The organism is Streptomyces sp. NPDC055749, assembly GCF_053617235.1.
Genome location: NZ_JBSHFH010000057.1, coordinates 1 through 51,340, shown reverse-complemented (window position 1 = coordinate 51,340; position 51,340 = coordinate 1). Strand labels below are relative to the sequence as shown.

Below are 51,340 nucleotides of genomic sequence, written 5' to 3'. Positions count from 1 at the left end.
AGCTCTCACCTTCACCGCGTAACCGGTGCAGTCGAGCGCAGGACGCAGCCGGGTCCATCGCAGCCAGCGATGGTCACGAGCAGCAAGCCCGAGACTTCAATCCGGGTCGGTGACAAGCGTTGACGAAACATTCGGGCAACGCTAGCTTCATCGCGTCGTACTTCGTACGTCATATATGAGACGCGATACGCGAGATGCGAGAGCCCTTCACTCATGACCTTTGCGCCCACCCCGATTCCGTCCCGCACCCAGTACGTGCTGGAGGCGATCAAGCACGCGATCCTCACCGCGCAGCTGAGACCAGGGCAGGCGCTCGTGGAGACCGAACTCGCCGCCCAGTTCGGGGTGTCGAAGACCCCGGTGCGGGAGGCGCTGAAGACGCTGGCCGGTACGGGGCTCGTCGTCATGAGCCAGTACAAGGGCGTCACCGTACGGCTCGTCGACGCGACCATGGCCCGCGAGGTCTACGACGTCCGCCTGCTCCTGGAGCCGGAGGCGCTGCGCCGCTCCATCACGCGCAGAGCCTCGCTCGACGAGGCGCAGGAGGCCCTGGAGCGGGCCGACTCGGCGCAGGACAAGGCCGAACGCTCCCTGGCCAACCGGGACTTCCACCGGGCGCTCTACCTGCCCTGCGGAAACCCGCTGCTGTCCCGGATGCTCGACGAGATCCGCGACCAGGCCGCCCTCGTGTCGACCGTCGCCTGGTCGGCCATTCCGACCTGGGAGCGGGAGGCGGCCGAGCACCGGGAGATCCTGCGGCTCGCGCTCGCCGACGACGCTCCGGCGGCTGCCGGGGCTCTGCACGACCACATCGCGTCGTTCGTGCGCCGCGCCTTCCCCGACGACGTGGACGGGGGTGACACGGCGTGAACCACCAGCACACAGACGAAAGGCGTGTCCCCATGGACCTCACTCCGCTGAAGGCGGCCCTCGCAGATGTCGTGGCCATCCCGGTGACCCCGTTCGCCGTGGACGGGACCATCGACACGACGGCGCACCGCGCCCTGCTGCGACGGCTGCTCGACGGCGGTGTCCGCATCCTCACCCCGAACGGCAACACCGGGGAGTTCTATGCGCTCACGCCCGACGAGCGGCGGGCCGTCACCGAGCTGACCATCGACGAGACGGCCGGCCGCGCCACCGTCCTGGTGGGCGTCGGCCACGACGTGCCGACCGCCGTGGCCGCCGCCGAGCACGCCAGGGACGCCGGCGCCGAGATGGTGATGGTGCATCAGCCGGTGCACCCGTACGTCTCGCAGGACGGCTGGATCGACTACCACCGGGCCATCGCCGAGGCCGTACCCGAGCTCGGTGTCGTCCCGTACATCCGCAATCCGCTGCTCGGCGGTGAGGCGCTGACCGCGCTCGCCGACAGCTGCCCCAACGTCATCGGTGTGAAGTACGCCGTGCCGGACGCGGCCCGCTTCGGTGCCTTCGCCCGGGACGCCGGCCTCGAACGCTTCGTCTGGATCGCGGGTCTCGCCGAGCTGTACGCCCCCTCCTACTTCGCGACCGGCGCGACCGGCTTCACCTCCGGCCTCGTCAATGTCGCCCCCGGCGTCTCGCTGGCCATGCTGGAGGCGCTGCGGGCCGGCGACTACGCGGCGGCCATGAAGGTCTGGGAGCAGATCCGCCGCTTCGAGGAGCTGCGCGCCGACCGGCAGTCCGCCAACAACGTGACGGTCGTCAAGGAGGCCCTGGCCTCGCTCGGTCTCTGCCGCCGCGATGTCCGCGCGCCCAGCAGGGTGCTGCCGGAGGCGCAGCGCGCCGAGGTCGCCGACGAGATCGCCGGGTGGTCCATATGACCGGCCGGATCACATCCGAGGAGCTGCGCAGCCACCAGTGGTACGGGACGGACGGGCTCCGCTCGTTCAGTCACCGTGCCCGTACGCGCCAGCTCGGCTACCTTCCCGAGGAGCACCTGGGCAAGCCGGTCGTCGCGATCCTCAACACCTGGTCCGACATCAATCCCTGCCACGTCCATCTGCGCGACCGTGCGCAGGCGGTCAAGCGGGGTGTCTGGCAGGCGGGCGGCTTCCCCCTCGAATTCCCGGTCTCCACCCTCTCGGAGACCTTCCAGAAGCCGACGCCCATGCTCTACCGCAACATGCTGGCGATGGAGACCGAGGAGCTGCTGCGCTCCTATCCGGTCGACGGTGCCGTGCTGCTCGGCGGCTGCGACAAGTCGACGCCCGCCCTGCTGATGGGCGCCGCCTCCGTCGACCTGCCAACCGTCTTCGTTCCCGCGGGTCCCATGCTGCCGGGCCACTGGCGCAACGAGGTCCTTGGCTCGGGCACGGACATGTGGAAGTACTGGGACGACAAGCGGGCCGGGCTCATCGGTGACTGCGAGATGGCCGAGCTGGAGAACGGTCTTGCCCGTTCGCCGGGGCACTGCATGACGATGGGCACCGCGTCGACCCTGACGGCCGCCGCCGAAGCGCTCGGCGTCACCGTCCCGGGCGCCTCGTCGATCCCCGCCGTCGACTCCGGTCACGACCGGATGGCGGCGCAGTCGGGCATCCGGATCGTCGAACTGGTGTGGCAACAGCTGACCTTGTCGAAGATCCTCACGGCGGATGCGTACGAGGACGCCGTCGCCACGGTCCTCGCGCTCGGCGGCTCCACCAACGCCGTCATCCATCTCATCGCCATGGCGGGCCGCTCCGGGGTGAAGCTCACCCTGGACGACTTCGACCGCATCGCCCGCACCGTGCCGGTGCTCGCCAACCTCCGGCCCGGCGGGAAGTACCTGATGGAGGACTTCCACTTCGCCGGCGGGCTGCCCGGATTCCTGGCCCGCCTCACCGACGTACTGCATCTGGACCGTCCCACCGTCTCGCACACCTCGATGCGCGAGCAGCTCGACGGGGCGCTCGTGCACGACGCGGACGTCATCCGGGAACGGGACAACCCGCTCGCCGACGAGGGCGGCGTGGCGGTGCTGCGCGGCAACCTCTGCCCGGACGGCGCGGTCATCAAGCACATCGCCGCCGAGCCGCACCTGCTGCGCCACACCGGTCCCGCGGTCGTCTTCGACGACTACAAGGAGATGCAGCGCACCATCAACGACCCGGCCCTGGCCCTCACTCCGGACCATGTGCTGGTGCTCCGCAACGCCGGACCCAAGGGCGGCCCCGGCATGCCCGAGTACGGCATGCTGCCGATCCCCGACTATCTGCTGAAGCAGGGTGTACGGGACATGGTGCGGATCTCCGACGCCCGGATGAGCGGCACGAGTTACGGGGCGTGCGTGCTGCACATCGCGCCCGAGTCGTACGTAGGCGGGCCGCTCGCCCTCGTCCGCACCGGTGACGCGATCACCCTGGACGTCGGGGCGCGCCTGCTCCACCTCGATGTCTCCGATGAGGAGCTGACCCGCCGCCGCGCGGAGTGGACGCCGCCGCCCAACCGGTACGGGCGCGGTTACGGGGCGCTCTACCAGGACCAGATCACCCAGGCCGACACCGGTTGCGACTTCGCCTTCCTGGCCCGGCAGGGAGAAGTGCCCGACCCCTACGCGGGCTGAACGGCGGAACGGAATTCACGCGCACCGCCCCGTTCGGTATACCGAACGACATGCGGGAAGCGCTTGCGCACTACACGCACCACACCCGCACATTCGGAGAGAACGGAGACGCGTCATGGCCCAAACCGCAGCCGTGGCCACACCGCCCAAGGTGCCCCGGCGCCGCTCGGCGACCCCCCGCCGACTGCCGTACCTGCTGATCGCGCCCGCCGGTCTGCTGATGCTGGGCTTCATCGCCTACCCGGTGATCAGCGTCTTCTACTACAGCCTGCAGAACTACAACGTCACCAAGCCGTGGCGGAACGGCTTCGCAGGACTCGACAACTTCACCCGGCTCTTCACCGAGGACGACCAGTTCTGGACGACGCTCGGCTTCAGCGCCCAGTGGGTCGTCGTCCAGGTCGCGCTCCAGCTCACGCTGGGCCTCGCACTCGCGCTGATCGTGAACCAGAGCTTCATCGGCCGCGGCATCTCCCGCGCCATGGTCTTCTCGCCCTGGGCCGTCTCCGGTGTCCTGACCAGCACCATCTGGATCCTGCTCTACAACTCGTCGACGGGCTTCAGCCGTTACCTCGCGGACGCCGGAATCGGTGAGTACGGCACCTCGGTGCTCTCGGACACCGGCACCGTCTTCTGGGCCGCCACGATCGCCGAACTCTGGCGTGGAGTCCCCTTCTTTGCCATCCTCATCCTCGCCGACCTCCAGTCCGTTTCGAAGGAGCTGTACGAGGCGGCATCGGTCGACGGCGCCGGGCGGATGCGCCAGTTCTTCCACATCACCCTGCCGCACCTGCGGGACGCGATCATCCTCTCCACCCTGCTGCGCGGGGTCTGGGAGTTCAACAACGTCGACCTGCTCTACACCCTCACCGGCGGCGGACCGGCCGGCGAGACCACCACCCTGCCGCTCTACGTAGCCAACACCGGCATCGAGGGCCACGACTTCGGTTACGCCTCCGCGCTCACCACCGTCGCGTTCGTGATCCTCCTCTTCTGCTCGATCGTCTATCTGCGCCTGAGCAAGTTCGGAGGCGACCACAAGTGACTGCCGCACTGGCCGAGAAGCACACGGGTACCGTTCCGGAGCCCGTACGGAACAGCCCGCCGCCCCCCGCACGCCGCCGTCCCCGGCGCGAGCGCGCCTTCGACGACGTGCCCCGGTGGCAGATCTACGTGCCGCTCGGCATCTATCTGCTCTTCACCCTCATCCCGTTCTACTGGATGTTCCTCTTCGCCGTACGGCCCGCGGGCTCCACCTCGTTGGTGCCCTGGCCGATGACCGGCGAGCACTTCTCCAAGGTCTGGAACGAGCGCAGCTTCGCCGTCTTCTTCCAGAACAGCATGATCGTCGGGGTCGCCACCCTGTTCACCACGACCCTGGTGGCGCTGGCCGGCGGTTACGCCCTGGCCCGCTTCGACTTCAAGATCAAGAACGCGTTCATGCTGGCGCTGCTCTGCTCCCAGTTCATCCCGGGCGCGCTGATGCTCGTACCGCTCTTCGAGATCTTCAAGAACCTCCAGATGATCAACTCCCTCGGGAGCGTCATCATCGCCGAGACGGTCTTCCAGCTGCCGCTGTCGATCATCCTGATCAGCGGCTTCATCAAGAACGTGCCCATGACGCTGGAGGAAGCGGCCTGGGTCGACGGCTGCTCGCGCTTCCGCGCCTTCTGCGCGGTCGTGCTCCCGCTGCTCAGGCCCGGACTGATCGCCGTGGGTTCCTTCGCCTTCGTCCACAGCTGGAATCACTTCCTCTTCGCCCTGATGTTCCTCAGCGAACAGGACAAGCAGACGATCCCGGTCGGCCTGAACACCCTCATCGGCGCCGACAGCGTGGACCTGGGCGCGCTCGCCGCGGGCGGTGTCATCGCCGCCGTACCCGTGGTGATCGTCTTCGCCTTCATCCAGAAGTGGCTGATCACCGGCTTCAGCGCCGGCGCAGTGAAGGGCTGACGCGCATGACCTCCCCCATGACCGCACCACGGCCGCGCACCGGCCGCCGCGCCGCCGCCGCGCTCGCTCTGCTCATCGGCTGCCTGGCCCTTCAGCCGGGAGCCGAGGCCGCCACCCCCTCGGCCCCGTTGCCGGCCCCGTTCAAGGACCTGGGCCGGGAGGTCCTCGCCGCCGACGACGGCTGGGCCGCCGAGGGCGCCGGGACCACCGGCGGTTCGGCCGCCGACGACGCCCATGTCCTCACCGTACGGAACCGGGCCCAGCTCGTCGCCGCGCTGGACGGCGGCAGCGCCGTACCGAAGATCATCCGCATCGCGGGGACCATCGACGCCAACACCGACGACGAAGGCCGCGCGCTCGACTGCGCGGACTACGCCACCGACGGCTACGACCTGCCGGCCTACCTCGCCGCGTACGACCCCCGCACCTGGGGCGGAGCCAAGCCGTCCGGACCGCAGGAGGAGGCCCGCAAAGCATCGGCCGCCAGGCAGGCCGAACGCGTCGAACTGCGCATCGGCTCCAACACCACACTCGTCGGCCTCGGCCGCAGCGCCGTGCTCAAGGGCGCGAGCCTCCAGGTCAGGGACGCGGGCAACGTCATCGTCCGCAACCTCGAACTCCGCGACGCCTACGACTGCTTCCCCGTCTGGCAGCCCAACACCGGCGGCCTCGGCGACTGGAAGACCGCGTACGACACCCTCTGGCTGCGCGGCGCCACCCATGTCTGGGTCGACCACGTCACCGCGAGCGACAAGGGCCACCCCGACGAGAAGGAACCCACGTACTTCGGCCGCAACTACCTGCGCCACGACGGGCTGCTGGACATCACCAACGGCTCCGACCTGGTCACCGTCTCCTGGAGCCGGTTCGCCGGCCACGACAAGGCGATCCTGATCGGCAACGGCGACAACGTCACCACCGACCGCGACAAGCTCCGCGTCACCCTGCACCACAACGAGTTCGACGCCGTCACGCAGCGCGCGCCGCGCGTCCGCTTCGGACAGGTCCACCTCTACAACAACCGGTACGTCGTCCCGGAGGGCGCCGCCTACCGGTACTCCGTCGGCGTCTCCACCGAGTCCCGGCTCTTCGCCGAGAACAACTCCTTCACCACCCCGGGACACATCGAGGCCGCCGACCTGCTGAAGAGCTGGAACGGCAGCGCGCTGGCACAGAGAGGCAACGAGTTCAACGGCTTCCCCGTCGACCTGCTCGCCATCTACAACGCGTACAACTCCGGCAGCGAACGCGACCTCACCGCCGACGTCGGCTGGACACCCACCCTGCACGGACCGGTCGACAGCGCGGCCCGCGCCGCCACCGACGTGGCACGCGGCGCCGGAGCGGGGAGGGCCGGATGAGCACGACCGCCACCCCCCTCCCGATCGTCCTCGCGGGAGCCCGCGGCCACGGCCGCTGGCACCTCGCCAACATCCGCCGCCTCCAGCACCTGGGCCTCGTCCGGCTCGCCGGAATCTGCGAACTCACCCCGCTCGACCCCACGGAACTCGACGCGTTCGCCGGGGAACTCCCCGCGCAGTCCGCCGACTTCGGGGCGCTCCTCGACTCCACCGGCGCACGCGCCGCCGTCATCTGCACCCCGATCCAGACCCACACCGAACTGGCTCTCACCGCCGCCGCCCGCGGGGTCCACCTCCTCCTGGAGAAGCCACCCGCCGCCACCTACGCCGACTACACACGCATGACCGACGGGGTACGGGAATCAGGCGTCGCCTGCCAGATCGGCTTCCAGTCCTTCGGCTCCCACGCCGTACCCGCCATCCGTGAACTCATCCGCACCGGCGCGATCGGCACCGTCCAGGGCTTCGGCGCCGCAGGTGCCTGGGTCCGTGACGACGCCTACTACCGGCGCGCGCCCTGGGCGGGACGCCGCAGAATCGGAGACACCGACGTGGTCGACGGGGTCCTCACCAATCCCCTCGCCCACGCCGTCGCCACCGCACTCGAACTCGCGGACAGCGGGACCGCCGAGGACGTGGCGCACATCGAGACCCAGCTGTTTCGGGCCAACGACATCGAGGCCGACGACACCTCCAGCATCCGGATCACCACCACGGGCGGAGTGCCGGTCACCGTCGCCGTCACCCTCTGCGCCGAACGGGCCGCCGAACCCTATGTGATCGTCCACGGTGACCGCGGCCGGATCACCTTCTGGTACAAGCAGGACCGGGTACTCGTCCAGCGCGCGGGCCGCGGCCCCGAGGAGACCGTCCACGGCCGGACCGACCTCCTGGCGAACCTGGCCGACCACCTCACCACCGGCAGCCCGCTCCTCGTACCCCCGCACCGCACCGGCGCGTTCATGCGCGTCGTCGAGGCCGTGCGCACCGCGCCCGAGCCCACCGCGCTGCCCGCCGACGCCTGGTACACGGAGCCGGCCACGGCCACCACGGGCGAGCGGCGCGTCGTGCGCGGCATCGATGGACTGGTCGCCGCGGGCGCCGACACCCTCACCCTCTTCTCCGAACTCGGCGCCCCCTGGGCGCACCCCAGCGAGGTGAGTACACCGTGACCACCGCACTCCTCAGCTGCGCGGGGCGCCCCGTCGGCCGCTACAGCCGTCCGCCCGCCGCCCACGACGGCCGCCCCTACCTCCACCCCGTCACCACCCTGGCCGGCACCCCCGTCACCGAGGAGCGGCCCGCCGACCACATCCACCACCTCGGCGCCTCCGTCGCCGTGCCCGACGTGGCCGGATACAACTTCTGGGGCGGACGCACCTTCGTACGCGGCCAGGGACCCACCGCACTCGACAACCACGGGGTGCAGCGCCACCTCGGCTGGAAACTCCGCGACCCGGACGGCTTCGTGGAGGAGCTCAGCTGGGAGGCCGAAGGCACCGAACTGCTCCGCGAGCACCGCACGGTCGCCGTCACCGGGCTCTCCGGCACCGCCTGGGCGCTGGACTTCTCCTTCTCCCTCACCAACCGGGGGACCACCGCCCTCTCCATCGGCAGCCCCGCAACCAACGGCCGCCCCGGCGCCGGATACGGCGGCTTCTTCTGGCGAGCCCCCAAGGAGCCCGCGGCCCCCGCCGTGTTCAGCGCCGACCGGGACGGTGAGGACGCCGTGCACGGCAGCACCGCCGACTGGCTGGCCCTCGCAGGGGACGGCTGGACCCTCGTCTTCGCCGGGGCGACCGAGGAGACCCGGCGCGATCCCTGGTTCGTCCGCAGCACCGAGTACCCCGGAGTGGGCTCGTCCCTCGCCGCCGACCGCCGGCTGACCGTCGCCGCCGGAGCCACCGTCGTACGCCGGATCGTCACCGTCGTCGCCGACGGCACACTCGACCGGGAGACCGCCGATGGGTACGTCCGCAAGGTCGTGACGGCATGAGCGGTCCCTCGAAGCTCCGCTCCGCCGACCTCGGCGACGGCACCTACCGCAACCCCGTGCTGGACGCCGACTGGTCCGACCCGGACATCGTGCGCGACGGCGACGACTACTACCTGACCGCGTCCAGCTTCGGCCGCGTCCCCGGGCTCCCCCTCCTGCACTCACGCGACCTGGTCAACTGGAACCTCATCGGGCACGCCCTGGAGCGCCTCGAACCGGCCGCCGACTTCGCCGTGCCGCGCCACGACTGCGGGGTGTGGGCGCCCTCCCTGCGCCACCACGCGGGCCGGTTCTGGATCTTCTGGGGCGACCCGGACCACGGCATCCAGCAGATCAACGCCGAGGACATCCGGGGCCCGTGGAGCGCACCGCACCTCCTCAAGGCGGGCAAGGGGCTGATCGACGCCTGCCCGCTGTGGGACGAGGAGACCGGCGAGGCGTACCTCGTGCACGGCTGGGCCAAGTCCCGCTCCGGGATCAAGAACCGGCTCACCGGCCACCGGATGAGCCCCGACGGGCGCGAACTGCTCGACGAGGGCAGGATCCTGGTGGACGCCGACCGGATACCCGGCTGGTTCACCCTCGAAGGCCCCAAGCTCTACCGCCACGAAGGCCACTTCTGGATCTTCGCCCCGGCCGGCGGGGTGGAGAACGGCTGGCAGGGCGCCTTCCGCTCACGGGACTTCTTCGGCCCGTACGAGGAACGCGTCGTCCTCGCCCAGGGCAGCACCCCGGTCAACGGACCGCACCAGGGCGGCTGGGTGCGTACGGCACGGGGCGAGGACTGGTTCCTGCACTTCCAGGCCAAGGGAGCGTACGGGCGCGTGGTCCACCTCCAGCCGATGCACTGGGACGCCGACGGCTGGCCCGTCATCGGGGCCGGGGGCGAACCCGTCTCCGTACACCCCAAGCCGCTGGCCCCCGCTCAGCCGCCCGAAGTACCGGCCTTCGACGACGACTTCCCCGGCGGGCGCTTCGGCCGCCAGTGGCAGTGGACGGCCGCGCCCCGGCCCGGCTGGACGGTCGAGCACGCCGACGACGGCCTGCGGCTCAGCTGCGTACGGACCGAGTACGCCCACGATCTGCGGGCCCTGCCCAACGTCCTGGTGCAGCGACTGCCCGCCGAGACGTTCACCGTCGAGACGGGTCTCGTACTGAACAGCTACGAGCCGGGCGCCAAGGCCGGAATCGCCGTACTGGGCGACGCGTTCAGCTGGATCGGCCTGGAGGCCGGGGCCGACGGGGCGCCTCGGCTCGTGCACCGGTACGCCGAGACCGTCGCCGAGCACGAACGCGACGCCGAGCACCCCCGCCCGGCCCCGGATGGCCGCGTCCGCCTCCGTATCGAGGTCACGGCCGGCGCCCGCTGCCGCTTCTTCGCCGACACCGGCGACGGCTTCCGCCCCTCGGGTCAGGTCTTCGCGGCCACGCCGTGGCGCTGGGTCGGCGCCCTCCTCGGACTGTTCGCCACCGCACCGGCCGGGTCGGGACCCGCCGGAACGGCCGGCTTCACCGCCTTCCGCACCGCGGACTGAACCTCCGCACCCACATCTGCACCTGCCTGTATGGGAGCCGCAACGATGCACCTCCGTACCAAGCGCACCAGAGCCGGAACCTTCGCCACGGGCTTCGCCCTGGCCGCAGCCCTCCTCGTGCCGAGCGCACCGGGCCCGGCCGCCGTGGCGGCCGTCGGCGCTCCGCACGGCTTCCCCTGGCAGGAGGCGCGGTTCGGCGAGTACCGGACGTACGGACCCGGCGCCGGCATCACCGGCGACCGGCCGCAGATGTCCGAGCGGGACGCCGCACACCACGACGTGGCCGACTACCTCGCAGGCGAGGACGGCTGGGCCCCCCACCGCACGCAGCACTGAACCCCCCTCACGCACACGCGCACACACCGAATTCCGAGAGAGAAGAGCCGACCATGAACATCTCGAAGACGAACCGGGGGCGTGCCGCGGCAGCGGTCTCCCTCACGGCAGTGCTCGCGCTGACGGCCACGGCCTGCGGTGACGACGGCAGCGGCTCGGGCAACGAGGGCAGCGGCAAGGGCGAGATCACCTTCTGGGACAACAACGGCGGCCCGCGCACCGCCATCTGGACCGAGATCATCAAGGACTTCGAGAAGAAGAACCCGGACATCAAGGTCAAGTACGTCCCGATCCCGATCGCCGACGTGCAGTCCAAGTACGACACGGCGATAGCGGGCGGCGGGCTGCCGGACGTCGGCGGCGTCGGCACCGCGTACCTCTCCAACATCGTCTCTCAGGAGGCCCTTGAGCCGGTCAACGACCGGCTCAAGGGGTCCCCGCTCGACGGCAAGCTCGTCCCGTCCATGGTCGACAGCGTCAAGGACGCGGGCGGCCGGGGCGACGACATGTACACCGTGCCGACCTCCGCGAACAACGGCACCCTCTGGTACCGCACCGACCTGTTCAAGGCGGCGAACCTCGAAGCGCCCACCACCTGGGCGAAGTTCTACGAGGCGGCCGAGGCGCTCACCGAAGCCAAGGACAACAAGTTCGGATACACGATCCGCGGCGGCGCGGGCTCCATCGCGCAGGCCATCGACGCCGCGTACGGCCAGTCCGGCATCACGGAGTTCTGGAACGGCGACAAGACGACGCTGAACGACCCGAAGAACGTCGCCGCCCTGGAGAAGTACGCCGCCCTCTTCAAGAAGACGACGCCGGCCGCCGACGTCAACAACGACTTCACCAAGATGGTCGCCCAGTGGGACACCGGCACCATCGGGATGCTCAGCCACAACCTCGGCTCCTACCAGGACCACCTGAAGGCACTGGGCCCGGACAAGTTCGCCGGTATCCCCAACCCGATCGGTGACAGCGGCACCCGGGTCGGCGTCTCCAACCCCGTCGACGGACTCGGTCTGTTCCGGGCGAGCAAGAACAAGACGGCGGCCTGGAAGTTCATCGAGTTCGCCGCCTCCCACGAGTCCAACAGCAAGTGGAACGAGGCGGCCGGGGCCATCCCCGCCAACACCGAGGCGGCGCAGGACCCGTGGATCGCCGCGGCCGAGCCGACCGCACTCGGCGCCAAGTCCCTCACCGACGGATCCACCAAGATCGTGCAGCTGCCGTACTACCTGCCCGACTGGAACAACATCAGCAAGGCCGACAACGAGCCGGAGTTCCAGAAGCTGCTCCTCGGCAAGGTCACGGCCGAGGAGTTCCTCGACAAGATCGCCGAAGAGCTGAACGCCGCCCAGAAGGAGTGGAAGGCGCTGGGCAACGGCTGACCGCGCCGCCCCTGTTCCCCCTGACCCGGGACCGGCGGCGGTACGGGTCGCGCCCCGCCGCCGGTCCCGCTCCACGCACAACCACCACCCCTGAGAGAGGCAGTCCCCCCATGTCCCTCACCCGCAGACACGCGGCAGCCGCGCTGCTCGCGCTGCCCGTCGCCTTCGCCGCCGTACCCGCCACCCCCGCCTTCGCCGAGAGCAGCAGCAGCGGCAGTGGCAGGGGCGGTGGCCGCCCGAGGCCGCGGACCGTGCACATCGCGGGCGACTCCACCGCCGCCCAGAAGTACGCCGACGCCGCACCCGAGACCGGCTGGGGCATGGCCCTGCCCTTCTTCCTCGGCCATGGCGTCGAGATCGCCAACCACGCGGTGAACGGCCGCAGTTCGAAGAGCTTCATCGACGAGGGCCGCCTCGCCGTGCTCCTGGCCGGTGTCCGCGAGGGCGACCTCGTGCTCGTCCAGTTCGGGCACAACGACGAGAAGACCGCCGACCCGGCCCGTTATACGGAGCCCTGGACGACGTACCAGGACTGCCTGCGGCAGTACATCGAGGGTGCGCGGGCCCGCGGCGGGCTGCCCGTCCTCGCCACCCCCGTCGAGCGCAGGAGGTTCGACGCGGGCGGTACGGCTCTGCCCAGCCACGGCGAGTACCCGGCGGCGATGCGGGCGCTGGCCGGAGAAGAGGACGTGGCGCTGCTCGACACCCAGGCCCTGTCGATCGCGCTGTGGCAGAAGCTCGGTGTCGAGGAGTCCAAGGCGTACTTCAACTGGACGGCGACCGAGCAGGACAACACCCACTTCAACCCGCCGGGCGCGATCGCCGTGGCCCGGCTCGTGGCGGCCGGGCTGCTGGACCACCGCGCGCTCGACCCGCGCGAGGTGCGCCGCCTCGACGACGAGATCCCCGAGTCCTGGATCACCTGGCCCCAGGCCTGAGCCACACACGCCTCCGAACGGAAGAGAGCCGCACAATGAGAACCCCGATATGTCATGGGCGCGTCATAACCACGCTCATCGGCTGCACCGCCCTGGTACTGGCCGCCACCGGAACCACCCAGGCCGCGGGCCGCCCCGACCTCGGCCGCCAGACCCTCGCCGCGCAGGACGGCTGGGCCTCCGAAGGCACCGGCACCACCGGTGGTTCGGCAGCCGACGCCGACCACGTCTTCACCGTCACCACCTGGGCCGAGTTCAGGGCCGCCCTCGTCGCCGCAGCCGGCGCCCCGTCGATCATCAAGGTCAAGGGCACCATCGACGCCACCTCCGAGGGCTGCGCTTCCTTCGAGGCCCCCGGCTACGACTTCGACCGGTACCTCGCCGACTACGACCCCGCGGTCTGGGGCCTCGACGCCCCGCTCACCGGCGAGCAGGAGGAACTGCGCGCGGCCTCCTCGGAGAACCAGAAGCTGGGCATCATGGCGTACGTCCCCGCGAACACGACCGTCGTGGGCGTGGGCCGGGACGCCGGGATCAGGGGCGGCAGCCTCCAGATCAAGGGCGTCGACAACGTCATCGTCCGCAACCTCACCATCGAGGCCCCGCTGGACTGCTTCCCCGCCTGGGACCCGACCGACGGCCCCACCGGCGCCTGGAACTCCGAGTACGACGCGGTCGTCGTCCACGGCTCCGAGCACGTCTGGGTCGACCACAACACCCTCACCGACGGCCGCTACCCGGACTCCACGCTCCCCTCGTACTTCGGCGAGATCTACCAGCAGCACGACGGCCTCCTGGACATCGTCCGCGGCGCCGACCTGGTGACCGCCTCCTGGAACGTCCTCACCGACCACGACAAGACCCTCATGATCGGCAACAGCGACAGCGCGGGCGCCGACGACCGGGACAAGCTGCGCGTCACGCTCCACCACAACCACTTCGACGGAGTCGTCGAGCGTGCCCCGCGCGTCCGCTTCGGCAAGGTCGACGCGTACAACAACCACTTCACGGTGACCGCGGACCAGAAGTACGGCTACTCGCTCGGTATCGGTATCGAGTCCCGGCTCGTGGCGGAGAAGAACTCCTTCACCCTGCCCGCCTCCGTGCAGGCGGGCGCGATCCTCAAGAAGTGGAAGGAGGCCCCCGTGACGGCCTCCGGCAACTACGTCAACGGCGCCGCCACCGACCTCGTCGCCGTCCACAACGCGCAGTACCCGGCCGAGCAGCTCGCCTCCGGCGCGGGCTGGACGCCCGAACTCCGCACCAAGGTCAACGACTCGCGCGCACTGCCCGGCCTCGTCGCCAGGAACGCCGGCGCGGGCAAGGTCTGCTGACCGCGCCACCCCCGCCGGGGCGGACAGGCCGAGCCACGTACACCGCCCGCCCCGGCCCCTCCCTCACCTGCGCAGCAACGGAGGTACCTCCCGCATGACCTCGTACGTCCCCCTCGCCCGCCGCTCCTTCCTCGCGGGCGCACTCGCCACCGCCGGACTCGCCCTCGCTCCCCGGGCGCACGCCGGGGGAGCGGCCCCCTTCGGGCGGTACGGATCGCCGTCCGCCCGCCTCACCGAGCGGACCCTGTACGTCGATCCGCTCGGCCGGGGCGACCACACCACCGTCCAGGCCGCCGTCGACGCGGCCTCCGACACCGGCGCCACCCTCGTCCTGGCCCCTGCCGAGTACCGCGAGACCGTCACGGTCACCGAGGCGCGCGCCGGCCTCACGCTGATCGGCGCGAGTGAGAACCCGCGCGACACGGTCATCGTGTACGACAACGCGGCGGGCACCCCCAGGCCCGACGGCACCGGCACCTACGGGACCAGCGGATCGGCCACCACCACCGTCAGGGCCGCCGGCTTCACCGCCCACCGGATCACCTTCGCCAACGACTGGCTGCGCGCGGACCATCCGGAGATCTCCGGTACCCAGGCCGTGGCCATCAAGGTCATGGGCGACCGCTCGGCCTTCCACCACTGCCGCTTCCTCGGCCACCAGGACACCCTGTACTCCGACACGCTCTCGCTGTCCGTCTTCGCCCGGCACTACTTCTCGCACTGCTACGCCGAGGGAGACGTCGACTTCGTCTTCGGCCGTGCGACGACCGTCTTCGAGCACTGCCGCTTCCACGCCCTGGACCGGGACGTCGACTTCACGCCGAAGGGCATGTACTTCGCCCCTTCCACCGCCCGCGCCAACCCGTACGGCTATCTGGCGGTGCGCTCCCGCTTCACCAGCGGCGCCGAGGACGCGGCGTACAAGCTGGCCAGACCGTGGGTGCCCAGCTCGGACCCCACCGCCCGGCCCTCCCTCGTCGTACGCGATTCCGTCATCGGCCCGGGGACGGACGCCACCGCCCCGTACACCAACATGGCATCCGGATACCCGTGGCAGGACCAGCGCTTCGCCGAGTACGCCAACACCGGCCCGGGAGCCCGCGTCACGGTCCCCGAGAACCGTCCTCAGCTCACGCGCGAACAGGCGGGGCTGCACACCCGCGCCGCGTATTTGGGGGACTGGCACCCGTACTCCTGACCCCGGTAAGGCGCGCGAAAGTCCAAGAGTTCCCCCTGTCGCGGGTGATCACAGGGAAACGATCACCGCGTACTGTGCTGCGCGGCTCATCCGTCACTCAACACCCGTTACGAGGGGGACTCTTCGTGCGCAAGATCGCTACCACCGCGCTTGTCTTCGCCGGTGTCATATCCGCGGCCACCGCCGTGCCCGCCACCGCCGCACCGGGCAGCGAGACACCCTCCGCTCCCGCCTCCTCCTCCTCCGTGCAGAGCACCGACATCCGGGAGCAGTTGGAGAGGACCCCCGGTCTGACCGTCACCTCGGTCGCCGACAAGGGTGGATATCCCCTCTACTCGCTCACGATCACTCAGCCCGTCGATCACACCGACCCGGCCCGCGGCACCTTCGAGCAGCGCTTCACGCTCTGGCACAAGGACGCGGCCAGACCGATGGTCCACTACACCGGCGGCTACGGACTCTCCTCCAGCACGCGTGAGATCACGAACATCCTCGACGCCAACCAGGTCAGCGTCGAGCACCGCTACTTCAACGTCTCACGCCCGGCCACGTACGACTGGGACGACGTCACCGTCTGGCAGGAGGCCAGCGACGAGCACGCCATCGTCGAGGCGCTGAAGCCGATCTACCGGGCCAAGTGGCTGGGCACGGGCGCCAGCAAGGGCGGCATGACCCAGACGTACCACGAGCGCTACTACCCGCAGGACCTGGACGCCGTCGTCGCGTACGTCGCACCCAACGACGCCAACAACCGTGACGACAGCGGATACGAGAACTTCTTCGCCACCGTCGGCACCCCGGAATGCCGGGCAGCCCTCGACGCCGTACAGCGCGAGATGCTGGTGCGGCGCGAAGCCATGCTGCCGAGGTTCGAGGCCACGAGCCGCGAGGAGGGATACACCTTCGACTACCTCGGCGGCGCGGACCGCGCCTTCGAGTTCTCCGTACTCGACCAGGTGTGGAACTTCTGGCAGAGCGGCAGCTACGTCAACTGCCCCGCCATCCCCGACGCGAAGACGGCCGGTGACGACGAGCTGTACGCCTGGTCGCTCGCCAACGGTCTTTCGATCTACTCCGACCAGGGCCAGGGCGCCGAGGGCAGCGGACCGTACTACCGGCAGGCCGCCTCCCAGCTCGGCTGGGCCGACCTGAAGTTCAAGCACCTCAAGGACGTACGCAACTACCCGGACATCTACCAGCCGAACTCCGTCCTGCCCTCGGACATGGAGACCTCCTACGACGGCCGGGCGATGCGCGACGTCGACAGCTGGGTGAAGACGCGCGGTGAGCGGATGATGTTCGTCTACGGCCAGAACGACCCGTGGAGCGCCGAACGCTTCAAGCCGAGCAAGAACGACTCGCACCTCTACGTGGCGCCCAACACCAACCACGGCGCGCTGATCTCCAAGCTGACGCCCGAGGAGCGGGACGAGGCGACGGCCACCGTGAAGCGCTGGGCCGCCCCCTCCTCCTGACCCCGGCAGGTCAGTGGGCGGGGGCGAAGTCCCCGCCCACCACGACCTGTTGACCGGCGGCTCGGGCGCGGGCCGTGTAGTCGTCGTCCGAGGCGTCCCGGGCGCCCTCGGCGTGGTTGTACTGGCCCGCGAACGTGTGCGTGCCGACGGGCACGGTACGTCCCGGCTTCAGCGTCCAGCGGTAGACGAGGAAGCCGCTCTCCTCCCGCGCCGAGACGGCGAAGTCCTGCGCCGGGAGGGACCGCCAGGACCCGGTGGTGTTCACCCCGCCCGTCAGCGCGATCCGCAGCTCGACGGTGAGCGCCGCGAGCGGATCCCCGGTCCTCACCGTCACCTCGCTCTGCGCCCAGTAGCGGTTGCTGTGCGGGTCCACCGAACTGTCCGACCGCAGGGGTCCGGCCTCGGCCGGCAGAGCGCTGCCCCGCTCGGACGCACCGGCTGTCGAAGCGGACGGTGCCGGCGGCCCCGCCACCCGCTGCCCGCCCCCGTCTTCGCGGACCGCGGAGGTGACCGCGAGCGTGCCGACGGCGAGCACTCCGCATACCGCGACCGTCGCGCCCACGACCCGAAGCCACGGCATCGGAGCACCGGCGGGGCGAGGCGCCCGTCCCGGGGGCTCCTGTGCCATCCCGCGCTCCACCCGGGCCAGCATCCGTTCCCTGTCGGGCCGGTGCGCCAGCGCCGCGTCCCGAAGCCGGCCCCGCAGCTCGTCGTCCATCAGTTCCTTCCTTCGCCGCGCTGCGCGCCGACGGCCGCCCGCACCTGCTCGGCGCCGCCCTGCGGGCCGAGCAGTCGCTGCAGCTCCGCGACGCCGCGCGAGGTCTGGCTCTTCACCGTGCCGACGGATATCCCGAGGACCAGTGAGGTGTCCCGCTCGGACAGGTCGAAGGCGTGCCGCAGCACCACACACGCCCGTTTGCGGAACGGCAGCCTGCGCAGCGCTCCCTGCACATCGACGACCGCGGGCACATCGGGATCGTCCACCGCGTACCCGTCCCCGCGCGGCGCCCAGAACAGGGCGATCCTGCGGCGCTCCCGCACCGCGCCGCGAATCCGGGTGCGGGCCAGATTCGCGACGACCCCGCGCGCGTACGCCACCGGGTGGTCGGCGGCCCTGACCCGGTCCCACCGGTGCCACAGCGCCATCAGCGCATCCGCGGCCAGATCGTCCGCGGCATCGGCCTCACCGGTCAACAGGTGCGCCAGCCGGGCCAGTTCGGCGTAGTGCGCCTCGAAGAACTCATGGAACTCGGCGGCAGCGGCATCGTCGGCCGATGTGCCCACGGGTACCTCCCTCTTCGGTCGAATCCTCGCACCCGCCGACGCTCAACGGGCGGGCGGGAACTTCGACCAGAAGTGGTCCAGGATCTCTTCCAGGTAGCGCAGACCCGCCTCGCCCGATGCGGACGAGCCGCCGGCCCTGCTCAGGGTCGCCGTCATCAGAGCCTGGTACTCCTGGTGCATCTCGCGCAACGGGCCGGACAGTTCGCGGCGGTCCGCGGACAGCAGCCGGGCGATCGAGCGGGTGTGGGCCTGCCAGCGAGTGCCGACGGCGTCGTGCAGCAACTGCGTCAGTTCCCCGTCCAGGCCGGTCACGGTGATGAAGTCACGAGGATTCAGCGCGAGGGCCGCCCCGAGCGCCGCGGACTGGCGGCTGGTGCCGGTCCATTCCCCGGTCGACTCCATCTGCTGGTAGGCGTGCACATCCAGGCCCGTGGCGCGAGCCATGTCCTCGACGGCGAGCCCGCGCGCGAGGCGGTGCTCCCGCAAGGTCCGAGGGGCCCCGATCAGCTCGCTCGGCGCGCACCACAACGCCCCTGCCAGTGCGGCGAGTTCGGGAGCGGAGGGGAGGGCTGTGCCGCGTTCCCAGGCGCTGATGTGATCCGAGGTGATGTGGGTCATCCCGTAGGAGGCACGCATGCCGTGGGCCACGTGCCCGGGAGCCATTCCCAGGCTTTCGCGCAGCACCCGCGCGGCGCGCGAGTTGAAGGGGGGTGCTGGTTCGGCTGAGGGGGGATGATGCACCGCCACAGGCTAGGCGGTGAACGCCGCATGTGCGATCGCACGTATGGCCAGTTTCCGGATTTCATGTGAATGCGTTCACTGGACTCTGTAGGAAACGACAAGGCGAGGTGCTGGAGTGCGGTATCCCGTAACGCTCCGACCGCCTGAACCGGCCGCGCCCGCACGGGAATTTATGAATCGCACGCGCGTATGATCCGCACACGCCTGCCGCGTCTGTGTTCGTTTCCGACGCCCGCCGTGCGGCAATCGGCGTATCCCACAAGGGTGTCGACACCTCCGTGCCGTACGACGGCGCAGGGATGCGGGCCCTCGCACCTCATCCGTGAACACAGGAGAAACCATGCAGACCAGCGCGACCGGCAAGGCGGATGCCAGACCGCCCGCCGTGGGATCCGGATCGGCGGTGGACCGCTTCTTCCGCATAACGGAGCGCGGTTCGACGTACGCGACGGAGATACGCGGCGGCTTCGCCACGTTCTTCACGATGGCGTACATCCTCGTCCTCAACCCGATCATCCTGGGCAGCGCCAAGGACAAGTTCGGCGACCAGCTCGACGCGGTCCAGCTCGTCACGGCCACGGCTCTGGTGGCCGCCGTGATGACAGTGATCATGGGTGTGGGCGGCAATCTGCCGCTGGCCCTGGCGGCCGGACTCGGGCTCAACGCCGTCGTCGCCTTCCAGATCGCGCCGCTCATGAGCTGGGACGACGCGATGGGTCTCATCGTGCTCGAGGGCCTGCTGATCTGCGTGCTCGTCCTGACGGGTCTGCGAGAGGCGGTCATGCACGCCATTCCGCAGCCGCTCAAGCAGGCCATCAGCGTCGGCATCGGCCTGTTCATCGCCTTCATCGGCTTCGTCGACGCCGGATTCGTCACGCGCATCCCGGATGTCGCCGGGACCACCGTGCCGGTCCAGCTCGGCACCGGCACGCTGAGCGGCTGGCCCATGCTGGTCTTCTGCGCCGGACTGCTCCTGACGATCGTGCTGCTCGCGCGCAAGGTCAAGGGCGCGATCCTCATCAGCATCGTCCTGATGACCGTGGTCGCCGTGGCGGTCAACGAGCTCGCCGACGTCAAGTCCTGGGGTCTGACCGTGCCCCAGGTGCCTGACAAGATCGTCGCCTCGCCGGACTTCGGGCTCCTCGGCAACTTCGACCTGTTCGGCGCCTTCGGGCAGGTGAGCGTGCTGACTGTGGTGCTCCTCGTCTTCACCCTGATCCTGTCGGACTTCTTCGACACCATGGGCACCGTCGTCGGCGTCACGGCCGAGGCCGGACTGCTCGACGAGCGTGGCCAGGTCCCGGGCCTCGGCCGGGTGCTGCTCATCGACGGCGCGGCCGCCGTAGCGGGCGGCGCGGCCTCCGCCTCCTCCGCCACGACCTACATCGAGTCCGCCGCGGGCGTCGGCGAGGGCGCGCGCACCGGATTCTCCAACCTGGTCACCGGCGGCCTGTTCGCGCTCGCCCTCTTCCTTACACCGGTCCTGACCATGGTGCCGATGCAGGCAGCGGCGCCGGCACTGGTCGCGGTCGGCTTCCTGATGATGACCCAGGTCAAGCACATCGACTGGGACCGTTTCGATGTGGCCATCCCGGCCTTCCTCACCATCGCCGTGATGCCGTTCACGTACTCCATCACCAACGGCATCGGCGCCGGCTTCATCGCGTACGTCGTCATCAAGGCGTGCCTCGGCAAGGCGCGCGAGGTGCACTGGCTCCTGTGGGGCACCTCGGCCCTGTTCGCGCTCTACTTCGCGATCGACCCGATCGAGCAGCTGCTCGGCGTGAAGTAGGACCGGGCCCGGCACCGCCCACCCATGGGCGGTGCCGGACCCCCCCGCCGCTCAGCCCTTCAGCGCCGCCTTCATCATCTTCTGGGCGATCGGAGCGGCAAGACCGTTGCCGCTGACCTCGGACCGGGCCGAGCCCGAGTCCTCGACGACCACGGCCACCGCGACCGACTTCCCGGTGGACCTGTCCTTCGCGTACGAGGTGAACCAGGCGTACGGGGTGTTGCGGTTCTCCACCCCGTTCTGCGCGGTGCCCGTCTTGCCGCCGACCTCGGCGCCCGCGATCCTGGCGTTCGTGCCGGTGCCCTCGTCGACGACGGTGACCATCGCACTGCGCAACTGCTCAGCCGTCGACTCCGACACGACCCGCTCGGTGTCCCCGTCGGGGAACTCCTCCAGCGTGCCGCCGTCGGAGTCCGTCACCTTCGAGACCATGTGCGGGGCCGCCAGCTCGCCACCGTTGGCGAGGGCGGCGGAGACCATCGCCATCTGCATCGGGGTGGCGGTCACCTCGAACTGGCCGATGCCCGTCAGCGCCGTCTGGGCCTTGTCCATGCCGGTCGGGTAGACGCTCTCCGAGGCCCGCACCGGTACGTCCAGGTCCTTGGTGCCGAAACCGAAACGGTCCGCCATCGCCTTCACCTTGTCCTGGCCGAGATCCGCGGCGGCCTTGGCGAACACGGTGTTGCAGGAGTACTTGAGCGCGGTGCGCAGGGTGGCGTCCTCGCAGGGGGCCGCGGAGTTCTCGTTCTTCAGGACCGTGGTGGTCCCGGGCAGGGTGTACGGGACCGGGCTGTCCGTCGGCTCGTCGACCGAGCCGTACAGACCGTCCTCCAGCGCCGCCGCGGCGACCACCAGCTTGAACGTCGAGCCCGGGGCGAGAGACTGCCGCAGCGCCCGGTTGACGAGCGGCTTGTCCTTGTCGTCCAGCAGCTTCTGCCAGGCGTCGCCGTCCGCCGTCCCGCTGATGTCGGAGGGGTCGTACGAGGGGGAGGAGACCATGCCCAGGATCCGGCCCGTCTCCGGGTCCATCGCGACGGCGGCGCCCATGTCGTCGCCCAGTGCCTCGTAGGCGGCCTTCTGGACGTCCGGGTCGATCGTCGTCAGCACACTGCCCGGCGTGGTCTGCCTGCCGGTGATCACATCGGCGGGGTTCTTCAGCCGGTCGTCGGTTCCGTCGAGGACATCGCTGTAGATGCCTTCGAGCTGGGTGGCGCCGTACGCCTGGGAGCTGTAGCCGGTGACGGACGCGTACAGCTCGCCCTGCTCGTACGTGCGCTTGTACTGAAGGTCGCCGCCGCTCGTCCTTTTCGATCCGGTGACCGGGGAACCGGCCACGATGATGTCACCGAGCGGCTGCGCGTACTGCGCGATGGTGTTCCGCCGGTTGTGTTCGTCGTCTGCGAGCGCCCGGGCCTCGTACGCCTGCACCCAGGTCGCCCGCACCAGCAGGGCGAGAACCATCAGCAGACAGAAGACCGAAGCGCGCCTGATCGTCTTGTTCATACTGCTGGGGGGACGAGCGGGGACGTGCGGGGCGTTCCCGTCTGTGCCCCTTCTCACCCTTTTCTCACCCGTCGCTCACGGGCTGGCGCGGCCGGTCAGCCGGGGGTGATGAACCCCGACTCGTACGCCGCGATCACCGCCTGTGTACGGTCCCGGGCACCCGTCTTCGCGAGCACGGCCGCCACATGGCTCTTCGCCGTCGCCGCCCCCACCCCCAGCCGTCCGGCGATCTCCGCGTTGCTCAGGCCGGCCGCCATCAGCCGCAGCACCTCCGCCTCCCGGTCGGTGAGCCGCGCCACCCAGGGCGCGGCCGGCGCCTGCCGACCGCCGTACCGGTCCGCGAGACTCCGTACGGCCGCGGGGAACAGCAGCGAGTCGCTGCGGGCGACCAGCCGCACCGCCTGGACCAGCTCCTCGGCCGCGGCCCGCTTCAGCAGAAAGCCCGCGGCTCCGGCGCGCAGCGCCTCGTACACGTAGGAGTCGTTCTCGAAGGTGGTGACGACGACGATCCGCGGGGGCGGGTCGAGCGTGCCGAGGATCTGCTCGGTGGCCCGGATTCCGTCGATCTCCGGCATCCGGACGTCCATGAGCACCACATCGGGGCGCAGCTCCCGCACCACCGACACCGCTTCGGCGCCGGTGGCGGCCTCGCCGACGACCTCCAGGCCGTCCTCGGCGTCCAGGATCACGCGCAGCGCCGTACGGACCATGCGCTCGTCGTCGGCGACCACGATCCGGACCTTCTCGCTCATCTGCTCTCCTTTTCGGGTCGGTGGCCGGGGAGGCGGGCGGTCAGCCGCCACACCCCTCCTTCGCTCGGCCCGGCCTCGGCAGAGCCGCCGAGCAGCATGGCCCGTTCCTCGATGCCGCGCAGCCCGCGGCCTCCTCCGGGCCGCACCACCGGCGGCCGTTCGGGCAGCGGGTTCTCCATCGTGATCTCCACGCCTTCGTCGCGCACCGCGATACGCAGTTCCACCGGAGCGCCGCCCCCGCCGTGCCGCAGCGCGTTGCTCAGCCCCTCCTGCACGATCCTGTACGCCTCCCTGGACACCGGCTCCGTGACCGCGCCGGGGTCGCCCTGCGCCACGTACGAGACGGGGACCCCGCAGTGCGCCAGCAGACCGTCGAGCGCGTCGAGACCGGGACCCGCCGCACCCTCCGCGCCGTCCTCCCCCTGCCGCAACAGGCCGAGCACGGAGTCGAGTTCACCGACCGTGCGCCGGGTGGTCTCCTCGATGGCGGTCAGTGCCTCCCGTACGAACTCCACATCGCTGTCCAGGACCCTGCGTGCCGCTCCGGCCTGGAGGGTGACCGCGCTGAGCGCATGGCCGACGGAGTCGTGCAGTTCCCGGGCGAGCCGGTTGCGTACCGCCAGATCTGCGGCCCGGCGCTCGGCGGCGGCCAGCCGGTCGTCGGGCGTCGGACCCAGCAGCGCCGGAGCCCTCCGGGCCAGCAGCGCCCCGGCCGCCGCCGCGCAGCCCGCCATCGCGGCCAGCAGCGCGAGGCCGACGGCCGGAGCCAGGGCCAGGAACCACGGTCGGTCCAGCGCCTCGGGCAGCCGGAGTGCCTGGGAGGTGCGCACCGTCGCGAAGAAGGGCGCCACCATCACGGCCACCGCGTACGGCGTCAGTGCCAGCGTCAGCCCGCTGATGATGCCGCCGAGTCCCAGGTGCAGCGTGTACCAGCCGGCCGCCCGGAGCTTCGCCTGCCGGGTCCTGGCCGGCCCGTCGGCGAGCAGGTCCGCGCGGACGCCGCACAGGGCGCGGGCCGCCGCGACCGACAGGGGGCGTACGAGCGGGAAGAAGCCGGTGACCGCTGCCATCGGCAGGGCGATCGCGAACGAGGTCAGCTGGGCGGCGGGGGAGGTGAAGAGGTCGCTGTCCCCGCTGTACGAGCCGACGATCACCGAGCCGACGAGGAAGTACGGCATGAGCAGAGCGCCGCCGATGATCAGGTGCAGCCAGCGCAGCCGGGCCCGCCGCCCGATGAGCAGGGTCACCGGCCCCGGCCGGACGGCCGCGCCACCGCGGCGGCCCGCTCGGCGAAGAAGTACGCACCCTGGGTGACGACCAGCGCTCCGACCAGCATCTGCACAGCGTAGAGGAGGACCATGCCGGTGGTCGGCTGGTCGCCGATCTCCTGTACCTCGGTCAGTGAGGCGATGCTCATCCAGCCGCCCCAGCAGGCCAGCGCCCCCGAACCGCCCCAGGCCAGGGCGAGCGGCACCCACAGGGGGAGCTTTCCGCGGCGGCGGAAGGCGAGCAGCAGCACCCCGGTGACGGTCGCGGCGACGAACAGCACGTCGACCGCCTGGAGCGCGTAGAAGCCGCTGGTGCGCTCGTCGACCCGGGTCGTGTTGAGAGCGGCCGTGCCACCGGCGGCCCACACCACATGCATCGTGCCGGGCATCAGGGCGAGCACCGCCGCCACCACGGCGCCGAGACGCAGGACGGGGGTGGTGGGACCGTCCTGGAGGTCACGCAGGGCGCCCTGCCAGAGATGGCCCCAGCGGTCCCTGGCGTAGAGGACGAACAGCGTGCCGAGCGTGAGCCCCTGGACGATGAAGCCGGTGTAGACGACGCCGAAGACCCAGTCGTCGAGGAAGGCGCGCCGCCCGGCGTTCGCGGTCGACGGTGTCCCGCCGCCGAGGAGCCCGACCAGGAGCTGAACCGGGAAGCCGGTCATGATCGGCAGGAGCAGCCCGGTCGCGACCCACATCGGCAGAGCCATCAGCCAGGCGGGGACGCGCATCCCGCGGGCCTGGGTGAGGAGCAGGGCGATCAGGACGACCGATCCGTCCATCAGCATGGTCGCGCCATTGGCGACGATCATCGTGGTGCGCTGGTCGAGCAGCGAGCTGCCGTCCGGGATGCCCACGTGACTGCCCGCGATCCAGGCGGTCTTGAGCGTGAGGTAGGGCAGACAGGACGCGATCGCGATGTTCCTGAGCACGGTGCGGGCGCGGCCGGGGCCGGCGGGTGGTGCGACCGGGGACTGGGGGCGGGATTCGAGCGGTGTCTTCGTCATGACACCCACGCTTCCGCGCCTGGCGCACGGGCACGTCGTGCCCCGTGACGATCCGTCTCCGCCGCGCGGCGGAGACGGCCCTCGTTCCCCGAGATCCCGCTCAGGTGTCCAGGGTCAGCAGCAGCTCGGCGATTTCCTCGCCGCGTGCCTGGGCGAAGCCCCGGTCCCGGCCCGTCACGACGAACCCGCACTTCTGCAGGACCCGGGCCGAGCCGACGTTGTCGGCGGCGGCCCGTGCGTGCAGCGGACGTTCGGGCACGAGGTCGAGCAGCGAGCGCAGCGCGGCGGTCGCGAGACCGCGCCCCCAGTGCGCCCGGTCGATCCAGTACGTGACCTGGCGGTCGTCCGGCGGCCCGTACACCCCGGTGTTGCCCACCACCACGCCGTCGGCGAGCACGGTCCGCATCAGTATGTGCTCGGCCGCGCGGATCCGGGCCCAGTGGGCGTCGAACGCGGCCCGGTCGGTGGGGTCCTCGCTGGTGAAGGCCGCGACCCGGGTCGCCTCGGGGTCACTCATGTACGAGAAGAAGAGGGGCAGGTCCCCGTCCCGCACCTCGCGCAGTGTCACGTCCATGGGTCAGAGCCTCCGCGTCGCGAGGGTCAGCCGGTCGCGGGCGTCGAACAGGGCGTCCTTGACCATCTGCTCGTGCGCGGGGGTGAGCCGGGCCACCGGGACCGAGCAGCTGATCGCGTCACGGGCGGGGGTCCGGTAGGGGATCGCGACGCCGAAGCAGCGAAGCCCGAGGGTGTTCTCCTCGCGGTCCACCGCGTAACCCTGCTCCCGGATGACGTGCAGCTCCTCGATGAGCTTCTCGCGGTCGGTGAGGGTGTGTTCGGTCAGCGCGGGCAGCGTCTCGGGGAGCATCTTGCGGACCTGCTCGTCGCTGTGGGTGGCCAGCAGCGCCTTGCCGAGCGAGGTGGAGTGCGCGGGCAGCCTGCGGCCGACGCGGGTGAAGGGGCGCAGATAGTGCTGGGACTGCCGGGTGGCGAGATAGACGACGTTCGTCCCGTCGAGGCGGGCGAGGTGGATGGTCTCCGTGGTGTCGTCGGAGAGCCGGTCCAGGGTGGGGCGGGCCGCGGCGACGACCTCGTCCCCGTCGATGTACGAGGTGCCGACGAGCAGGGCCCGTACGCCGATCCCGTACCGCGTGCCCGTGGCGTCCGTCTCCACCCAGCCGAGCTCTACGAGCGTCCGCAGCAGCATGTAGAGGCTGGACTTGGGGTAGCCGACGGCCTCCTGCACGGAGGCCAGCGAGTGCATACCGGGGCGCCCCGCGAAGTATTCGAGCAGCTCAACCGTCCGTACCGCGGACTTGACCTGCGCCCCACCAGACTCGGCAACCGACATGCCCTACGCCCCTTCCAGCCTTCACACCAAAACCCTGCGACTTCTTGGACCCGTGTTCTTGGACCCGCGACTTCTTGCCAACACTGATCGCCCGGAAATAGAGTCCCCATAAGTTCACGACCAGGAACGCTGTTCAGAATACCGAACAACTCGTGGTTGTGCGGCAGAGGAGCGGGAAGGAAACACGGTGGCAGCAGCACCAGTCTGGAGCGTCGACCCCCGAACCGGGAACCCGCGTGAGCAGGTTGCGGTGGAGGCTACAGCGGAGGAGGTCGACCGAGCGGTCCGGGCCGCCCACGCCGTACGCGGCTCGCTCGCCGACCGCACGGTGCGCGCCGCGTTCCTGCGTACCGCCGCCGACCTGCTCGCCGATGTGGGGGAGCACGTCATCGAGGCCGCCGACGCCGAGACGGCGCTCGGCCCGACCCGGCTCACGGGTGAACTCGCCCGCACGGCAGCCCAGTTGAGGGCGTTCGCCGAGGTCGTCGAGGAAGGCGCCTTCCTCGACATCCACATCGACCACGAGGACGCGACCCGGACCCCGCCCTGGCCCGACCTGCGCCGCTACAAGATCCCGCTCGGTGTCGTCGCCGTCTACGCGGCCAGCAACTTCCCGCTCGCCTTCTCCGTCCCCGGCGGCGACACCGCCAGCGCCCTCGCCGCGGGCTGCCCCGTCGTCGTCAAGGCGCACCCGGACCACCCCGCCACCTCCGAACTCTGCGCCTCCGTACTGCGCAGGGCCGCGGCGCAGCACGGTCTGCCCGAGGACGTGGTGACCCTGGTGCACGGCTTCGACGCGGGCGTCGAGCTGATCAAGCACCCGCTCGTCGCCGCGGCCGGCTTCACCGGCTCGATCCGCGGCGGACGCGCCCTGTTCGACGCGGCGGCGGCCCGGCCCACCCCGATCCCGTTCCACGGCGAGCTCGGCTCCCTCAACCCCGTGGTCGTCACCGAAGCCGCAGCCGCCGAGCGCGGCGAGCAGATCGGGGCGGGGCTCGCGGGGTCGATGACCCTGGGCGCGGGACAGTTCTGCACGAAGCCCGGCTTCGTCCTCGTCCCGGCAGGCGGGACGGGCGACCAACTGCTGAAGTCCCTGACCGACGTGGTCAGCGACAGCGGGTCCGCGGTCATGCTCGACCACCGTATGCGCGACGCTTTCGTCGAGGGCGTACGTGAACGGGCCGGACTCCCGGACGTGACGGCCCCCGTCACCCCCGGCGCCGGCAGCGAACACACCGTCTCCGCGGGCTTCCTGACCGTACCGGCGCAGCGACTGGCCGCCGACGGCCCGCACGACGCGCTGCTGGAGGAGTGCTTCGGCCCGGTCACCGTCGTCGCCCGCTACGAGAACGAGGACGAGATCACCGCGGTCCTCTCCCGCCTCCCGGGCAACCTCACCGCCACGCTCCAGACGGCCACCGAGGAGACCGACGAGAGCGCCGCACGGCTGCTCGCCGCGCTCACCCCGCTGGCCGGACGCGTCCTGGTCAACGGCTGGTCGACCGGCGTCGCCGTCGCCCCCGCCCAGCACCACGGCGGCCCGTACCCGGCGACCACCTCGACCTCCACCTCGGTCGGCGCGACGGCGATCGAACGCTGGGTGCGCCCGGTCACGTACCAGACGACGCCCGACGCCCTGCTCCCCCCGGAACTCCGCGAGGCCAACCCGCTGGGCCTGCCCCGCCGCGTGGACGGACACCGCGAGTAGCTGCCCCCACCCTCCGGCCCCGGCCGGAGGGTGGAACGGCTCCATGAGTCGGACATCGTTCCTCCAGTACGGGACGCTGCTCACCGCCGCGGCCATGATCCTCAGCTACGCCTGAACGGCACGTCACCGCGCCGGCGGTCGGTCGCACCGGCCGCCGCGGTCCGCAGCGCGTCGAGCATTCCGCGCAGTGCCGGCTGTCCGGCCGGGGCCGACTCCCGTACCGCCGCATAGATCGACCTGACCGGCTCCGGGGCCCGGACCGTGCGCACGGCCACGGCGGGGTGGCGGTTGCCGAGGCCCAGTTCCGGGATCAGGGCGATGCCGAGCCCGGCGGCCACGAACGCCTGCGCCGTGGCGTGGTCCTCGCTCTCCACCACGAAACCCGGGCTGAAGCCGGCCGATGCGCAGGCATCGAGCACCGGGTCAAGGCAGGGGCCCGGACGGTCGCTGCTGATCCACGCCTCGTCGGCGAGCTCGGTCAGCTCGATCTCCGGCTTCGCGGCGAGCCGGTGGTCCTCGGGCAGTACGGCGAGATACCTGTCGTCGAGCAGGGGGACGAACCGGATCCCGTCGACGGACAGCTGGTTCCGCGGCCGGACCACCAGGGCGATGTCGGCGCGGCCCTCCTTCACCTCCGGCAGCGGGTCCTCGGGGTCGCTCATCTTCAGGTCGACCTGTACGCCGGGCTGCTCGCGGCGCAGCCGTGCCAGCGCCGGTGCCACCAGGGTGGCCCCCGCCGTGGCGAAGTAGCGGACCACGACACGGCCCGTGCGCCCGGCCCGCAGATCGGCCAGCGCGGTCTCCGCCTCGGCGACGTGATGGCCGATGACGGTCGCGTACTCGTTGAGCAGCCGGCCGGCATCCGTCGGCCGTACGCCCCGTCCCGTCCGTTCGAGGAGGGTGATCCCGGCCTCCTTCTCCAGGGTCGCCATCTGCTGGCTGACCGCCGAGGGGGTGTAGCCGAGGTTCCGGGCCGCGGCGGTGACCGACCCGCTGGTGATCACCGCTCGCAGAATCTGCATGCGCCGCATATCAAGCATGTAGCCCAGCTTAATGCTGCATGCAAACTTTTTCGCTTGTCTTACGACCGGCGCCGGGGCACTGTACAGATCCGGACCCCGTCGGGAGGCGCACAGTGCTCAGTGGCCAACGAGGAGCCCTCATCCGCATGGCTGTCCTGGCCCTGCTGTGGGGCTCAGGCTTTCTCTGGATCAAGATCGCCCTGAACGGCGGTCTGCCCCCGCTCCACATCACCGTCATCCGCTGCGCGCTCGGCGCGGCCGTCCTGCTCGTGCTCGCCTGCTCGGCCGGTCAGCGTTTCCCGCGCGACCGCAGGACATGGGGGCACCTCGTCGTGGCGGCGTTCCTCTGCAACGCCCTGCCGTTCTTCCTCTTCAGCGTCGGCGAGCAGACCGTCGACTCCGGCGTGGCCGGCGTCCTCAACGCGACAACACCCCTGTGGTCCATGGGCATCGGTCTCGTACTCGGTACGGAACGCGGCTGGCACCCGGTCCGCCTGACCGGCCTCCTCCTCGGCTTCGCCGGGGTGCTGCTCATCTTCGCCCCCTGGCAGCAGAGCGGTCTGACCAGCTGGGGCGCGCTGCTCCTGCTGGCCGCCGCCATGAGTTACGCCGTCGCCTTCGCCTACATGGCCCGCCATCTCATCGGCCGGGGGACCGGGCCGCTCGCCCTCTCGGCGGCCCAGCTCATCGCAGCGACGGGCCTGACCACGCTCGCTCTCCCCGCAGGCCCCCCGGCCCCGACGGATGCCACGCTCACGGCGGTGATCGCCGTCGTCGTGCTGGGCATCCTCGGCACGGGCGTCACCTTCCACCTGAACTCCCGGCTCATCGCCGACGAGGGCCCCACCGCCGCTGCCACCGTCGGCTATCTGCTGCCCGTCGTCTCGGTGGTCCTGGGGGCCGTCGTCCTCGACGAGCGGCTGAGCGCCCGCGTCATCGCGGGCCTGGCCGTGGTGCTCATCGGCGTCGGCCTGACCCGCAGCCACCAGCCCGGGGGCCCGGCCGGCGGAGCCGGGGCCGCCGCGCCGCGCAGCATCGGATCCACCACCGGATGAACGGACCCGGCGGCGGATCACCAGGTCCAGCGCCCGGCCGCGGCAACCGCCGACCGGAACCACGCGTCCCTCCCACCATGATCAGAACCGCTACGCCGGCCGACCTCGACGCCATCGTCCGGCTGCACACCGAAGCCCGCGCCACCTACTACCGCGACCACCTTCCCGCCGAGGAGTACGAGGGGGTGGCCGAGGTCGCCCGCAGTCGGGAAGGCTGGGCCCGGGCCGTCGAGCGGTCCGATGTCACCGTCCTCTGCGCCGAGCGGGACGGCGTTGTCGTCGGCATCGCTGCCTTCGCCGTACGCGACGGAGTCATGGACCTCACCCAGCTCCACGTCTCGCCCTCCCAGTGGCGTACGGGCATAGGCACCGCCCTCCACGCCGCGTGCACCGACGCCTGGCGGAGTGCCGGAGTGCGGGCCGCCCGGCTGGAGGTCTTCGTCCACAACACCCGCGCGCAGGCCTTCTACGCGCGCCACGGCTGGGCCCCCGACCCGGACGGGCCACGTGCGGGCAGCCATCTGGTGCTCCGCTTCGACGTGGGGAATCAGCCCGAGCCGTTGAATGTTGAACGGGGGTAGCGGAGGGTCCCTCCGAAGTGCCCGAGATCCTGGAGAGAAGAAGAGACATGCGCGTCGAGATCTGGAGCGACATCGCCTGCCCGTGGTGCTACATCGGAAAGGCCCGCTTCGAGAAGGGCCTGGCCGGCTTCGCGCACCGCGACGAGGTCGAGGTGGTGCACCGTTCCTTCGAGCTCGACCCGGGACGGGCCAAGGGCGACACCGCGCAGGTGATCGACATGCTGGCCCAGAAGTACGGGCGTACGCGGGAAGAGGCCAAGGCCATGGAGGCCAATGTCGCGGCCAACGCGCAGTCGGAGGGGCTCGGCTACCGCACCGAGGGGCGCGACCACGGCAGCACCTTCGACATCCACCGGCTGCTCCACCTGGCCAAGGCGCGCGGACGGCAGGACGAGCTGCTGAACCTCGCTTACCGCGCGAACTTCGCCGAGGAGCGCTCGGTCTTCGACTCGGACGTGCTGGTGGACCTCGCCGTCGAGGCGGGGCTCGGCGAGGACGAGGTCCGCGCGGTGCTCGCCGACCCTCGCGCGTACGCGGACGAGGTCCGGGCCGATGAGCGCGAGGCGTCCGAGCTGGGTGCCAACGGTGTGCCGTTCTTCGTGCTCGACCGCCGGTACGGAATCTCCGGCGGCCAGCCGTCCGAGGTGTTCCTCCAGGCGCTGGAGCAGGCGTGGAAGGACCGCCCCGTCACCGCGCTCACCGCGCTCGGAGACGACGCGGCGGCCTGCGGCCCCGAGGGGGCGTGCGAGGTTCCGGCGGCCGGCAGTGCCACCTGACCGCACCCGACCTGCGCTGATAAGCGTTGCTTAGGGGCACCCCTCGACTTTGGGTAATTGACTATGAGTTGAGGGGGCTCCAGGGTGGGCGTATGGAGATCTCTTCGCTGTCACGCGCCGTGCACGCCGAGTTCGCGCCGGAGACCACGTACCTGAACACCTCCACCTGTGGGCTGCTGCCCCGCCGCACCGTCGCGGCGGTGACGGCGCTCGCCGAGGGCAGTGCCTCGGGCCGCAGGACCGGCTCGGGTGACGCCGACCTCGTGGACGCGGCCAGGGCCGGGTTCGCGCGGCTGGCCGGTGTCGGCTCCGACCGGGTCGCCGTCGGCGGCTCGGTCGCCGTGCATGTCGGGCTGATCGCGGCCTCGCTGCCCGCAGGGGCCGAAATCCTCTTCCCCGAGGGCGAGTTCAGCTCGGTCGTCAGCCCGTTCGCGCTCCGCGGTGATCTCGAGGTGCGCTACGTTCCGCTGGAGGGGCTGGCCGACGCGGTGCGGCCCGGCACCGCGCTCGTCGCCTTCTCCTCGGTGCAGTCCGCCGACGGCAGGATCGCCGATCTGGACGCGGTGCGGGCGGCGGCAGGCGCCCACGGCGCCCGTACCCTGCTCGATGCCTCGCAGTCCGCGGGCTGGCTTCCGCTGGACGCCGGGACCTACGACTACACCGTCACCGGAGCCTTCAAGTTCCTGCTCTGCCCGCGGGGTACGTCGTTCCTCACCGTCACCGAGGAGGCCCAGGAGACCCTGCCGCCCCTCTTCGCCGGAATGGCCGCAGCGGAGGACCCCTGGGGCAGTACGTACGGGGCGGTCACCCGGCTCGCGCCCGACGCCCGGCGCTTCGACGCACCGCCCGCGTTCCTGTCGTACCACGGGGCCGAGCGCTCTCTCGCCCTGCTGAGGGAGGTCGGCGTCGACGCAATCCACGCCCACGTCACCGCGATCGCGGACCGGTTCCGGTCGGGCCTGGCGGGGCTGGGGCACGACGTCGTCCCGAGCGGGTCGGCGATCGTCGCCGTGCCAGGACTCGGCGACCGTGAGCCGGAGCTTGCGCGGGCCGGGGTGATGGTCTCCAACCGGGCCGGGAATCTGCGGGCGGCCTTCCACCTCTACAACACCGAGGCGGATGTGGACCGGGCGCTGGACGTGCTGAGCGGCTGACGCTCCAGAGGCTCAGGTCCGCTAGCCTCAGGTCCGCTCGGGGCAGTCCGCCGTCTCCTGGCAGAGGTTCTCCTCGACCTTGGCCAGCAGCCTGGCGAACTCCGTGCGCTCGGCGGGGTCAAGACCCACGAGGGTGTGCTCCTCCAGCGTCCCCCACGCGGCCCGTACGTCGGAGAGCAGCGCGCAGCTGTCGTCCGTGGCCTCGACCAGGACGGCCCGGCGGTCGTCCGGGTCGGGGCTGCGGCGGACGTGCCCCGTCTGTTCGAGGCGCTGGAGCATCTTCGTGACCGTGGACGGGTCGAGGTCCACGGCCTTGATCAGGGCCGACTGGCGCACGGCCCCGGAGTCCCACAGGTGCATCATCAGATGCTCCTGACCGGGATAGAGGCCGGCCCCCTTGAGCAGCTTGCCCGCCGCGATCCGGTGCAGCCGCGCGACCCGCGAGAGGGCATGACTGACCGGCCCACGACGGGCTGCTTCGGGCAGCAGGCCCTCCGTACAGGCGGGATCGGGCAGCGGGCCGTCGGTACAGGCCGGATCGGTGGCGGCTGCGGAATCGGCCTTCATCGGGACTCCTCGGGGTGGCGCTCGGGGTGCTGCGCGGGGTGGTGCAGGGCCGGATCGTGTCGTTCCGGGCCGCTTACCGGAAACTTTACCTTGGTCGGCCAAGTATTGCGCTACAGTGGCGAACGGCGCGATTACTTGGCCGACCCAATATTGGTCGGCCACATATTTCCGGGAGCTTTCATGACCACCGTGTTCGACCCCATCGACCTTGCCGGTACGCAGCTCGCCAACCGCATCGCCATGGCTCCGATGACCCGCAGCCGGGCCGGTGAGGGCGGCACGGCAACCGATCTCACCGTCGAGTACTACACGCAGCGGGCCTCGGCCGGGCTGATCATCACCGAGGGCATCCAGCCCTCGCCCGTGGGCCAGGGCTACCCCTTCACGCCCGGGCTGCACAACGCCGAGCAGGTCGCCTCCTGGCGCAAGGTCACCGAATCCGTCCACGCGGCCGGCGGCCGGATCTTCGCCCAGCTCATGCATTCGGGCCGGATCGGCCACCCGGTGCTGCTCCCCGACGGGCTGGTGCCGGTGGGCCCGTCCCCGGTCGCCGCTGTCGGCCAGGTATACACGCACGTGGGCCCCAAGGACTTCGTGGAGCCCCGCGAGCTGACCGATGCGGAGATCCGGGAGACCATCGCGGACTTCGCCGCCGCGGCCCGTAACGCCGTCGAGGCAGGTTTCGACGGCGTCGAGCTGCACGGTGCCAACGGCTATCTGATCCACCAGTTCCTCGCGCCCGGCACGAACCTGCGCGAGGACGAGTGGGGCGGCTCCGATGAGGCCCGTATCCGCTTCGCCGTCGAGGTCGTCAAGGCCGTCGTCGCCGAGATCGGCGCGGAGCGGACCGCGCTGCGGATCTCGCCCTCCAACCCGTACAACGGCATCGAGGAGCCCGCGCCGGACGCCGTCTACACCGCGCTGGTCCGCGAGATCGAGCCGCTCGGCCTCGCCTACCTGCACGTGCTGGAAGGCGTGGACATCCGCGAGCTGACCCTCGCGCTGCGCAAGCAGTTCACCGGCACCTTCGTCCTCAACGCGCTGACCGAGGGGCCGACCGGCCCCGACGACCACACGGTGATCGACGACGGGATCGCGGACGTCATCTCCTACGGCGCCCTGTTCCTCGCCAACCCGGACCTGCCGGCCCGGCTGAAGGCCGGCGGCCCCTTCAATACCCCCGACGCCTCGACCTTCTTCGGCGGGGACGCGAAGGGATACACGGACTACGCGGCGCTCGACGCCTAGGACGCGGGGGCGGGCGCTACGCCGAATCCCGGCGCACCAGCTCCGTGGGGAGTATCACCGCCGCCGGGTCCTCACCGCCGATCTGGGCCAGCAGCACCCGTACCATCTCGGCGCTGATCCGGTCCCACGGCTGACGGATCGTCGTCAGCGCCGGGCGGGACGCGAGTGCCGCGGGGGAGTCGTCGAAGCCGCCCACGGCCACATCCTCCGGCACCCGCCGCCCCGCCTTCTCCAGTGCGGCGAGCACCCCCTGTGCCATCAGGTCGGACGCCACGAACACCGCGTCCACATCGGGGGCCCGCTCCAGGAGCAGCGAGGCGGCGGCCTGGCCGCCCGCCCGGCTGTAGTCGCCCGGGACGATCAGCGAGTCGTCGGCCGGCAGTCCGCAGTCGGCGATCATCTCGCGGTAGCCCGCGAGCCGTTCCACCCCGCCCGGGGTGTCCAGGGGGCCGCTCACCGTACCGATGCGGCGGCGCCCCGACTCGTACAGGAACCGCACCATGTCGCGGGCGCCGTCGCGGTCGGCCGCCGCCACATAGCTCACCTTCGAGCCGTGCCCGAGCGGCTTCCCGCAGGCCACCAGGGGTACTCCCGCCTCGTGCAACTGGGCGGAGACCGGGTCCCCGGAGTGGCTGGAGACCAGCAGGACACCGTCCACATGACCGGCGATGTACCGCATGTTCCTGCGGCGCTCCGCCTCCGTGCCCGCGATCATCAGCAGCAGCGGAATGTCGTGCGCGGCCAGCGCGGTGGTGCAGCCGCGCAGCAGTACGTTGAAATTCGGGTCCTCGAAGAACCGCTCCTGGGGCTCGGTCAGCAGGAACGCCACAGAGTCGGACCGGCCGGTGATCAGCGAGCGGGCATGCCGGTTGACGGTGTACCCGGTCTTACGGATCGCGGAGTTGACCGCGTCCAGGGCGGCGGGGCTGACGTTGTGACCGCCGTTGAGCACCCGGGAGACCGTGCCACGGGAGACCCCGGCCTCCCGTGCGACATCGTGGATCGTCGGCGGGCGGCGGCGTCCCGTGCCGTTCTGTTCTGTGCGGCTCATGGTGCATGATCTTTCGTCAAATGAAGCCCTGTTGAGGAGCTGTCAGGACTTTACGGCGCCGGAGAGCAGGTCGAGGCTCCAGAACCGCTGGATGACCAGGAACAGGGCGATCAGCGGAATGATCGCCAGTACCGCCCCGGTGATCACCAGCGTGTAGAGCGCCGGGGTGCTCGCGCCCTGCTGGAGAAGGGTGAAGAGACCGAGCGTCACCGGGAACTTCTCGTCGTCGCCGAGCATGATGTAGGGCAGCAGGAAGTTGTTCCAGACCGCCACGAACTGGAACAGGAAGACCGTCACGAGCCCCGGCAGCATCATCGGCAGCGCGATCGTCCGGAAGATCCGCCACTCGCCGCCGCCGTCCATCCGCCCGGCCTCGATCACATCGGCGGGCACCGCGGCGCTCGCGTAGATCCGGGCGAGATAGACGCCGTACGGGGAGAGGATCACCGGCAGCAGCACCGAGAGGTACGAGTCGGTCAGGTCGGCCTCGGCCAGCAGCAGGTACTGCGGTACGGCGAGGATCACCGGAGGCATCAGCACCCCGGCCATGAGGATGTTGAAGATGCTCTCGCGCCCCCGGAAGCGGTACACGGCCAGCGCGTACCCCGAGACCGCGGACACCGCCGTGGACAGCAGGGCGCCCACCCCGGAGTAGAAGGCCGAGTTGGCCATCCAATTCCAGTACACCCCGTCCCGGTACGCCGACAGATCGGCGACGTTGTCGGCGAGGCCGGTGCCCGGCAGGAAGGTGAAGGTGGAGAAGAGCTCGCTGCCGGACTTGGTCGACGCGACCAGCACCCAGGCCACGGGCAGCAGGCAATACAGGGCGCCGAACAGCAGCGCGGCCGTCGGGACGAGCGGGAACCGGCGGGGGCCGGTGGCGAGGGGCTGCGTACTCATCGGGAATCTCCCTGCTTCGTACGGGAGTTGGCTGCGCGGAGGAAGCCGAAGGAAAGGGCCAGGGTGGCCACGGCGATGATGACCGCCTGCGCCGCGGCCGCGTAGATGTCGTTGTTGACGAACGCGTCCTGGTAGACCTTCATCAGCGGACTCCACGTGGTGGAGAGCGAGTTCGTCAGCGGCTTCAGGGTCGTCGGCTCGCTGAACACCTGGAGCGTGGCGATGATCGAGAAGAAGAACGTCAGCACCAGCGAGGGCGCCACCATCGGGATCTTGATGCGGAGCGCGATCTGCAGCTGCGAGCAGCCGTCGAGACGCGCCGCCTCGAACACCTCCACCGGGATCGCCCGCAGCGAGGTGTAGATCACGATCATGTTGAAGCCGGTGCCGCCCCACACCGCGATATTGGCCAGGGCGAGATACAGCGGCCCGCCGTCGAGCAGATCGGGCTGCGGCAGCCCCGCCTTGTCCAGCAGGTAGTAGAACGGGCTGACGTCCGGCAGATACAGGAAGCCCCACATCAGCGCGGCGACGACGCCCGGAATCGCGTACGGGAGGAAGATCGCCAGCCTGGAGAAGCCCCGGAGACGGATCCGCTCGGTGTCCAGGAGCAGCGCGAACAGCAGGGCGAGGCCGAGCATCACGGGGACGACGATCACGCCGTACCCGAGGATGCGCAGCGCTCCGTGCAGCAGCTCGGAGTCGGTGAGCGCGTCGGTGTAGTTGGCGAGACCGGCCCAGATCTCGGTGCGTGCGCCCTTGCCCAGACCGAGGCCCGAGACCTCGGTCCTGCGGAAGCTGAGGTAGAGCGCGTAGCCGATGGGCAGGGCGAAGAAGAGCAGGAAGAGCAGGGTGGCGGGGATCAGGAACGCGTACGGGGCGCTCTTGACCCCGTACGGCGTCCTGCGGCGTGCGCGTGTCACTCGGAGACTCCGAAGCCCTGCTTCTTGAGGTCGGCGACGGTCGCGTCCTGCATGGCGGTCAGGGCCGCTCCGAAGCCGGACCTGTTCTTGGCGGCCTGTGCGAAGTTGTCCTTGAAGGCGGTGTACGCGACGTTCACGTTCGGGCCCCAGGCGGCCGGGGCCGTGCCCTTGGCGATCTCGGCGGCCGCGGCGTAGAAGTCCGGCTGGTTGGGGAAGAAGCCCGGCGCCTGGGAGAGCGTGCCGCCGGTCTGCGCGGCCGTGGCCGCCGGGTAGATGCCGCTCTCCTTCACCAGGGCGGCGAGGGCCGTCTCATCCGTGTTCAGCCACTTCGCGAAGGTCGCGGCGGCCGCCTTGTGCTTGGAGTCGTTGGTGACGGCGGTGGAGGAGCCGCCCCAGCTGCCCGTGGCGTTCTGCCCGGCCGTCCACTGGGGGAGGGGGGCCATGGCCCACTTGCCCTTGGTGTCGGGGGCCGCCGTGGTCAGGGTGCCGGGCGCCCAGACCGCGCTGACCCAGGCGACCTGCTTGCCGGTGTTGAGCGCCTTGTTCCAGGCCGGGGTGTACATCGGCTGGTTGTCGATGGCGCCCTCCTCGACCAGCCCGCCCCAGAAGTCGGCGACCTTCCGCGTGGCCGGGTCGTCGATCGCGACCTTCCACTTGTCGTCGCCGGTGGTCCACCACTGGGCGCCGGCCTGCTGGGCGAGACCGGCGAAGAGGCCGGAGTCGTTGGACGAGAACGTGGTGAGGTCCTTGTCCGGCGCCTTCTTCTTCAGCGCGCGGGCCGTCTCGGCGAACTCGTCCCAGGTCGTCGGCACCGACAGGCCGTACTGCTTGAACAGGTCCTGGCGGTAGTAGAACATCAGCGGGCCCGAGTCCTGCGGCAGCGCGTACAGGGCGTCCGAGCCCAGCGTCACCTGCTGCCAGACGCCCTCGGCGAACTCGCCCTCGGCGTCACCGGCCTCCTTGGATATGTCGGCCAGCACATCGTTGGAGACCAGGGTGGGGAGCGCCTGGTACTCGGCCTGGACCAGGTCGGGGGCCTTGTGCGCCTTGGCCGCCGTGATGATCTTGGTGACCAGGTCGTCGCCCGAAGCCTGCTTCTTCACCGTGACCGTGATGCCGGTCTTCTTGCCCTCGCCCGCGTTCCAGATGTCCGCGACCTTGTCCAGGCCGGGCGCCCACGCCCAGTAGGTGAGCTCGGCCGGGCCGGAGGCGGCCGGGGTGCCGCCGTCCTTGTCCGACGAGCCGCAGCCCGAGAGCAGAGCGGTGGCGGCGAGCACGGTGGCCGTGGACGCCGCGGCGATGCGGTACTTCATGGATTTCTCCCCTGGCGAGAAAGCGGGCTGCAGCGACGACGTGCGCTGTGAGCGTTCACAGTAGAGAAACGAAACCGACACTTGTCAATGGTTGTTGCTGTGCGGTTATGTTGGCTCTGCGCCACCGAGAGGGCGTGTGCACGTTCCCAGAAGTTGTACCAAGAGCCCACCAGAAGTCGTACCAAGAGCCCAGGAGACACCCATGCCGCACCCCGCCAGCGCGAGCGCCCCGCTCGGCCTGCACAAGCTGGCCTTCGGCGGTGACTACAACCCCGAGCAGTGGCCGGAGGAGGTCTGGCACGAGGACGTACGGCTGATGCGGGAGGCCGGCGTGACCATGGTCAGCGTCGGGATCTTCTCCTGGGCACTCCTGGAACCCGAGCCCGGCGTCCACGACTTCGGCTGGCTCGACCGGCTCCTGGACCTCCTGCACGTCAACGGCGTCCGCGCCGACCTCGGAACCCCCACCGTCGCCCCGCCCGCCTGGTTCTACCGCGCCCACCCCGACGCGCTGCCCGTCAGCCGCGACGGTGTGCGGTACGCCTTCGGGTCACGCGGCGCCATCTGCCACAGCTCCCCCGACTACCGGGCGGCGGCGGCGGACATCACCGAGCGGCTCGCCCGCCGGTACGCGAACCACCCGGCCCTCGCGATGTGGCACGTCCACAACGAGTACGGCGTCCCGGTCGGCGCCTGCTACTGCGACAACTGCGCCGTCCACTTCCGCCGCTGGCTCACCGAGCGGCACGGCTCCGTCGACGCCGTCAACGAGGCATGGGGCACCGCCTTCTGGGGGCAGCGCTACCGCAGCCTCGACGAGATCGACCCGCCCCGCACCACCCCGACGGTCGGCAACCCGGCCCAGCAGCTGGACTACGCCCGCTTCGCCGACGCCACCATGCGGGAGAACTTCCGCGCCGAGCGCGACATCCTCCACCGGCTGGCCCCCGGCGCCCCCGTCACCACCAACTTCATGACGGCGCTCAGCCAGTGCGACTCCGTCGACTACTGGGCCTGGGGCCGCGAGGTCGACCTCGTCAGCAACGACCACTACCTGATCACCGACGGCCGCCGCACCCATGTGAACCTCGCCATGGCCGCCGACCTCACCCGCTCGGTGGCGGGCGGCGCCCCCTGGCTGCTGCTGGAACATTCCACGAGCGGCGTCAACTGGCAGCCCCGCAACCCCGCCAAGCGCCCCGGCGAGATGGCCCGCAACAGCCTCGCGCACGTCGCACGCGGCTCGGAGGGCGCGATGTTCTTCCAGTGGCGCCAGTCCCGCCGCGGCGCGGAGAAGTTCCACTCGGCGATGGTTCCGCACGCCGGGACCGACTCCCGGGTGTGGCGCGAGGTGAGCGCGCTCGGCGCGGACCTCGGCCTGCTGGAGGGCATCCGGGGCACCCGTACCGTCGCCGACGCCGCGATGGTCTGGGACTGGCAGTCCTGGTGGGCGCAGTCCCTGGAGTGGCGCCCCAGCGAGGAGCACGACGCCCGCGAGCGCGCCGACACGTTCTACGCCTCGCTCTACGACCGCCACCTGACCGTCGACTTCGCCCACCCCGAGGCCGACCTCTCCGCCTACCCGCTGGTCGTCGTCCCGGCGCTCTACCTCGCCACCGAGGACACCGGCCGCAATCTGCGCCGTTACGTCGAGGGCGGCGGCACCCTCGTCGTCTCGTACTTCTCGGGCATCGTCGACACCGATGACGCCGTGCACCCGGGGCCGTACCCCGGTGTCCTGCGGGACGTACTGGGCCTCCACATCGAGGAGTTCGCGCCGCTCGGCGAGGGCGGCACGGTGCGCCTGATCACCCCCGAGGGCGCACCCGAGGGACCCGATCTGACCGGTGACCTCTGGTCGGACGTGGTGATCCCGCGCGGCGCCGAGACCGTCTGGTCGTACGCCGACGGCATCCCCGCCGGCCGCCCCGCCGTCACCCGCCACCGCCTGGGCGATGGCACCGCCTGGTACATCTCCACCCGGCTTTCGGGCCCCGGCCTGGACGCCGTCCTGGACCGGGCCTGCGAGGACGCGGGGATCGCCCCGCGCACCTCGCTCCCGTACGACGTCGAGGTCGTACGCCGCACCGGCGAGAGCGGCACGTACCTCTTCGCGATCAACCACACCGAGGGCGACACCGAAGTGCCGCTGGACACCCCCGGCACCGAACTCCTCACCGGCGAGCCCGCCAAGGACCACCTCGCCGTCCCGGCGGGCGCGGTCCGCGTCGTACGGCTCGACGTCTGAGGCCGACAGAACATTACCCGCACCGCACAATGGTCGAAGGGACATCGACGATGTACGGAACGTCGCAAGGAAAGCTGAGGGCCGCCGCGGCGGCGGCCCTCGGAGGGCTGCTGTTCGCCGCTCTCCCCGCCCAGACCGCACACGCGGCCACCACCCCCGCCAACCCCGGCTTCGAATCCGGGAGCACCGGCTGGTCCACCTACTCCGCGGGCGGTCAGAACGCCGCCTCCTTCACCGAGGCGGGCGGGCACGGCGGCAGCACCAGGCTCAGCCACTGGGCATCATCGGCCTACAAGGTGGAGACCTACCAGTACCTCACCGGTCTCACCGACGGCACGTACACCCTGAGCGCCTGGGTCCGTTCCGGCGGCGGGCAGAACTCGGCGTACATCGCCCTGCGCAACTGTGGCAGCGCCGAGCAGCGCACCGACCTGCCGCCGACCGCCAACGGCGCCTGGATACGCCTCGTCACCTCCGTCAAGGTGACCGGAGGCGCCTGCACCATCAGCCTCAACTCCGACGCGCACGCGGGGGAGTGGGCCAACTTCGACGACATCACCTTCACCGCGGGGACGACCGGACTCGCCGTCAGGGGCGGAGATCTCTCGACCCTCCCGAAGAACGAGGCGCACGGCGCGACGTACCGCGACGCCGCCGGTGCGACCGGCGACGCCATGAGCATTCTCAAGAACTCCGGGATGAACTACGTACGCCTCAAGGTGTGGGTGAATCCCGCCGACGGCTACAACGACAAGGCCCGCGTCCTGGCCATGGCCGAGCGCGCCAAGGCGCTCGGCATGAAGGTGCTCGTCGACTTCCACTACTCCGACGCCTGGGCCGACCCGGGCAAGCAGGTCAAGCCCGCCGCCTGGGCCGGACACGGCTACGCCCAACTCCGCACGGACGTCTACACCCACACGTACGACGTGCTGAACGCCCTCAAGGCCCAGGGCACCACCGCCGACATGGTGCAGATCGGCAACGAGACCAACGCCGGGATGCTCTGGCCCGAGGGCTCCACCGACAACTGGTCCCAGCTCGCCGGCCTGCTCACCTCCGGTGCCAACGCCGCCAAGGCCGTCTCCCCGGGTACGAAGGTGGCCCTCCACCTCGCCAAGGGCGGCGACAACGCGGGCACCCGCTGGTGGTTCGACAACGCGGTCGCGCACAAGGTGCCGTTCGACGTCATCGCGCTCTCGTACTACGGGTACTGGCACGGCCCCCTGTCCGACCTCCAGACCAACCTGGACGACGCGGCCGCACGGTACGGGAAGCCCGTCCTGGTCGCCGAGACGGCCTACGCCCACACCCTCGCCGACGACGACGGCCTGGAGAACAACGTCGCCACGGCCGACCAGCTCGTCACCGGCTACCCGGCGACCCCGGCCGGCCAGGCCGCCAACCTGCGCGACGTCATGAACGTCGTCGAGGCCGTACCGAACGGCCGCGGCCTGGGCGCCGTCTACTGGGAGCCGTCCTGGACCGCCGCCACCGGCAGCGGCTGGGACCCGGCCGACCCGTCATCCGGCAACGCGTGGGAGAACCAGGCGGTGTTCGACTACAACGGGAAACTGCTCCCGGCCGCCCGCTGGTTCTCCCACCGGTAGCGGCTAGGACTTCCCGTCGAGCGGGGCGCCGTGCCACTTCCACGAGGTGACACGGTCGCGGCCCGCCAGCTCGGCGCGGCCGGTGGACCAGAGCAGGACGGTCCACCGGTCCTCGTCGGCCGGGGCGTCGGGGAAGAGCCGGGCCAGGACCCGGTCGCAGAGGCCGGCGGGCGGGGTCCAGGAGATGCCGAGACCCTCGGCGATGTCGTGGGTGTGCACGAGGGTCTCCACGATGCCCATCGCGGCGAAGCCCTCCGGGTCGGAGACGCCGTACGAGTGGTAGGAGCGCAGAGCGGGCGAAGCCGTCCGCACCATCGCCGACAGCAGCGCGCCGCTCGCCTCCAGCGTCTGGAGAAGCCCGGCGGTTCCCGCCTCCGGATCCGCGAAGACCGCGTTCCACGGGCCGCCCTCGCGCTCCGGGGCCCAACGGTAGGGAACCTCGTTCTCCAGCGGGGGCTTGCGCGGACCGAGCTGGACGGCGTACGCGAAGAGGTCGTCGCTCAGATGCTCCACGGTCTCCCAGCAGTCCCAGGTGAGCGTCCCCGCCGGAATGTGCCAGTCGTCCGCCGGGGACTCCTGGAGCGCCGCCACCGCGAGACGCACCGCCGAGGTCACGTCGTCCGCGGTGACCGGCAGCCGGGCCCCGGTCAGCCGCGCGCGCTCGGCGGCACTGGCCTCGACACAGAACTCGTTGCCCTCCGGGTCGGCCAGGGTCGCCCAGCCCCGCCCGTTCGGCTTGCGGTGATCGCCGACCAGTGTGGCGCCGAGCGCCAGCAGCCGCTCGACCTCCTCGTCCCGGGTGCGGTCGTCGGGCTGGATGTCTAGGTGGACACGGTTCTTGATGCTCTTCGCCTCGGGCACGGAGACGAACAGCAGGGCGGCGCCCGGGGCTTCGACGAGCGCCTCGGGATCGCCGGGCTCGTCCTCGTCGGACACGGGGGCACCCAGCACCTCGGCCCAGAACGTCGCCAGCTTGTAGGCGTCGGCGCAGTCGATGGTGATGTGGCGTACATGGGAAGTCATGGGCGCCACTGTCGCCCGTCGGGGCCCCCGGGTCCAGTCGGTTTCGCAGGAGGGCGAAGTCCTCCGCCGAAACCGTGCCGGTGCGTCACTTCACCGGAGTGAAGTCCCGCGCGCCGATGAACTCAGGGCGGTGGATCGGGGCCGAGAAGGGCTCCTGCGCCGCGTTGTCCACACTGTTGAAGACGATGAAGACGTTGCTGCGCGGGTACGGGGTGATGTTGTCGCCCGAGCCGTGCATGCAGTTGCAGTCGAACCAGGTCGCCGAACCGGCCGCGCCCGTGAAGAGCTTGATGCCGTGCCGGTCGGCCATCCTCGTCAGCGCCTCGTCCGACGGGGTGCCGGCGTCCTGCATCTGCAGGGACTTCTTGTAGTTGTCCCGCGGTGTCTCGCCCGCACAGCCGAGGAACGACTTGTGCGAACCGGGCATGATCATCAGCCCGCCGTTGGTGTCGTGGTTCTCGGTCAGCGCGATCGAGACGGACACGGCCCGCATGTTCGGCAGGCCGTCCTCGGCGTGCCAGGTCTCGAAGTCCGAGTGCCAGTAGAAGCCCGAAGCCCCGAAGCCCGGCTTCACGTTGATCCTGGACTGGTGGACGTACACGTCCGAGCCGAGGATCTGGCGGGCCCTGCCCACCACCCGCTCGTCGGCGACCAGCCGGGCGAAGACCTCGCTGAGCCGGTGGACCTCGAAGACGGAACGTACCTTCTGGGACTTCGGCTCGATGATGGAGCGCTCGTCGGCCCGCACCGCGGGATCGGCGATCAGCCGCTCCAGTTCGGCGTGGTACGTGGCGACCTCGTCCGGAGTGATCAGCTGGTCGACGGTGAGGAAACCGTCCCGCTCGAAACCCTGCAGGCCCTTCACGGTGACCGGCCCGGGTGCGCCGGGCGCGGACCAGATGACCGGGTCCTGGCGGGGAGTGGTCATCTCGGCGGCGCCGCGCGATGGGTACAGGTCTGCGCGAACTTCAGTGGTCATGGTTCAGCCCTCCTCGGTCAGCAGCGGGTAGACACCGTTCTCGTCGTGGTCCTCCCGTCCGGTGACGGGAGGGTTGAAGACGCACACGCAGCGGAAGTCGGTCTTGGGCCGCAGCGTGTGGTGCTCGTGGCCGTCGAGCAGGTACATCGTGCCGGGGGAGATCCAGTGCGTCTCGCCGGTCTCGTCGTTGGTGAGCTCGGCCTCGCCCTCGGTGCACAGCACGGCCTCGATGTGGTTCGCGTACCACATCGACGTCTCCGTGCCCGCGTAGAGCACGGTTTCGTGGAGCGAGAAGCCCACCTTCTCCTTGGCGAGCACGATGCGCTTGCTCTCCCAGGTGCCGGAGGCGGCCTTCACATGCCGGTCGGTGTTCTCGATGTCACTGAACGATCGGACGATCACGGTGGGTTGGTGCCTTTCTCTCTGCGGTGGTGCTTCTTCGGGCCCGGCCCGGGGTCTGTCCGGGTCAGGCGGTCTCACGGACGGAGCGGGCCAGCGTGCGCAGGCCCTCGTCCAGCTCGTCGGGGGTGACGGTCAGCGGCGGAAGCAGCTTCACGACCTCGCTCTGCGGACCCGAGGTCTCCAGGAGCAGCCCCAGTTCGAAGGCGCGGGCGCAGACCTTCGTGGCGCGCGAGGGGTCGGTGAACTCCAGGCCCCAGACGAGGCCGCGGCCACGGAACTGCCCGCCGGCGGCGGGGTTCTCGTCACAGATCGCCAGCAGTGCCTGCTCGACCTGCTCGCCGCGGGCCAGGGTCTGCTTCTCCATCTGGCCGTCCGCCCAGTAGGCGTCGAGCGCGGCTGCGGCGGTCACGAAGGCCGGGTTGTTGCCGCGGAAGGTGCCGTTGTGCTCGCCCGGCTCCCAGATGTCCAGCTCCGGCTTGAACAGGCAGAGGGACATGGGCATGCCGTAGCCGCTGATGGACTTCGACAGCGTCACGATGTCCGGCGTGATGCCGGCCTCCTCGAAGGAGAAGAAGCCGCCGGTCCTGCCGCAGCCCATCTGGATGTCGTCGACGATGAGCAGCATGTCCTGGCGGTGGCACAGCTCCTGGAGCGCGCGCAGCCACTCGGCGCGGGCGACGTTGATGCCGCCCTCGCCCTGGACGGTCTCCACGATCACGGCGGCGGGCTTGTTGAGCCCGGAGCCCTGGTCCTCCAGGAGCCGCTCGAACCAGAGGAAGTCCGGCACCTGGCCGTCGAAGTAGTTGTCGAACGGCATCGGCGTGCCGTGCACCAGCGGGATACCGGCGCCGGCCCGCTTGAACGCGTTGCCGGTGACGGCGAGCGAGCCGAGCGACATGCCGTGGAAGGCGTTGGTGAAGGACACGACCGACTCGCGGCCCTTGACCTTACGGGCCAGCTTCAGCGCCGACTCGACGGCGTTGGTGCCGGTCGGGCCGGGGAACATCACCTTGTACGGGAGGTCGCGCGGGCGCAGGATCACGTTCTGGAAGGTCTCCAGGAAGGCGCGCTTGGCGGTGGTCGCCATGTCCAGGCCGTGGGTGATGCCGTCGCGCTCGATGTAGTCGATCAGCGCGCGTTTCAGCACCGGGTTGTTGTGGCCGTAGTTGAGTGAACCGGCACCGGCGAAGAAGTCGAGGTAGGAGTGGCCGTCCTCGTCCGTCAGCCGGGCGCCCTGCGCGCGGTCGAAGACCGCGGGCCAGCTGCGGCAGTAGCTGCGTACTTCCGATTCCAGAGTCTCGAAGACGCTCAGTGCGGGCGGGGTGATGGTCACAGCGGATCTCCTGCGTGAGAGGGGGGTGGACTGACGGGCTGCGCTCGGCACGGTGCCCGGGGTGCTGCGGGGATGACCGGCGGCGCGCTCAGGCGTGGAACGGGCCGATGCGGTACAGCACTTCCGGCAGGTGTGTTCCCTCGGGGAACAGACCCCCGTCGAAGAGCACCTCTTGCTCCAGGGCCACGTCGTGGCGCTGGGCATAGGAGGTGAACAGCCGGTCGGACGCGGTGTTGTCCGGGGTGACGGTCGTCTCGACCGATGCCAGGCCCTGGTCGGCGGCGACCCGTGCGGTCAGCGCGTCCAGCAGGGTGGCTGCCAGCCCCTTCCCGCGGTGCCCGTGGTCGACGGCCACCTGCCAGACGACGAGTGTCTGTGGACGGTCCGGGCGGATGTATCCCGTCACGAAGGCGATGGCGTCGCCGTTCTCGTCGCGGGCGACCACGGAGGTCGCCGCGAAGTCACGGCACCACAGCAGGTAGCTGTACGAGGAGTTGAGGTCCAGGACCTCGGAGTCGCGGGCAATGCGCCAGATCGCGGCTCCGTCCTCCACTCGCGGGGTGTCGATTCTAAGGAATTCGCTTCGGGCACTTGCAAAATCTGCTGGTGCTGCGGTCATGCGAATTGAATTTACCCAGCAAAAATCGAAATTGCATCGCGGGAAGGGGTTGGGTGAACGGACTCGTTGTGTTATCACGCGGGCGCGTGCCTTCGCGCGAATCGGTGGCGTCTTGTCACCATTTGACCGGAATTTATCCGGCATAACGCCTGCCGTGTGGAGTCGGTCACAGGGTTGTAACTCTAGGGAGACCTGTCCGAATTACGAAGATCGAGCTTGTTGAAGCTCTAACGTTTAGGGTCGGGGAAAGCGGGCAGAAGAATGCGGGGAGCTGTTCTCGATAAAGCGGCTCCCCGCATTCATGAATTCCTGGAATTTATTCGTTGGGCCAGGTTTCCGACACGGCCTTGCGGGCAGCCTCGAAATCGACCTGCCGGCCCGTGCCGGCGAGCGCCGACCCCAGAGCCGCGAGCGAGGACAGCACCACGCCCCGCGTCGCGTCCACACCGTAGTGATTGACCCGGATCATCTCCTTGGACAGCGCCCCGCCACCCGCGATCAGCGGCAGCGAGGGATCGGCCGCGAGCGCCCGCGCGACGAGCGAGGCGGCGTCGACTCCCGCAGGGGCGCGCAGCGTCGTGGCGACCGGCGCCGCCTCGCGCGCGTCCACGACATACGGCTCCAGGCCCCCGCCGAGCGCCAGGGCGCCCGCACGGGTCGCCGCCGCCGCCGAGGCGTGGCGGGAGATCAGCGCGTCCAGGCCCTCGTTCTCGATCCGCTCCACACAGGCTTCGAGCGCCAGCATCTCCAGCTGCGCGGGCGCGTGCAGCAGCGTGGTGCGGCCACCGTTGATCCAGCGCTCCTTCCAGTCCAGGAGCGAGAGGTAGGACCGGCGCGGAGCCTGCGGATTGGCGGCGATGCGCTCCCAGGCGCGTTCGCTCACCGACACCGCGGACACCCCGGCGGGCCCGCCCATCGCCTTCTGCGCGCCGATCACGCACAGGTCGACGCCCCAGGCGTCGGGCAGCAGCGGCTCGGCGCCCACCGAGGCGACGGCGTCCAGCATGAACAGCGCGCCGTGCGCCCGGACCACCTCACCGATCCCGGCGACCGGGTTGGTGTTGCCGGTCGCGGCCTCGGCGTGGACCAGCGACACGAAGTCGATCTCCGGGTGCTCGGCCAGCGCCTGCGCGACCTGCTCGGCGGTGACCGCCGTGTGGAAGGGCACCGTCAGGTCGACGACCGCGGCCCCGCAGTCCCGCAGCCAGTTCCCGAAGGTCTGCCCGTAGGGCCCCGTAACGATGTTCAGCGCGGTCGAACCGGGCCGGGCGCCGCCCCGGATGCAGCCTTCGAGAGGCAGCAGCGCCTCGCCCTGCATGATCACGACGTCCTGCCGGGTCGCGAGGAGACCGGCCACCCGCCGCTCGACGGCCGCGAAATGCGCGGCGGTGAGCGGGGCGAGGTCGAGGAAGGGGTGCGTCACGGTGGTGCTCTCTTCGGGTCGGTCAGTGGTTCGGTGCGCGGTCGGCCGACCGCGCGCGAACAGTGCTTGGCCGAGCCTACCGAGGGCCTCGTACAGTGCGGCATATGAGCGATCACGAAGAGCCGCAGGTGCTGCGGGTGAAGGGGCGGGTGCTCGTCGGCCCGGACGACGTCCGGGACGAACTGTGGGCGGTCGGCGGGCGGATCTCGTACGAGCGGCCACCCGGCGCCGACGACGCGGTGACCGTCACCGGCTGGGCGCTGCCCGGACTGGTCGACGCGCACTGCCATGTCGGCCTCGACCACCACGGCCCCGTCGACGAGGCGACCAGCGAGAAGCAGGCACTCGCCGACAGGGAGGCCGGCACGCTGCTCATCCGGGACGCCGGATCGCCGTCCGACACCCGCTGGATCGACGACCGCGAGGATCTGCCGAAGATCATCAGGGCCGGCCGTCACATCGCCAGGACCCGCAGGTACATCCGTAACTACGCCCATGAGATCGAGCCCGGCGACCTGGTCGCCTACGTCGCGCAGGAGGCCCGGCGCGGCGACGGCTGGGTGAAGCTGGTCGGCGACTGGATCGACCGGGACGCCGGGGACCTGACCGCGTGCTGGCCGCGCGGAGAGGTCGAGGCGGCGATCGCCGAGGCGCACCGGCTGGGGGCCCGGGTCACGGCCCACTGTTTCGCCGAGGCGGCGCTGCGCGACCTCGTGGAGGCCGGGATCGACTGCATCGAGCACGCCACGGGGCTGACCGAGGACACCATCCCGCTCTTCGCCGAGCGCGGCGTGGCGATCGTCCCGACCCTGGTCAACATCGCCACGTTCCCGGACCTGGCGGCGGGCGGCGAGGCGAAGTTCCCTCAGTGGTCGGCCCATATGCGCCGGCTGTACGAGCGCCGCTACGACACGGTGCGCGCCGCGTACGACGCGGGCATCCCGGTCTTCGTCGGCACGGACGCGGGCGGCTCACTGGCCCACGGCCTGGTGGCGGCCGAGGTCGCCGAACTCGTCAAGGCGGGCATCCCGCCCCTCGAAGCGCTGTCGGCGACGGCCTGGGGCGCACGGCAGTGGCTCGGCCGCCCGGTCCTGGAGGAGGGCGCCCCCGCGGACCTGGTGATCTACGACGAGGACCCGCGCGCGGATGTACGGGTGCTGGCGGCGCCCCGCAGGATCGTGCTGAACGGGCGCGTGATCGGCTGATCAGGCCACCGGGCCGGGTGCGGCGCCGTGTTGACAGCCAGTGACCGGTGCCGGTGCGTCTCGTTGGAACACTTCTGCGCGCACCCCGCTTCGTCAACCGCCGCGCCACCCGCGCTCCGTGAAAGGGGTGACTCCGGGGAACGCGCGTGCCGGAATATTCGAATACGCACACGGAAACCCCCCTTTGGGGTGAACTCACGTCAGGTATCCACCAGTTCACTCTCTGTGCGTAAAGATTCACGGAGTCGAGGCCACCGGCGCCCGCGATGTCCCCCATTGGGCGGCGCCGGTGGCTCCATGTCTCTTGTGGGGGTTCCACCATCTTGAACAGCAACACCTTCCGCCTCGCCGCCCTGGCGATCGCCGCCGCTCCCGTCGCACTGCTTGTCGCCGTTCCCGCGCAGGCCGCCACGACGACCACGGTCTCCGGCGACGGAAAGGCGAGCGCGGTCGTGCTCCGTACCGCACTCGATGTCTCACTCGTCAACAAGACGATCAACGTTCCGCTGAAGGCCACGCTCAACGAGGTGCAGGCTCCCGCGAGCGCCGAGAAGACCGCGCTCAGCGTCCAGCTGGACGGTGTGGACGGCGGAAACCCGTTCAGTCTCCTGAAGGCCGACGTGGCCACGGCGGAGGCGACGGTCGACGAGCACAAGGCCGAGGGTCGTTCCAACCTCGCGAAGGCCACGGTCCATGTGCCCGGGCTGCCGCTCCTCTCGCTGATCGAGGTCGAGAAGGTCACTTCCAGCGCCGTCTGCGAGGTCGGGGAGCAGCCGGTCGCCGAGTCGAACGTGCTCGGCCACGTCTCGGTTCTCGGCAAGAAGGTCACGCTCACGGCCGGCGGAACCACGCGGGTGGCGGTGCCGAAGGTCGGCGAGGTGACCCTCGACCTGTCGAAGACCTCCACCACCTCGCGTACCGCCGCAGCCGTCGCGTTGCAGCTCAAGGTGTCGGTGAACCCGCTCGACCTCAACGTCGCCGAGGTGTACGGCGAGGTGACGCTGGCCGAGGCGACCTGCGAGACGCCGAAGGCCCCCGAGAAGCCGGGCGGCACGGACGGCGGCACCTCCGGCAACGGCGGATCCACCGGCGGATCCACCGGCGGCTCCACGGGCGGATCGACCGACGGAGCCACCGGCGGCGACTCGGGCGGCTCCGGCGGCGAAGTGAAGCCGCAGACCGGCTCCGACCCCGCCCCGGCCGCCGAGAAGCCGAACCTCGCGGCCACCGGCGGCAGTTCCACGACGCCGTACATCGCGGGCGGCGCGGCGCTGCTGCTGGCGGCGGGCGCCGCGGCCACCGTGGTGGCCCGCAGGCGCACCCAGGGCTGACAGCCCCTTAAGACCGACCGGCAAATGGGGGGCGGCGTCGCGGGGCTGGGCACGCGCATCTGCGGCGTTGTCGTCAATCAACAACGCTCCGCGTTGCCTCAATCCTCCGCCTTGCAGCTGCACGCACCCAGCCC

At 70.6% G+C, this 51,340-nt stretch carries 47 protein-coding genes; 26 read left to right on the top strand and 21 right to left on the bottom strand.

The window, feature by feature from the left end; translation table 11 throughout:
- Positions 1-213: 213 nt before the first annotated feature.
- The 15 genes from ACWGO0_RS31175 to ACWGO0_RS31105 all read left to right on the top strand — a co-directional run bounded on the left by ACWGO0_RS31175 (position 214) and on the right by ACWGO0_RS31105 (position 17,043).
- Positions 214-870: a GntR family transcriptional regulator gene (locus tag ACWGO0_RS31175; protein ID WP_453542558.1), complete on the top strand. Its 657-nt coding sequence runs from the start codon at positions 214-216 to the stop codon at positions 868-870.
- A 32-nt stretch (positions 871-902) separates the two neighbouring features.
- Positions 903-1,805 carry a dihydrodipicolinate synthase family protein gene (locus tag ACWGO0_RS31170; RefSeq protein ID WP_453542555.1) on the top strand — a complete coding sequence of 301 codons (903 nt, stop codon included), beginning with the start codon at positions 903-905 and terminating at the stop codon, positions 1,803-1,805.
- Complete coding sequence (gene araD / locus ACWGO0_RS31165) at positions 1,802-3,529, top strand: L-arabinonate dehydratase (RefSeq protein ID WP_453542552.1); 1,728 nt, start codon at positions 1,802-1,804, stop codon at positions 3,527-3,529. The genes ACWGO0_RS31170 and araD overlap by 4 nt, the downstream gene beginning before the upstream one ends.
- A 115-nt stretch (positions 3,530-3,644) precedes the next feature.
- The gene (locus tag ACWGO0_RS31160) at positions 3,645-4,574 is read left to right on the top strand and encodes a carbohydrate ABC transporter permease (protein WP_453542550.1); all 930 of its coding nucleotides are present in this window, start codon (positions 3,645-3,647) and stop codon (positions 4,572-4,574) included.
- Positions 4,571-5,482 carry a carbohydrate ABC transporter permease gene (locus ACWGO0_RS31155; RefSeq protein WP_453542547.1) on the top strand — a complete coding sequence of 304 codons (912 nt, stop codon included), beginning with the start codon at positions 4,571-4,573 and terminating at the stop codon, positions 5,480-5,482. The genes ACWGO0_RS31160 and ACWGO0_RS31155 overlap by 4 nt, the downstream gene beginning before the upstream one ends.
- A 17-nt stretch (positions 5,483-5,499) precedes the next feature.
- Entirely contained in the window at positions 5,500-6,843 is a 1,344-nt protein-coding gene (locus ACWGO0_RS31150; protein ID WP_453542544.1) for a pectate lyase family protein, read from the top strand.
- The gene (locus ACWGO0_RS31145; protein WP_453542541.1) at positions 6,840-8,015 is read left to right on the top strand and encodes a Gfo/Idh/MocA family protein; all 1,176 of its coding nucleotides are present in this window, start codon (positions 6,840-6,842) and stop codon (positions 8,013-8,015) included. The genes ACWGO0_RS31150 and ACWGO0_RS31145 overlap by 4 nt, the downstream gene beginning before the upstream one ends.
- Positions 8,012-8,839: a DUF6807 domain-containing protein gene (locus ACWGO0_RS31140; RefSeq protein WP_453542538.1), complete on the top strand. Its 828-nt coding sequence runs from the start codon at positions 8,012-8,014 to the stop codon at positions 8,837-8,839. The genes ACWGO0_RS31145 and ACWGO0_RS31140 overlap by 4 nt, the downstream gene beginning before the upstream one ends.
- On the top strand, positions 8,836-10,374 hold the full coding sequence (locus ACWGO0_RS31135; protein WP_453542535.1) for a family 43 glycosylhydrolase: 1,539 nt from the start codon (positions 8,836-8,838) through the stop codon (positions 10,372-10,374). The genes ACWGO0_RS31140 and ACWGO0_RS31135 overlap by 4 nt, the downstream gene beginning before the upstream one ends.
- Positions 10,375-10,419: 45 nt before the next feature.
- Positions 10,420-10,710, top strand: coding sequence for a hypothetical protein (locus ACWGO0_RS31130; RefSeq protein WP_453542532.1), 291 nt, complete (start codon positions 10,420-10,422; stop codon positions 10,708-10,710).
- 53 nt (positions 10,711-10,763) lie between these two features.
- Positions 10,764-12,098 carry an ABC transporter substrate-binding protein gene (locus ACWGO0_RS31125; protein WP_453542529.1) on the top strand — a complete coding sequence of 445 codons (1,335 nt, stop codon included), beginning with the start codon at positions 10,764-10,766 and terminating at the stop codon, positions 12,096-12,098.
- A gap of 110 nt (positions 12,099-12,208) precedes the next feature.
- Positions 12,209-13,036, top strand: a complete 828-nt coding sequence (locus ACWGO0_RS31120) for a rhamnogalacturonan acetylesterase (protein ID WP_453542526.1) — start codon at positions 12,209-12,211, stop codon at positions 13,034-13,036.
- 35 nt (positions 13,037-13,071) lie between these two features.
- Positions 13,072-14,370 (top strand): pectate lyase family protein, encoded by a 1,299-nt coding sequence (locus ACWGO0_RS31115; protein ID WP_453542523.1) that lies wholly within the window; start codon positions 13,072-13,074, stop codon positions 14,368-14,370.
- A 94-nt stretch (positions 14,371-14,464) separates the two neighbouring features.
- Positions 14,465-15,568, top strand: coding sequence for a pectinesterase family protein (locus tag ACWGO0_RS31110; protein WP_453542520.1), 1,104 nt, complete (start codon positions 14,465-14,467; stop codon positions 15,566-15,568).
- 125 nt (positions 15,569-15,693) lie between these two features.
- Complete coding sequence (locus tag ACWGO0_RS31105; RefSeq protein ID WP_453542517.1) at positions 15,694-17,043, top strand: aminopeptidase; 1,350 nt, start codon at positions 15,694-15,696, stop codon at positions 17,041-17,043.
- 10 nt (positions 17,044-17,053) lie between these two features.
- On the opposite strand, the gene ACWGO0_RS31100 is transcribed toward ACWGO0_RS31105, so the two are convergent.
- From ACWGO0_RS31100 to ACWGO0_RS31090, 3 genes are read right to left on the bottom strand one after another with little or no spacing between them, the layout of a single operon-like run.
- The gene (locus tag ACWGO0_RS31100; RefSeq protein ID WP_453542514.1) at positions 17,054-17,761 is read right to left on the bottom strand and encodes a hypothetical protein; all 708 of its coding nucleotides are present in this window, start codon (positions 17,759-17,761) and stop codon (positions 17,054-17,056) included.
- On the bottom strand, positions 17,761-18,327 hold the full coding sequence (locus ACWGO0_RS31095; protein ID WP_453542511.1) for a SigE family RNA polymerase sigma factor: 567 nt from the start codon (positions 18,325-18,327) through the stop codon (positions 17,761-17,763). Before ACWGO0_RS31095 ends, ACWGO0_RS31100 begins: the two co-directional genes overlap by 1 nt.
- A gap of 42 nt (positions 18,328-18,369) precedes the next feature.
- The gene (locus ACWGO0_RS31090; protein WP_453542561.1) at positions 18,370-18,990 is read right to left on the bottom strand and encodes a helix-turn-helix domain-containing protein; all 621 of its coding nucleotides are present in this window, start codon (positions 18,988-18,990) and stop codon (positions 18,370-18,372) included.
- 418 nt (positions 18,991-19,408) lie between these two features.
- On the opposite strand from ACWGO0_RS31090, the gene ACWGO0_RS31085 reads away from it, so the two are divergent.
- Positions 19,409-20,860, top strand: a complete 1,452-nt coding sequence (locus tag ACWGO0_RS31085) for an NCS2 family permease (protein WP_453542508.1) — start codon at positions 19,409-19,411, stop codon at positions 20,858-20,860.
- A 51-nt stretch (positions 20,861-20,911) separates the two neighbouring features.
- On the opposite strand, the gene ACWGO0_RS31080 is transcribed toward ACWGO0_RS31085, so the two are convergent.
- The 6 genes from ACWGO0_RS31080 to ACWGO0_RS31055 form a co-directional block, all read right to left on the bottom strand.
- On the bottom strand, positions 20,912-22,363 hold the full coding sequence (locus ACWGO0_RS31080) for a peptidoglycan D,D-transpeptidase FtsI family protein (protein ID WP_453542505.1): 1,452 nt from the start codon (positions 22,361-22,363) through the stop codon (positions 20,912-20,914).
- Positions 22,364-22,458: 95 nt separating this feature from the next.
- The gene (locus ACWGO0_RS31075; protein ID WP_453542503.1) at positions 22,459-23,115 is read right to left on the bottom strand and encodes a response regulator; all 657 of its coding nucleotides are present in this window, start codon (positions 23,113-23,115) and stop codon (positions 22,459-22,461) included.
- Entirely contained in the window at positions 23,112-24,362 is a 1,251-nt protein-coding gene (locus ACWGO0_RS31070; RefSeq protein ID WP_453542500.1) for a sensor histidine kinase, read from the bottom strand. Before ACWGO0_RS31070 ends, ACWGO0_RS31075 begins: the two co-directional genes overlap by 4 nt.
- Positions 24,359-25,390, bottom strand: coding sequence for a hypothetical protein (locus tag ACWGO0_RS31065; protein ID WP_453542497.1), 1,032 nt, complete (start codon positions 25,388-25,390; stop codon positions 24,359-24,361). The genes ACWGO0_RS31070 and ACWGO0_RS31065 overlap by 4 nt, the downstream gene beginning before the upstream one ends.
- A gap of 100 nt (positions 25,391-25,490) precedes the next feature.
- A complete protein-coding gene (locus tag ACWGO0_RS31060) occupies positions 25,491-25,964 on the bottom strand; it encodes a GNAT family N-acetyltransferase (RefSeq protein ID WP_453542494.1) in 474 nt (157 codons plus the stop codon).
- Between the two features lie 3 nt (positions 25,965-25,967).
- Entirely contained in the window at positions 25,968-26,738 is a 771-nt protein-coding gene (locus tag ACWGO0_RS31055) for an IclR family transcriptional regulator (protein ID WP_453542491.1), read from the bottom strand.
- Positions 26,739-26,925: 187 nt separating this feature from the next.
- On the opposite strand from ACWGO0_RS31055, the gene ACWGO0_RS31050 reads away from it, so the two are divergent.
- On the top strand, positions 26,926-28,446 hold the full coding sequence (locus ACWGO0_RS31050) for an aldehyde dehydrogenase (NADP(+)) (protein WP_453542488.1): 1,521 nt from the start codon (positions 26,926-26,928) through the stop codon (positions 28,444-28,446).
- Between the two features lie 101 nt (positions 28,447-28,547).
- Here ACWGO0_RS31050 and ACWGO0_RS31045 read toward each other — a convergent pair whose 3' ends face one another.
- Positions 28,548-29,486, bottom strand: a complete 939-nt coding sequence (locus tag ACWGO0_RS31045) for a LysR family transcriptional regulator (protein WP_453542485.1) — start codon at positions 29,484-29,486, stop codon at positions 28,548-28,550.
- A gap of 128 nt (positions 29,487-29,614) precedes the next feature.
- Here ACWGO0_RS31045 and ACWGO0_RS31040 point away from each other — a divergent pair, with 128 nt between their 5' ends.
- From ACWGO0_RS31040 to ACWGO0_RS31025, 4 genes are all read left to right on the top strand, one after another.
- The gene (locus ACWGO0_RS31040) at positions 29,615-30,523 is read left to right on the top strand and encodes a DMT family transporter (protein ID WP_453542482.1); all 909 of its coding nucleotides are present in this window, start codon (positions 29,615-29,617) and stop codon (positions 30,521-30,523) included.
- Positions 30,524-30,600: 77 nt separating this feature from the next.
- Entirely contained in the window at positions 30,601-31,104 is a 504-nt protein-coding gene (locus ACWGO0_RS31035; RefSeq protein ID WP_453542479.1) for an N-acetyltransferase family protein, read from the top strand.
- Positions 31,105-31,151: 47 nt separating this feature from the next.
- Positions 31,152-31,880, top strand: a complete 729-nt coding sequence (locus ACWGO0_RS31030) for a DsbA family oxidoreductase (RefSeq protein WP_453542476.1) — start codon at positions 31,152-31,154, stop codon at positions 31,878-31,880.
- A gap of 92 nt (positions 31,881-31,972) precedes the next feature.
- Entirely contained in the window at positions 31,973-33,034 is a 1,062-nt protein-coding gene (locus ACWGO0_RS31025) for an aminotransferase class V-fold PLP-dependent enzyme (protein WP_453542474.1), read from the top strand.
- A 27-nt stretch (positions 33,035-33,061) separates the two neighbouring features.
- Here the strand turns inward: ACWGO0_RS31025 and ACWGO0_RS31020 are convergent, their stop codons facing one another.
- On the bottom strand, positions 33,062-33,601 hold the full coding sequence (locus tag ACWGO0_RS31020) for a MarR family winged helix-turn-helix transcriptional regulator (protein WP_453542471.1): 540 nt from the start codon (positions 33,599-33,601) through the stop codon (positions 33,062-33,064).
- 180 nt (positions 33,602-33,781) lie between these two features.
- On the opposite strand from ACWGO0_RS31020, the gene ACWGO0_RS31015 reads away from it, so the two are divergent.
- Positions 33,782-34,849, top strand: coding sequence for an alkene reductase (locus ACWGO0_RS31015; protein WP_453542468.1), 1,068 nt, complete (start codon positions 33,782-33,784; stop codon positions 34,847-34,849).
- 16 nt (positions 34,850-34,865) lie between these two features.
- Here ACWGO0_RS31015 and ACWGO0_RS31010 read toward each other — a convergent pair whose 3' ends face one another.
- Genes ACWGO0_RS31010 through ACWGO0_RS30995 form a run of 4 tightly spaced genes read right to left on the bottom strand, consistent with a single transcriptional unit; the run spans position 34,866 to position 39,036 of the window.
- Positions 34,866-35,900, bottom strand: a complete 1,035-nt coding sequence (locus tag ACWGO0_RS31010; protein ID WP_453542465.1) for a LacI family DNA-binding transcriptional regulator — start codon at positions 35,898-35,900, stop codon at positions 34,866-34,868.
- A gap of 42 nt (positions 35,901-35,942) precedes the next feature.
- The gene (locus ACWGO0_RS31005; RefSeq protein WP_453542463.1) at positions 35,943-36,800 is read right to left on the bottom strand and encodes a carbohydrate ABC transporter permease; all 858 of its coding nucleotides are present in this window, start codon (positions 36,798-36,800) and stop codon (positions 35,943-35,945) included.
- Positions 36,797-37,723 (bottom strand): carbohydrate ABC transporter permease, encoded by a 927-nt coding sequence (locus tag ACWGO0_RS31000; RefSeq protein ID WP_453542460.1) that lies wholly within the window; start codon positions 37,721-37,723, stop codon positions 36,797-36,799. The genes ACWGO0_RS31005 and ACWGO0_RS31000 overlap by 4 nt, the downstream gene beginning before the upstream one ends.
- Positions 37,720-39,036 (bottom strand): ABC transporter substrate-binding protein, encoded by a 1,317-nt coding sequence (locus ACWGO0_RS30995; RefSeq protein ID WP_453542457.1) that lies wholly within the window; start codon positions 39,034-39,036, stop codon positions 37,720-37,722. The genes ACWGO0_RS31000 and ACWGO0_RS30995 overlap by 4 nt, the downstream gene beginning before the upstream one ends.
- 202 nt (positions 39,037-39,238) lie before the next feature.
- On the opposite strand from ACWGO0_RS30995, the gene ACWGO0_RS30990 reads away from it, so the two are divergent.
- Together ACWGO0_RS30990 and ACWGO0_RS30985 are read left to right on the top strand one after the other, a co-directional pair.
- Entirely contained in the window at positions 39,239-41,284 is a 2,046-nt protein-coding gene (locus ACWGO0_RS30990) for a beta-galactosidase (RefSeq protein WP_453542454.1), read from the top strand.
- Positions 41,285-41,334: 50 nt separating this feature from the next.
- The gene (locus tag ACWGO0_RS30985; protein ID WP_453542451.1) at positions 41,335-42,891 is read left to right on the top strand and encodes a glycoside hydrolase family 53 protein; all 1,557 of its coding nucleotides are present in this window, start codon (positions 41,335-41,337) and stop codon (positions 42,889-42,891) included.
- 3 nt (positions 42,892-42,894) lie between these two features.
- On the opposite strand, the gene ACWGO0_RS30980 is transcribed toward ACWGO0_RS30985, so the two are convergent.
- The 6 genes from ACWGO0_RS30980 to ACWGO0_RS30955 form a co-directional block, all read right to left on the bottom strand.
- On the bottom strand, positions 42,895-43,914 hold the full coding sequence (locus ACWGO0_RS30980) for a VOC family protein (protein WP_453542448.1): 1,020 nt from the start codon (positions 43,912-43,914) through the stop codon (positions 42,895-42,897).
- 85 nt (positions 43,915-43,999) lie between these two features.
- Positions 44,000-44,893 (bottom strand): ectoine hydroxylase, encoded by an 894-nt coding sequence (thpD, locus tag ACWGO0_RS30975; protein WP_453542445.1) that lies wholly within the window; start codon positions 44,891-44,893, stop codon positions 44,000-44,002.
- Between the two features lie 3 nt (positions 44,894-44,896).
- Entirely contained in the window at positions 44,897-45,295 is a 399-nt protein-coding gene (locus ACWGO0_RS30970; RefSeq protein ID WP_124267637.1) for an ectoine synthase, read from the bottom strand.
- A 64-nt stretch (positions 45,296-45,359) separates the two neighbouring features.
- A complete protein-coding gene (gene ectB, locus ACWGO0_RS30965) occupies positions 45,360-46,628 on the bottom strand; it encodes a diaminobutyrate--2-oxoglutarate transaminase (protein ID WP_453542442.1) in 1,269 nt (422 codons plus the stop codon).
- Between the two features lie 88 nt (positions 46,629-46,716).
- A complete protein-coding gene (ectA, locus tag ACWGO0_RS30960; RefSeq protein WP_453542440.1) occupies positions 46,717-47,181 on the bottom strand; it encodes a diaminobutyrate acetyltransferase in 465 nt (154 codons plus the stop codon).
- A gap of 382 nt (positions 47,182-47,563) precedes the next feature.
- Positions 47,564-48,670 (bottom strand): pyridoxal-phosphate-dependent aminotransferase family protein, encoded by a 1,107-nt coding sequence (locus ACWGO0_RS30955; RefSeq protein ID WP_453542437.1) that lies wholly within the window; start codon positions 48,668-48,670, stop codon positions 47,564-47,566.
- Between the two features lie 104 nt (positions 48,671-48,774).
- Here ACWGO0_RS30955 and ACWGO0_RS30950 point away from each other — a divergent pair, with 104 nt between their 5' ends.
- A complete protein-coding gene (locus ACWGO0_RS30950; protein ID WP_453542434.1) occupies positions 48,775-49,875 on the top strand; it encodes an amidohydrolase family protein in 1,101 nt (366 codons plus the stop codon).
- A gap of 323 nt (positions 49,876-50,198) precedes the next feature.
- Positions 50,199-51,206, top strand: a complete 1,008-nt coding sequence (locus ACWGO0_RS30945; RefSeq protein WP_453542431.1) for an SCO1860 family LAETG-anchored protein — start codon at positions 50,199-50,201, stop codon at positions 51,204-51,206.
- Positions 51,207-51,340 lie beyond the last annotated feature (134 nt).

Coding starts and splice junctions, on each gene's coding strand:
- ACWGO0_RS31175 (WP_453542558.1), top strand. CDS start 214: ATGACCTTTGCGCCCACCCCGATTCCGTCCCGCACCCAGTACGTGCTG.
- ACWGO0_RS31170 (WP_453542555.1), top strand. CDS start 903: ATGGACCTCACTCCGCTGAAGGCGGCCCTCGCAGATGTCGTGGCCATC.
- araD (WP_453542552.1), top strand. CDS start 1,802: ATGACCGGCCGGATCACATCCGAGGAGCTGCGCAGCCACCAGTGGTAC.
- ACWGO0_RS31160 (WP_453542550.1), top strand. CDS start 3,645: ATGGCCCAAACCGCAGCCGTGGCCACACCGCCCAAGGTGCCCCGGCGC.
- ACWGO0_RS31150 (WP_453542544.1), top strand. CDS start 5,500: ATGACCGCACCACGGCCGCGCACCGGCCGCCGCGCCGCCGCCGCGCTC.
- ACWGO0_RS31145 (WP_453542541.1), top strand. CDS start 6,840: ATGAGCACGACCGCCACCCCCCTCCCGATCGTCCTCGCGGGAGCCCGC.
- ACWGO0_RS31135 (WP_453542535.1), top strand. CDS start 8,836: ATGAGCGGTCCCTCGAAGCTCCGCTCCGCCGACCTCGGCGACGGCACC.
- ACWGO0_RS31130 (WP_453542532.1), top strand. CDS start 10,420: ATGCACCTCCGTACCAAGCGCACCAGAGCCGGAACCTTCGCCACGGGC.
- ACWGO0_RS31125 (WP_453542529.1), top strand. CDS start 10,764: ATGAACATCTCGAAGACGAACCGGGGGCGTGCCGCGGCAGCGGTCTCC.
- ACWGO0_RS31120 (WP_453542526.1), top strand. CDS start 12,209: ATGTCCCTCACCCGCAGACACGCGGCAGCCGCGCTGCTCGCGCTGCCC.
- ACWGO0_RS31115 (WP_453542523.1), top strand. CDS start 13,072: ATGAGAACCCCGATATGTCATGGGCGCGTCATAACCACGCTCATCGGC.
- ACWGO0_RS31110 (WP_453542520.1), top strand. CDS start 14,465: ATGACCTCGTACGTCCCCCTCGCCCGCCGCTCCTTCCTCGCGGGCGCA.
- ACWGO0_RS31100 (WP_453542514.1), bottom strand. CDS start 17,761: ATGGACGACGAGCTGCGGGGCCGGCTTCGGGACGCGGCGCTGGCGCAC.
- ACWGO0_RS31090 (WP_453542561.1), bottom strand. CDS start 18,990: ATGGCTCCCGGGCACGTGGCCCACGGCATGCGTGCCTCCTACGGGATG.
- ACWGO0_RS31085 (WP_453542508.1), top strand. CDS start 19,409: ATGCAGACCAGCGCGACCGGCAAGGCGGATGCCAGACCGCCCGCCGTG.
- ACWGO0_RS31080 (WP_453542505.1), bottom strand. CDS start 22,363: ATGAACAAGACGATCAGGCGCGCTTCGGTCTTCTGTCTGCTGATGGTT.
- ACWGO0_RS31075 (WP_453542503.1), bottom strand. CDS start 23,115: ATGAGCGAGAAGGTCCGGATCGTGGTCGCCGACGACGAGCGCATGGTC.
- ACWGO0_RS31065 (WP_453542497.1), bottom strand. CDS start 25,390: ATGACGAAGACACCGCTCGAATCCCGCCCCCAGTCCCCGGTCGCACCA.
- ACWGO0_RS31060 (WP_453542494.1), bottom strand. CDS start 25,964: ATGGACGTGACACTGCGCGAGGTGCGGGACGGGGACCTGCCCCTCTTC.
- ACWGO0_RS31055 (WP_453542491.1), bottom strand. CDS start 26,738: ATGTCGGTTGCCGAGTCTGGTGGGGCGCAGGTCAAGTCCGCGGTACGG.
- ACWGO0_RS31045 (WP_453542485.1), bottom strand. CDS start 29,486: ATGCTTGATATGCGGCGCATGCAGATTCTGCGAGCGGTGATCACCAGC.
- ACWGO0_RS31040 (WP_453542482.1), top strand. CDS start 29,615: ATGGCTGTCCTGGCCCTGCTGTGGGGCTCAGGCTTTCTCTGGATCAAG.
- ACWGO0_RS31035 (WP_453542479.1), top strand. CDS start 30,601: ATGATCAGAACCGCTACGCCGGCCGACCTCGACGCCATCGTCCGGCTG.
- ACWGO0_RS31030 (WP_453542476.1), top strand. CDS start 31,152: ATGCGCGTCGAGATCTGGAGCGACATCGCCTGCCCGTGGTGCTACATC.
- ACWGO0_RS31025 (WP_453542474.1), top strand. CDS start 31,973: ATGGAGATCTCTTCGCTGTCACGCGCCGTGCACGCCGAGTTCGCGCCG.
- ACWGO0_RS31020 (WP_453542471.1), bottom strand. CDS start 33,601: ATGAAGGCCGATTCCGCAGCCGCCACCGATCCGGCCTGTACCGACGGC.
- ACWGO0_RS31015 (WP_453542468.1), top strand. CDS start 33,782: ATGACCACCGTGTTCGACCCCATCGACCTTGCCGGTACGCAGCTCGCC.
- ACWGO0_RS31010 (WP_453542465.1), bottom strand. CDS start 35,900: ATGAGCCGCACAGAACAGAACGGCACGGGACGCCGCCGCCCGCCGACG.
- ACWGO0_RS31005 (WP_453542463.1), bottom strand. CDS start 36,800: ATGAGTACGCAGCCCCTCGCCACCGGCCCCCGCCGGTTCCCGCTCGTC.
- ACWGO0_RS30995 (WP_453542457.1), bottom strand. CDS start 39,036: ATGAAGTACCGCATCGCCGCGGCGTCCACGGCCACCGTGCTCGCCGCC.
- ACWGO0_RS30990 (WP_453542454.1), top strand. CDS start 39,239: ATGCCGCACCCCGCCAGCGCGAGCGCCCCGCTCGGCCTGCACAAGCTG.
- ACWGO0_RS30985 (WP_453542451.1), top strand. CDS start 41,335: ATGTACGGAACGTCGCAAGGAAAGCTGAGGGCCGCCGCGGCGGCGGCC.
- ACWGO0_RS30980 (WP_453542448.1), bottom strand. CDS start 43,914: ATGACTTCCCATGTACGCCACATCACCATCGACTGCGCCGACGCCTAC.
- thpD (WP_453542445.1), bottom strand. CDS start 44,893: ATGACCACTGAAGTTCGCGCAGACCTGTACCCATCGCGCGGCGCCGCC.
- ACWGO0_RS30950 (WP_453542434.1), top strand. CDS start 48,775: ATGAGCGATCACGAAGAGCCGCAGGTGCTGCGGGTGAAGGGGCGGGTG.